This is a genomic window from Gemmobacter nectariphilus DSM 15620 (assembly GCF_000429765.1).
Taxonomy (GTDB): Bacteria; Pseudomonadota; Alphaproteobacteria; order Rhodobacterales; family Rhodobacteraceae; genus Wagnerdoeblera; species Wagnerdoeblera nectariphila.
The window spans coordinates 1-53,192 of record NZ_KE386949.1; the positions used below are offsets into that span (position 1 = coordinate 1).

Consider the following 53,192-nt stretch of genomic DNA (forward strand, 5'->3'; position numbering starts at 1 on the left):
CCAGAACAACAAACAACCGAACCGACCCAATTCTCACCGGGCCAACTCGACCGTGCAGTCCACATTGTCAACCTCAACTTCCCATCAGGCTCGCACCCTCCGTTCCGTCTCAGCTACCGTCCGTCCCGGTTCCTTCCGTCCCCGTCGTCTCGGTGAAGCGGTTTCTAGTCAGACCAGCCGGGGGGCGCAAGAGGAAAAAACACACCCCGTCATCTTTTTGTCGCCAACCCATGTTTCGTTGGAAATTTCAGCACCAACGCCCAACATCACACCTGTGGATAAACCACCCAAACTGTGGATAACTCACAACAAACACCAAAAATACCCCAAAGCCGGGCGAGTCGCCCTGAAGAATCGCCATCCCCGCAAGGCCGTGTCCAGCGCGAGTCGCCGAATCCCGTAGAAAGTGATCCCGGATTCGCCGACTACCGCTGCCCCGCCCCGCCCGGCATGTGACCGGCAGCCGCAATCAGCTTCGCACCAGCGCGGTCGCAATCAAGGTCCAGCCATCTGCAAGCACAAAGAACGCCAGCTTGAACGGCAGCGAGACCACCGCCGGCGGCACCATCATCATCCCCATCGACATCAGGATCGCGGCAACGACCAGGTCGATGATGAGGAAGGGCAAGAAGACGAGGAAGCCGATCTGGAAGGCATGTTCGATTTCGCTGAGCAGGAAGGATGGAACCAGCAGGGCCAGCGGTGCCTCGGGTCCGATGGCGGGCGTCGGGTCGGGGCGCAGGGCCGCCAGTGCGGCAAAGGTATCTGGGTCCATGCGTGCGGACATGAAACGCCGGAACGGACCAAGCGCATTCACGAAGGCATCTTCCAGCGGCATTCGGCCTTCGGAAAACGGGCCTATGCCGGCCGTCCACGCCTCGGTCAGCACGGGATCCATCACAAACCAGGTCAGGAACAGCGCCAGCGTGATGATCAGCATGTTCGGCGGCGCTGCCTGAAGCCCGATCGCCTGCCGCAGGATCGACAGCACCGTCACCATGAAGGGAAAACAGGTGATCATTACCGCCAGCCCCGGCACCAGGCTGAGCAGTGTGACCAGCGCCAGCAGCTGGACTGTGCGCGTCGTCAGCGACCCAGCTTCGCCCAGGGTCAGCGTGACCTCCTGTGCTGCGGCAGGGACCGCCAGCACCAGCAGCACCAGCGGCGCGGCGAGAAGCAGACGCCTCACGATCCGCCACGCAGGTTGACAACCTCGGTCAGCCGCACCGCCAGCAGACCAGGCTGATCGCCCTCGGCCTCGTGCAGTTCCCCCCGCGCGATCAGCCGGTCGCCGATGTACAGCTCGACCGGATCCTCGATCCGGCGATCCAGAGGCAGCACGGCATCGCGGCGCAGGCGCAGCAGATCGCGCACTTGCGGGCGGGCCTTGCCGACCGAAACGGTAATCTCGATCGGAACCTGATCGAACGGATGCGCGCCGCTTGCGCCCGGCATCTCATCCATGGCGATACTCCTTTGCGGAAAGGGTGAAGAAATCATCAAGCGCGGTGCGGATCGTGCTCAGCGCGGCGTCGATATCGACCCGCGTCTCGGTCTCGCCCAGCGAGAGCCAGATCTGCCCGGGCTGCAACGCCGGATCCTCCTGGACCACCAGCGGGAACCCCGGCGACGGGCCGATCAACGCCTCGACCTGCTGGCGCGAGGCCGGATGCAGCAACAGTCTGACCGGCGCATCGGCGACCAGGTCGGCATAGGGGGCCAGGGCCTCGGCCACCAGATGCGGCAAGGCCGCTTGGGCAATCTCGGGCAGCAGGCGGGCCGACACATCGGCCAGGAGCGGCCCCAGCGCCCGAAGGACATGGCTGCGCGCGTCGTGATAGCTGAAGGCCAGCGCTTGCAGATTGCGGGCGATTTCGGCGCGCAATTCGGACTCGGCATCGGCCTGAGCGGCCACGGCATCATCCCAACCAGCGCGGTAGCCGGCATCGAACCCTGCCAGATGCGCCTCGCTGGCATCGCCCGCCTCGGGATTTGCGGCAGGCGCCTCGGGGGCGCCAGATGCGCCGCCGAATTCCTCAAGCGTCAGGGCCATCAGCGGGTCTCCTCGCGTTCATCCATCCAGCTGCGCAAAATCTCGACCGATTCGGCCTGGCGCTCGCTGATCAGGCGGCGCAACCGCTCGACCGGATCGGGCGGGGGCTCGGCCTCGGCGCGCGGCGAGACGATCGACATTGCCGGCATGTCGGCGCCGTCGTCGATCTCGCCGGTCAGGACGGGAAGCCCCGAGGGGCCGCTGGCCGGCGGCAGCGACAGGGGCATCGGCTCCGGGCGCGAGGGGCGCAGCAACGGGCGCAGGACAAACAGGCCCAGCGCCAGCACCACCGCCGCGATAACCGTCAGCTGGATCAGCGCCATCGGGTCGATCTGCGACAGCCAGGCAACCGCAGCGGCAGGCTCGCCCCCCGGCAAGGGTTCGAATTGCATCGACTTGATCGTGATCACATCGCCGCGCGCCTCGTCGAACCCGACGGCCGAGGCAACCAGTTCGCGCAGATCGGCCAGTTCCTGATCGCTGCGCGGCTGCCAGCCACCATCGGCCGTCCGCTCGCCGTCAACCAGAACCGCGACCGTCAGCCGCCGCACCCCGCCGGGGGTGCGCAAGACCTCGCGCGCCATCTCGGAGATTTCGTAGTTGACCCGCTCGCGCGTCTCGGCGCCCTGGCTGCGGCTGCCCTCGCCTTGCGCCGCATCGCCTTCGGGCAGGTTCGAGGCCACCGTCACCCCGGGCGGCGCGCCACTGGCAGAGCTGGTCCGCTCTTCGGTTTCAGAGGAAACCACCACCCTGCCCTGCGGATCGAACCGCCGCTCGGTGATGGATTCGCGCTCGGTCACCACATCGACCGACAACTCGACCAGCGCCCGCCCCTGCCCAACCCGCGCCGCCAGAAGCCGTTCGACCGACCGCTTCAAATCCTCGGTCCGCCCATCGGCCGGGCCGCGCATGTCGGCCGCCTGCGGCACAAGGCCCGTTGCCGAATCGATGACCGACACATCCTCGGGCGTCATGCCTGCGATGGCCGAGGCAACCAGATGCCGGATCGCCTGGGCCTGCGCAGGCGTCAGCGCGCCGGACAAGGTGGTCACCGTGACCGCTGCGGTGGCCCGCTGATCGCGCCGGAACGGCTGAGAGGCGGGCACCGCAAGGTGCACGCGCGCCGTGCGCACGAACGGACTGGTCGAGATGGTTCGCGCCAGCTCGCCTTCCTTGGCGCGCAGATAGGCCGCATCGAACATCTGCGAGGTGGTGCCAAAGCCCGAAAGCTGGTCCAGCAGCTCATAACCCGCGCCGCCGCTGGCCGGCAGCCCGTCAGCCGCCAGCGCCATGCGCAGCTGATCGCGCTGATCGCCGGGAACCCAGATCGAATCGCCGCGCACCTCATAGGGGATGCCGCGCTGGTCCAGCGACCGCACGACGTCACCGGCGGGCGCGGGTTCCAGTCCGGCATACAGCAGCGCCATCGACGGCGAGGCCGCGACCCGCGCCAGCGCCAGAATCGCCGCGAACATCGCCAGCGTTGCCACAACGACGACGACCCGTCGCCGAAGGTCCAGCATGGACCAGAAGGAAAGCACCTGTTGCACCGGATTCTCCGCCATCGGCTTCTGCCTGATGTCCGATGCTTCCCAGATCGGGCTTAACAATCGGTTAGTGACCGACGGGATATACCGTTCCCCATAGAACGGAGGCCAAGATGGCAGATATCGCTGCACCGCAAGACCCCCCCAAGTCCGGCAAGAAGGGCGGCAAAGCCCTGATACTTGGCGTTTTTCTGGCCATTCTTGCAGGGGGCGGCTCGTTCTATGCGGCCTGGTCGGGACTGATTCCCGACTTTCGCGCGCCGTCTCATGCGCCGGTTGGCGATCTGCCGGACATCGCCTTCGTGCCGCTTGATCCGATCATCGTCAGCCTGCCCGGCAAGGGGCAGGTGCGTCACCTGCGCTTTGCCGCGCAGATGGAGGTTGAAAGCGCCTATCGCACCGAAGTCGAACATCTGCGCCCGCGCGTTCTGGACCTGATGAACGGCTATCTGCGCGCGATCACGGCTGCCGAACTGGAAGAACAGGCCGCGCTGATCCGGCTGCGGGCCCAGATGCTGCGGCGCATCCAGATCGTCACCGGCGAAGGGCGCGTGCGCGATCTGCTCATCACCGAATTCGTCATCAACTGAAGGAGTGACAGGATGGAACTGATTGCCGATGTGCTGCTGGCCTCGGGGGCTTTCGGGGCGGCCATCTACTGCTTCGTGCTCCAGCGTCGCCTGAAAAAGTTCACGCAGCTTGAAAATGGCATGGGCGGCGCCATCGCGGTGCTTTCGGCCCAGGTCGATGACCTGTCGCGCGCCCTTGGCGCGGCGCAGGGCGCCGCCAGCCTGTCCACCGAGCGGCTGGAAGAGCTGACGACACGGGCCGACACCACGGCAACGCGGCTGGAACTGCTGGTCTCGTCGCTACATGACCTGCCCGAGGCCGAGGGCCGGGCCGATCTTCCCGCCGAACGCCGGATGCGGGTTGTCCGCACGCGCTCTCGGCGCGAGCCGGAGGTCGCACAATGAAGGTGCGTCGCCGTGGACCCGTGCGCGGGGTGCTGTTCTTTCTGTCGGGGCTGATGGTCGCCTCGGGCATCATTCGCGTCGGTCTTGGCGTAACCGAGGCGCAGGCAGTCCCGGCCCCCGCTGCGGCCAGCGCCCCGCCGATGCAATGCGATCCACCGCCCCGCGCGCTGGCCGAGGCCCTGCGCCAGCGCGAAGAGCGGGTCACGACCCGCGAAGCCGCCCTTGAGGAACGGCTCGCGGCGCTTGCCCTTGCAGATCAGGCAGTGTCTGCACGGCTGCAACAACTCGAGGCGGCCGAGCAAAGCCTGTCTGCGACCCTTGCCCGCGCCGATGGCGCGGCCGAGGGCGATCTTACCCGGCTGACCGCAGTCTACGAATCGATGAAGCCCAAGGACGCCGCAGCCCTGTTCGCCGCGATGGCGCCAGAATTCGCCGCAGGCTTCCTGGGCCGGATGCGGCCCGAGGCGGCAGCGGCCGTCCTGTCGGGAATGCCCTCTGACACCGCCTATGCAGTGTCGGTGCTGCTCGCCGGCCGCAATGCGCGGGCGCCGACCGAATAAGGCGACGGATTGTTAACCCCGCGCTGCCAGGCTGACCCAGGGATTCGGAACGGAGAGACGTAAAATGATCGGAATCATCGGCATCGCCGTGATCTTCGTCATGGTTTTCGGCGGTTACCTGGCTGCTGGCGGCAAGATGGGGATCATCATGAAATCCCTGCCGTTCGAGTTGATGATGATTGGCGGCGCGGCCATCGGTGCCTTCCTGCTGGCCAATGACGGCAGTTCGGCCAAGGCAACGATCCGTGACATCGGCAAGGTGTTCAAGGGGCCGAAATGGAAGCCCGCCGATTACCGCGATCTTCTTTGCCTGCTGTTCGAGCTGATCCGCATCGCCCGCGACAACCCCGTCGCGCTGGAAGAACATATCGAGAATCCAAAGGACTCAGCGATCTTTTCCCGCTACCCCCGCATCCAGCATGACCATGAAGCGGTCGATCTGATCTCGGACACGCTGCGCGCCGCATCGATGAATTATGACGATCCCCATCAGGTCGAGGAAGTGCTGGACAAGCGGATGGAGGCATCTTTGCATCACGCGCTGCACCCCAGTCATGCCTTGCAGACCATGGCGGACGGCCTGCCCGCGCTGGGGATCGTCGCGGCGGTTCTTGGGGTGATCAAGACCATGGGGTCGATCGACCAGCCGCCTGAAATCCTTGGAAAGATGATTGGCGGGGCGCTGGTTGGCACCTTTCTGGGCGTGTTCCTTGCCTATGGCATCGTCGGCCCCTTCGCCGCCAAGGTGAAGGCCGCCGTAGAGGAAGACCAGCATTTCTACAGCCTGATCCGCGAGGTTCTGATCGCGAATCTTCACCGCCATGCCGCCAACATCTGCATCGAGGTGGGCCGCCAGAACACCCCGCATCATGTCCGCCCCAGCTTTGGCGATCTCGAAGAGGCGTTGCGCGCCCTCAAGCAGGAGGCTGCCTGACATGCTGCGGCTGATCCTGCTGGTCTGGCTCGCCCTTGGCGCAAGCGCGGCGGCGCAGGTCGTCACCGTCCGCTCCGGGGAACATGATGGGTTCACCCGGCTCGTGCTCACCTTTCCCGAACCCGGCGGCTGGGATCTGGGCCGTACGGGCGACGGTTATGCCTTTCGGGCTCGGGCATCGCGCTGGCGCTATGATATCTCTACCGTATTCGACCTGATCCCGCGTGACCGCCTGTCGGCACTATGGGTCGACCCCGAAAGCGGTGCCCTTAGAATGGGCCTCGGCTGCGACTGCCATGCCATCGCGACGCCGTTCCGTGCCGGCATCGTGGTGGTTGACATCAAGCCCGGCCCAGCCCCCGAAAACTCCCCTTACGAGCAGGCCATCGCAAATGCGGGCGCAAGCATGCCCCCGGTTGCGGCACCAGCGACACTGCGTCCGCGCCAGCGTCCAGGCGACTTCCTGCCGCCAGTGCCAGCACCAGTGCCCACCGTCATGATCCGGCCCGAAACCCGGCTGCCCGCGCTGCGGCTCCCCGATGCCAGGGCAGCCGATCTCCAGGCGCGCCTGCTGCGCGAACTGTCCCGCGGGATAGCAGCCGGTGCGCTGGAGCCCAGCGCCTCGCCGATCCGCGTGCCGACTGAACCGGACAGCTCGGGCCCACGACTGTTGCCCGTCCCGAGCGAGCCAGCAGCGCCTGCAACCCATCTGCGCCTGCACTCGGCCCAGGGCGGCCCCGAAGAGGCCCTCTCGGACAGCGGGCAGACGTGCATTTCCGATGATCGACTTGATGTTCCGGCCTGGGGCAACGACCAACCGCCTGCCGTGCAAATCGCGTCGGCCCGTGCCCGGCTGCTTGGCGAATTCGACAAGCCCGATCCAGACAAGGTGATCGGGCTGGCACGGCTTTACATCCACCTCGGGTTTGGCGCTGAAGCGCAGGCTGAACTGAGGGCCTGGTCGCCGGTCGGGTCGGACGTCCCGCTCTTGACCAGTCTTGCCGCGATCGTCGACGGTCGGCATGCCACCACCATTTTCGACGGCATGCACGGATGCAATGGTCGTGCGGCGCTCTGGTCGGTGCTGGCCAGTTCGGCCCTGCCGGATCCAGCCCAAACCGACCGCGCTGCCGTAGTGCGCGCCTTTTCCGAGCTGCCACTAGGCTTGCGCCGTCAGGTCGGCGTGCCCTTGGCCGACCGCCTTCTTGCTGCGGGCATGACGGATGACGCCCAATCGGTCAGGGACGGGATCGGACGCGCAATCGAACGCCCCGACGAAACGCTCGCAATCCTGGACGCCGGGCTGCACCTGCGCTCCGGTGAACCGGAGGCCGCAGAAAAGGAACTCGACCATGTGGTTGGCAACGATGGCCCGATGGCCGCGCGTGCGCTTGCCGCCCTGGTGGAAAGCCAGATCGCGCGCGGGGTTGCTCCGGATGCCGCGCAGATTCTGCAACTCGACTCGATGCTGCATGAACAGCGTGGCAGCGTGGATGAGCCTGCGCTGCGACGGGCGCTGGCCAAGGCGCTTGTCCTTGACGGGCAGGCAACGCGGGCCCTTGGGCAACTTGCGGCCGCAGATCCCACCATCGTTCCCTCTTTGTGGGAGCTCCTCGCCAAGAATGGCGACGACATGTCGGTGGCCGAACAGGCGGCCTCGGCCGGCGATACCGCGCGTGATCTGCCGGCCCCGATCCGGCGAACGGTCGCAAGGCGCCTGATCGATGCAGGGTTTCCGGGTCTTGCATCGAACTGGCTGACTGGCCTTACGGACGATGCTTCGGTGCTCTTGCAGGCCCATGCCGCGCTGGCCACTCGCGATGCCCGCGCCAGCTTGCGCAGTCTTGCCGGGCATACCGGGACCGAGGCGGAAAGCCTGCGGGCGCGGGCGCTTGAGCAACTGGGCGATCTGCCGACAGCCCATGCCGCATGGATCGCCGCCGGCAACCAGACCGAGGCAGAGCGCACCTTGCGCCTGGCGGGCCGCTGGTCAGAACTGGGCCCGGCCGATCCACAAATCGCCCCCCTGCTCGCCGCGCAAACGACAGTCGAAGACGGTGCCGATACAGCCCCGGGTCAACTGGCGCGCACCCGGCAGTTGCTGGATTCCAGCGGTGCCACGCGCTCGGCGATTGGCGCGCTCTTGGCCGCGCGCGAAGTTCCCTGACGGCGTCAACCAATTCTCAACCAGTTCGCGTCAAAACGCAGATCAGGCAGAATGCCGGAACATGAGGATCAGGTAATGAAGCCGCCCTCCCTTCATGCCCTGTGCAGGGCCCTCGCCACGCTGGTGCTTGCCCTCAGCCTTGCAGGACCCGCCGCGGGCACCGAATGGTCCCTGTGCGAGCAGGCGATCCAGACCGTTGCGCGGCAGAGCGCAGTGCCGGCCAACGTGCTGCGCGCCGTCGCACTGGCCGAATCCGGGCGGGCCGATCAGGGCCAAATGCGCCCCTGGCCTTGGACGGTCAACGCGGCAGGCAAGGGAAGCTGGTTTCCGACCCGCGAAGACGCCCGCGCCTATGCGCAAGACGTCTTGGCGACCGGCAGCCGCAATCTGGACATTGGCTGCTTTCAGTTGAACCACCGCTGGCATGGCGGGAAATTCCCGTCACTCGATGCGATGTTCGATCCGCTGGAGAATGCCCGGCAGGCCGCAGCGTTCCTTGCCGATCTTCATGCGGAAACCGGCGACTGGACATTGGCAGCCGGCGCCTACCATTCGCGCACACCCGAGCTTGCGGACCGCTACCGCACCCGATTTGAGACGTTGCTTGCCGCGCTGCCACCTGACCGTGGGCCCATGCCCCCCCCTGCCCGCCACAATGCCTTTCCACTTCTGCAAGGGGGGGCTCCATCGACCGCCGGCTCTCTGGTGCCCATGCGCCCTGCCCAGCTGCCGCTGTTGCGCGGCGCGCCGGCAGCGCTGATCGGGGGATGACATGATGCCCAGCCTGACCCTCGCGGCCCTGTTCCGCCCGACCGTCCTGATGGCCCTCGCGCTCATGGCCGTCATTGTCATGATGGTCCTGCCGGTGCCCGCCTGGCTACTTGATGTCGGGCTCGCTGCGTCCTTTGCGCTGGCGATCCTGATCTTCACGGTGACACTGTTCATCGAACGCCCGCTGGATTTTTCGTCCTTTCCCACCATCTTGCTGGCCAGCCTGATGCTGCGCCTGTCGCTCAATGTCTCGTCGACCAAGCTGATCATCGCGCAGGGTCATACCGGCACCGGCGCCGCCGGATCGGTGATCGAGGGATTTGCCAGCTTCATCATGGGCGGCTCGGTGCTTCAGGGGCTGGTGATCTTTGGCGTCCTGTTGATCGTGAACTTCATGGTCATCACCAAGGGCGCCGGCCGCATGGCCGAGGTCAGCGCGCGCTTTGCGCTGGACGGGATGCCCGGGCGGCAAATGGCAATCGACGCCGACATGAACGCCGGCGCGATCGACCACGCCGAGGCGCGCGCGCGCCGCGAACGCGAACTGGCCGAGACGACATTCTTCGGATCGCTCGACGGGGCGTCGAAATTCGTCAAGGGCGATGCGGTTGCCGGCCTGCTGATCACGCTGCTGAACCTGATCGTGGGACTGGCGGTCGGACTGGTCGGGCATGGCATGCCATTTGGCCAAGCCTTTGAGACCTATGCCATCCTGACGGTGGGCGATGGGTTGGTCGGCCAGATTCCGGCCGTGATCACATCGGTCGCGGCGGCCTTGCTGATGGCCCGCGGCGGCGCCACTGGGGCGGCGGACAGCGCCCTGACCGCCCAGCTTGGCCGCTATCCTGCCGCATTGGGGACCGTGGCGGGCCTGATGCTGGTCTTTGCGGTGCTGCCCGGCCTTCCGTTCCTGCCCTTCGTCGTGGGGGCCGCGGTGCTCGGCGGCGCCGCCCTGTGGCTTGCCCGGCGGGGCGAAAAGGCCGTGCCCGAGATTGCGGCAGATGCCCCCCCGGTCACGGCGCGGCCGATGGGCGATGTACTGGATTTTGATGAAATCCATGTCGAATTCGCCCCCGATCTGGTGGCCATGGTGCTTGATCCCGGAACCGGGCTTGATGTGCGGATCGCCTCGATCCGCACGCATGTCGCCACGACCTACGGGATCATCCTGCCCGAAATGCGCTTGACCGACGATGCCACGCTGCCCCCTGGCGGCTACCGCATCCGCCTTCAGGGGGTCGAGGTGGTGCAGGACCGGCTGTCCTCTGACAAGGTCTTGATGTTGCTGCCGAACGGCCAGGATGTCGGCCCGCCTGGCGACGATGTAAGCGAGCCGGTCTATGGCGCGCCTGCCCGATGGATCGCGGCCAGCGCGCAGGAAGACGCCGCGCTCGCCGGTCTGACCGTGGTTTCGCCGGCCGAGGTTCTGGCGACCCATCTGCTCGAGGTGCTCAAGGCCAATCTCTCGCGTCTTCTGACGCTGCGCGGGCTGCGGCGCCTGCTGGATGCCTTTTCCACCCCCACGGACCCGGCACGGGCCGAGGCAAACCGTCGCCTGCTGGACGAGTTGATCCCCGACAAGGTGCCAGTCGATCTGCTGCTTGCCGTCTTGCGCCTGTTGCTGGAGGAACGCGTCTCGGTCCGCAACCTGCCGCTGATCCTCGAGGCGATGGCCGAGCTGCGCAGCACCTCGCTTGCCCCCGAAGCGATCTGCGATCATGTGCGCCGCCGGCTGGGGTTCCAGCTGATCGCCGACCTGAAACGGTCGGATGGCACGATCCCGCTGATCCAGCTGGCACCTGACTGGGAACAGACCTTTGCCCGCTATCAGATCGATGGCGACCGGGGGCTGCACGACGTCGCCCTGCCCCCGGCGGAATTCAACCGGCTGGCCAATGCCATCGGCGCACAGGCGGCGCGGGCCAGCGAACAGGGCGTTACAGCCGCGATCGTCACGTCTTCGCTGCGCAGGCGGTTCATGCGCGGCGTCGTCAATGCGCGAGGTCTGCCCCTGCCCGTCCTGTCCTATGACGAGATCGGGACCGAGGCCCGCCCCGCCCTGATCGGCATGGTTCCGGCATGATCGGCCTAGGCGCAGTGCTGGACTGGCTGGAGGGGGATGGGCTTGCGCTCTTCTGGGGCGGGTTCCTGTGCTTTGTGCGCACGGGCGCCGTCATGGCCCTGCTGCCAGCCTTTGGCGAACAGTCTGTCCCGGCCCGGTTCCGGCTGGGCCTTGCCCTGGCGCTGACACTTGCGGTGGCCCCGGCCGTCGCCAATCCCATGCCGATCACCCCGGCTGCCATTCTGGCCGAGGCCCTGGCTGGCTTGGCGCTGGGGGCGGGCTTTCGGCTGTTCGTCATCGCCTTGCAAACGGCGGGCGCCATGGCGGCGCAGGCAACCTCGCTGTCGCAAATCTTCGCCAGTGCGGGGGCCGAGCCGCAATCGGCCATTTCGGCCCTGCTAACCATGGCAGCATTGTCCCTTGCCTTCACCATGGGGCTGCATGTGCGGGCGGCCGAGGCGCTGATCTTGTCCTACAACGTCCTGCCGATGGGCCAGTTCCCCGCTGCACCCGACATGACCGAATGGGGCCTTGCACAGATCAGCCACAGCTTTGCGCTGGCGTTTTCGCTGGCAGCGCCATTCCTGATCGGCGGGCTGCTCTACAATGCGGCGCTTGGGGTGATCAACCGGGCGATGCCGACCCTGATGGTGTCATTCGTCGGGGCGCCGGCGCTGACGTTTGGCGGCCTCGTCCTGCTGGCCATTGCCGCGCCGCTGATGCTGGCCGTCTGGCTCTCGGGCTGGTCGGTCTGGCTGGCAGACCCTTTCTCGATCCCGAGGTGACGGCATGTCCGACGACAGCGGCGAGGAAAAGGAATTCGCCCCAACCGAACGCCGGCTGGAAGAAGCGCGGCGCAAGGGTGAAATCCCCATCGGGCGTGATCTTCTGACCGCGGCCGCCTTTGCCGGCCTGCTGGTCACCGCGATCACCGGCGGCGCCGGGCTGATCCGGCTGGGCGAAACCGGCAGCGTCCTTCTTGGGCAAGCCGACACGCTGGCCAAGCAGTTGGCAACAGGCCAGCCAGCACCAGCCGGGGCCCTGGCGATCCGGCTAGGCATAGCGCTTGCCCCCTGGTTCGCCATTCCGGCCGCGGCCGTCCTGGTCGCACTGATCGCGCAAAAGGGTCTGACCCTTGCCCCGGCACGGCTGGAACCCAAGATGTCGCGAATCTCGATGATCCAGGGGGCCAAGCGCAAGTTCGGCCGCTCTGGCCTGTTCGAATTTGTCAAAAGCGCCGTCAAGCTGACCGCCGTATCCGCGATCCTTGCGGCCTTTCTGACCGCCAGATCGCCGATGATCCTGCACGCGCTTTATCTCGAGGCCGCTCAGGTCACGGTGCTGCTGCTGCGGCTGCTGGTCGAATTTCTGGCCATCGCGACCGCGCTGCAATTCGTGATCGGCGGGCTGGATCTGCTTTGGCAGCGGTTGGAATTCCAGCGCCAGCACCGCATGTCACGCAAGGAAATGACGGACGAGATGAAGCAGTCCGAGGGCGATCCCCATGTCAAGGCGCAGCGCCGCCAGCGCGCCATGGAAATCGCCAGCAACCGCATGCTGGCGGATGTGCCGACAGCCGATGTGGTCATCGTGAACCCGACCCATTATGCGGTGGCGCTGAAATGGAACCGCCAGTCGCGGGGGGCCCCGCTGTGCGTGGCCAAAGGGGTGGACGCGATGGCCGCGCGCATTCGCGAACGCGCGGCCGAGGCTGGGGTGCCGATCCGCAGCGATCCCCCCACCGCCCGGGCGATTTACGCTTCGGTCGAGCCGGGCGAGGAGATCCGCCCCGAACACTATCGCGCGGTCGCCGCAGCCATCCGCTTTTCGGAGGCGATGCGCCGGCGGGCCAGGGAACGCGGCACATCACGAGGCACGACATGACAGGCACCGACCCCAAGCGGCTGGCACGGCTGGCGCAGATCGCCGCCCTGATCCGCGATCAGGCGCAGGCCGAACTGGCCCGCCATGCCCGCGCCTGCGCACAGACCCGCCAGCATCTTGCCAGCCTTGACGCCGCGCCAGCGGCAGACAGCGATCTGCCGCCCCAGATTCTGGAACAGGTTGCCCTGCAACATTCCCGTTGGGCTGCCCCGCAAAAGGCGCGGCTGAACACGACGCTAGCCGCGCAGACCGCGCTGAAGCTGCAGGCCGAAACGGTGGCGCGCGCGGCTTTTGGCCGCGCGCAGGTCCTGGACAGACTGACGAAAGGGCGCTGAAGGCGCTCAGCTGTCCTGACGCACGATATCGGTGATCAGCACGTCAAAGGCATTCTCGGGCCCCAGCACCTTGCGTGCCGCCTCCAGCAACGCGCGGCGCACCGCGACCAGATTGCTGCCATCGGTGAAGGTGCCGCGAAAGCCGCCGACATTGGCGTGATCGAACAGGACGCGCAGGAATTCGTCCCTCAGTTTCGGCTCGCGCTGAAACACGGCATCCGTGGCGCCGATCGGCGCCTCGATGCTCAGCGACAGCACCACCAGCGATCCGACGCGGCCAGCATCGATCACCGGAATGACGAACTGACTGGGCAGCTTGACATAATCACGGGCCACAGGTTCGGCGGGATGATCGGCCTCCGAAGCCTCCGGCACAGGCGCCGGGCGCAGCCACAGCCCCCCCGCCACCCCGCCACCCGCGCCCAGAAGGATCAGCAAAAGCGGCAACAGCTTGCGCATCATACCCCCCGTCAGAACGGCAGAACCAGATCGGTGATCTGCTGGCCCCACCTGGGTTGCTGGACATCGCTGATCTGGCCGCGCCCGCCATAGGAAATCCGGGCGCCAGCGATCTTGTCATAGGTAATCTCGTTCTGCCGCGAGATATCGCCGGGGCGCACATAGCCGGCCACCACCAGCTCGCGCAGTTCATAGTTCACGCGCACCTCCTGTTGTCCCTCGATCCGCAGCACACCGTTCGGCAGTTCCTCGACCACGGTCGCGGCAACCCGAAGCGCCAGCTTTTCCTTGCGCGCGACCGATCCGTCACCAGCAAAGCTCGAGGCGCTTTGCGTCTTGACCGCCTCGGCCATGCTGGCGCCTTCGGGCAGCTTGCGGTCAAGCCGCTGCGGAATGCCGAACAGCTGGGGAATGCCCATCGAGCTGTCCGAGCTGCGAGAGCGGTCCGAGGCATTGGAAATTTCGGCCTTGTCGTCGATCTCGATCACCACGGTCAGAATATCGCCGCGCCGCGCCGCGCGCCGATCGCCAAACAGCGAAGCCCGGGTCGAGGCCGTCCAAAGCGAGGCCGCATCCGTCGGCGCCGTCCGTTCGGCATTTTCGGGAAAAGGCGCCGCATACATGGCGTAGTGCTGGGGGCTGCCTTCCAATGGGCTGAAGCCGGGGGCGCGGCCCACCTCGTTCAGCCGGCCACAGCCGGCAGCCAGGATCATCAACAGAATGCTCGCGCGCATGGCGTCCCTCTAGTTTGCGGTGCCCACGCTGACCGTTCCATCGGCGCCGATCCGGCCCGAAACGGTGCTGCGCGAGGCAAGGTTCATGACCCGGATCACATCGCCTGCCCCGCCGCGCATCAGCGCGCGGCCTTCGGTCAGGATCGACAGGGGGCCGGCCTGATAGGCCAGCGGGACGATCTGGTTGCGCTCGACAATGGCGGGCGGGCCAAGATCGCCAGGCCGGATCGGCCGCCCGGCATACAGGGTGATCCGCGCCTCTTGCCCGATGGCAAGGGCCGGATCGGACAACATGCCCGGCACCGTGTCGCGGATCACGACCAGATCCTGCGCCGTCAGCACGGCCTGCGCCCGGATCGTGCGCGCGGCGACCAGCGTTTCGGCCTGCGCCGGACCGGCCAGCGCAACAAGCAAAAGCCAGCGCATCATCGCACCTGCGTGGTGGCGCCCAGCATCTGGTCCACCGCCGTGATGACCTTGGCGTTCAGCTCATAGCCGCGCTGCGCCTTGATCAGTTCCGTCACCTCGCGCACGGCATCGACCGAACTGTCCTCAAGATAGCCTTGCCGCAACGTGCCCAGGCCATCCTCGCCCGGCGTGCCGGCAATCGCGGGCCCCGAGGCGGCGGTTTCCAGATAAAGGTTGGACCCCATCGCCTCGAGCCCGCGTTCATTGGTGAAGCCGACCAGATTGAACTGGCCCAGCAATTCGGGTGCGACGCGGTCGGCGAAATAGGCCCAGACCTCGCCCGCGGCATTGATCGACAGGCTGCGGGCATCGGCCGGAATGGTGATCCCCGGCGCAACCTGATGCCCGTCCGAGGTGACGATCTGCCCGTCGGCCGACCGTTTCAGCCCGCCATCGCGGGTATAGGCCGACAGGCCCGAGGGCAAGGTCACCTCCAGCCAGCCGCGCCCTTCGATGGCGATGTCCAGATCGCCCCCGGTTTCGCTGAGCGTTCCCTGCTCCAGGATTTGCGCGACCGAGGCGCCCCGCACCCCCATTCCCAGCTGGATCCCCGTCGGCAGCATCGTGCCGCTTTCAGAGGAAATGGTGCCGGGCCGGGCCGCCTGAACATAGTGCAGATCGGCAAATTCGGCGCGCCGGGCGTTGTAGCCCGTCGTCGACATGTTGGCGAGGTTGTGCGAGACGACATCGACCCGCATCTGCTGGGCCGCCATGCCGCTTGCTGCGATCTGAAGGGCCTTCATCGGAAACTCCTATCGGCCAAGGGTCTGAAGAACATTGCGGATCCGCTGATCTTCGCGGTCCATAAGGGTCTGTCCGAATTCATAGGCGCGCTGCACCTCGATCATGCGGGCGACCTCGGCGATGGGGTCGGTGTTCGACCCTTCCAGATGGCCCTGCACGACGGTGCCGCCCTCTTCCATCGGCTCGGGGGCATCGGCGGAGAACAGGGTGCCCGCCTCGTGCCGCAGGCTGGTCGGGTCGGCCGGCAGCCATAGGCCGATGCGCGCCACAGGCGTGCCATCCGCCGACAGCGTGCCATCGCGCGCCAGGCTGACATGGGCCGCGCCCGGCGGCAGCACAACCGGCGCGCCGCCGCCATCCAGCAGGCGATAGCCATCGGGATTCATCAGCTCCCCCTCGGGGCCAGGCGTGAAATGGCCCGCCCGCGAAAGCCGTTCGCCATCGGGGGTTTCGATCAGAAAGAACCCATCGCCCTGGATGGCGAAATCCAGCTGCCCCCCCGTTGCCGTGATATCGCCCTGCGACAGATCGACGACCCGGGCCGATGCCCGCGCCATCGACAGCGAGGGCGCATCGTCCAGCGTCTTGACATATTCCGAAAAGACCACCCCCTCGCGCCGGAAGCCGGTGGTCGCCATATTGGCCAGGTTGTTCGCCACCACCTGCATTTCGCGCATCAATCCCGACTGGCGGGTCAGGGCGGCGTAGATCGCGTTTTCCATGTCTCAGCCTCCGGCAATCAGCGGAATGATGCGGTTGGTGAAAAAATCGGTCAGCGTTGCGGTCATGAAGCCCATCGTGGCCCAGAAAACGACCAGCATCGCCCCGACCTTGGGCACGAAGGTCAATGTCATCTCCTGGACCGAGGTCAGCGCCTGAAGCAGGCCGATGGCCAGACCCGCGATCAGCGCGACCGCCAGCAAGGGGGCCGACATTGTCACGGCAACCCAGACGGCGGCGCGCAGCGTGTCGTAAATGACCGCGTCCGGCAGCATCAGACCGGCATCCGCAGGATTTCCTGATAGGCCTCGACCACCTTGTCACGCAGTGTGACGGCGGTTTCGACAGCAAGTTCGGTCGCCGACAGCGCCTGGACCAGCGCATGGGGGTCGGCCCGGCCGGTCATGGTGGCCATGGCGGTCTCCTCGCCTGCCTTCAGCACATCGGTGAATTCCTGCGCCATGCCGGCAAGCGGGCTGGATTGCGGCTCGGGCCGGGTGGCAGGGCGCGCGCGGGCATAGGCGCTGGCCGCAAGGCCGGAAGTAATGTCCATTCTGGAACTCCTGTCTGGGATCAGCGCCGCAGAAGGTCGATCAGGCCCTGGGTCATCTGCCGGGCCTGATCGAACATCCTGAGGTTCGCCTCATAGGATCGCTGCGCTTCGCGCGCGTCCGCGATTTCGACCACCATGTCGACGTTCGATCCATCATGGTAGCCGGCTGCATCGGCCAGCGGGTGGCCGGGTTCGTGGATCCGTTCGAGATCCGACGGGTCAAGCCGCACGGCACCCGGCACCACCGTGCCATCGGCCGCCGTGCGGAAATCGGTGATCTTGCGCCGATATCCGGGGGTATCGGCATTGGCGATGTTTTCAGTCGAATGGCGCAGGCGCCTTGCCTGTGCCTCCATCCCCGAGGCGGACAACGACAGGCTGTTCAAGAGGTCGGCCATGGCTTACCTCCGCCCCAGGGTTGCACGAATGTTCCCCGAAAGACTGCTGTAGATCGCCAGCGCCATGTCATGGGCCTGCCGGGTTTCGGCGGCCTTGACCATTTCCGCCTCCAGCGAGACGGAATTGCCATTCGGGCTGGCGTGCAGCCGGTCTGGCATCAGGCCCACGCTGGCCTGCGCCGTGCCGCCGACATGCCCGGCGCGGGTGGTGCGCAGCGCGGTGCCCTGACTGTCCCACACATCGGCGAAACTGGTCAGATCGCGGGCGCGGTAGCCCGGCGTATCGGCATTGGCGACATTGCGGGCAATGACACCCTGGCGCGCCGAGGCATGGACGGCCATCGCCCGTGCCATGTTCAGAACTTCGACCTTGTTGACGAACATCGGGATTCTCCCTGGCTCTGCTTCACCAAGGCTTAAGGGTGATTCCTTTAGAAACCGTAATGACCAGCAGGGAGATTGCGGGAATGACCGGAACGGTGTTCGACGGGCTTCGGGCCGAGATATCCAATATCCGCATTGCACGGCGGGCGGGGCGTATCGCGGCCCTGTCGCGCGGTGTCATAGAGGTGTCGGGCCTGCCGCAAGGCATTGCCCTGGCTGACCGGGTGGAAATCTGCGGCCGCGATGGAACCTTGGGCGGCGAGGTGCTGGGCCTGTCGCGCGACCGGGCGACCGTTCTGCCCGATGGCGGGACCGACGGGCTGGGGATCGGCGATTCGGTGCTGGTTTCGGGCCGGTCCGACATTGCCCCGGACGACAGCTGGATCGGCCGCGTCGTCGACCCGTTCGGGCAACCGCTGGATGGCCGGCCGCTGTTTCGCGGCCCGCTTGCGCGGGCGTTGCGCGGGGCCGCGCCCGCCGCGGCGGGCCGGCGCGGGTTGGGGGGGCGGCTGGAAACCGGGCTTCGGGTTTTCAACACCCTGTTGCCGCTGGTGCGCGGGCAGCGCATCGGCCTGTTCGCCGGATCGGGGGTTGGCAAATCCAGCCTGCTTGCGAAATTCGCGCGCGGCGTTGCGGCGGATGTCGTGGTGATCGCCCTGATCGGTGAACGTGGGCGCGAGCTGCGCGCCTTTACCGATCATGTGCTGGGGGCCGAGGGGATGGCGCGCAGTGTCGTGGTGGCCGCCACCTCGGATCAGGCGCCGCTGATCCGCCGCCGCTGCGCCTGGACGGCGATGGCGGTGGCCGAACATTTCCGCGATCAGGGGCGGCATGTGCTGTTTCTGGCCGATTCCGTGACCCGCTTTGCCGAGGCGCATCGCGAAATCGCCCTTGCGGCTGGCGAAACGGCCAGCCTGCGCGGCTATCCGCCATCGGTCTCGCATGCGATCATGTCGCTGGCGGAACGCGCAGGGCCCGGGCCCGAGGGCGCGGGCGACATCACCGCAGTCTTTTCGGTGCTGGTGCCCGGGTCCGACATGGAAGAGCCGGTCGCCGACATCTTGCGCGGCACGCTGGACGGCCATGTCGTGCTGGACCGCAAGATCGCCGAACGCGGGCGCTATCCGGCGATCGACCTGCTGCGGTCAGTCTCGCGCAGCCTGCCCGATGCTGCGAGCCCCGAGGAAAATGCCCTGATCGCCCGCGCCCGCCAGTTGCTGGGCGCCTGGGACCGGGCCGAGATGATGATCCAGGCCGGGCTTTATGCCGCGGGCAGCGATCCGCTGGTCGATGCCGCGATCCGCATCTGGCCCGATCTGGATGCCTTCCTGTCGGAAGATGAACCGGGCGACACCCGCGCCAGCTTTGGCCAGCTGGCGCAGGTTCTGGGCACGCGCTGATCGCTATTGCTTCATCGCCAGGGCGGTCTGGCTGACCAGCGTCAGCGCGACCGAACTGGCGCTTAGCCCGCTGCCCATGTTGGCCACCTGATTGCGCAACAGATAGCGCTTCACCAGCGCATCCATCCGCCCGGGTTCGGCAAATTGGGCGACGCTGTCATCGCCAAAGGCCGCCTTGGCCTTTTGCTTCAGCATGGACTTTTGCGTGTCTATATCCAACGAGCCAAAGGCCGATGGCAGACCGAAGGCAGTTTCCAGCACCGCGCGCAGCGGCCCTTGTCCCATGACGCTGAACCATTTGGCATCCTCGCTCATCGTCGAACCGGCCAGCTTTGACAGCTCGCGTTCGGCATTCATGGCAAGGCGCAAGCTTTCATCGACAGTGCCAACCGATACCTCGAACTGCCGGTCTTTCCATTGCGACACGATCTTGTCCGGGAAATCCGACAATCTGGTCTTGGGCACCGCCAGATCAAAGCCGAACGCGGTTGCAAACTCGCGATAGCGGGTGTCCGACAGCTTCAGCGCCAGCGCGCCTTCGGTCAGCGTGCCGTCTTCCAGCACCTTGCGGATGAAATATCGGTTGTCGATATCGTCTTCCAACCCGAAGGCCCCAAGCGCCACGTTCAGCAGCCGCCGATCACTGACCAGCTGTTCGGGCGTGGTGACCTGACCGATCTTTTCGCGGAAATAATCCTCGTCCCGCTTGACCGAGCTCTGATTGTCGAAGGCGGCCTTCTGGGTCGCCTCCGTGCGCTTGAGCACCGCCCAGCCCGCGTAGCCGCCAAGCCCGATCGAGGGGACATAGCTCATGTCCGGCCCGCTGCGAACAGACGCTCCTCGCGCGGCAAGAGGCTGCGAAGCGCCTTGAGCACCTGATAGGGCTGACCGTCCACAACGCCTTGCGAGGCCTGCGCCAGCAGCGATCGGCTGTCGTGATCGGTCATCACCTGGCTCAGCTGTTCGATCCCGCGCAACAGTTGCAGCCGCGCCTCGTCGGCATCGACATCGCCTGACAGCACCAGCTGCGCGATATAGCACACGCGGCGCACCGGCGTTGTCACCTGCTCGGGGTGGATCGCATCGCGCAGGCGCAAGATATGTGCCCCCGGCGTCATGATCGCCAGTTTTGACCGCCGATCACAATTCTCGACCACGGCGCCATTGATCAGCACCCGCTCGTGCGGAGCAAGCTTGAGGACAAGCCCGCTCATAGCCCGGCCCCGGTTTCGCCGCGCAGACCCCGCATGACGGCGGTGTTGATATCCACCAGCACCTCGACACTGGCGGTCCCGGCCAGCACCTTGCGGCTGTGCTGATCGGTGAATTCGTACAGGTAGAACAGCTGCGCCCGCAGGGGCGGCGGCAGTCCGTTGCCCGAATGGGCGACATCCAGCGCAAGGGTCGACCAGACCTGACGATTGTCGGAAATGGCGACCGCCAGCGCGGGGAAATTCTGCTTGCGGCCTTCCCAGGCCGATCGAAGGCGCTGCGTCACGCGGGCAAGCAGATCGTATTCCAGCCCGCGGGGCGAACGCATGGGCGCGCGGGGCTGACCATAGGCGGTATGGGCAAAGTTGACGGTGTTCATGGCGGAACCTTCTGGTGCTGCGGCAGGTCAGGACACCGGGGCGCGCTGGACTGCGCGCCCCGGAACTGGCATTACCGGAACAGCGACAGAATGCTCTGCGGTGCCTGGTTGGCGATCGACAGCGCCTGCACCCCCAGCTGCTGCTGGACCTGAAGCGCCTGCAGGCGGGCCGAGGCCTCTTCCATGTCGGCATCGACCAGCGAGCCGATACCGGCCTTGAGCGAGTTGACCAGATTGCCGACGAACTTGTTCTGGATGTCGATCCGCTTTTGCGCGGTCCCGAAATCGGAGGCAGCCTTGATCGCCGTCTGGGTCAGCCCCTCGATCGCGCTCAGCGCCGCGGCGGCGCCTTCGCTGCTGGTCACGTCCAGCTCGCCCAGCAGGGCAAGGCCCCCACCGGCTTTGCCGCCCGTGGTCAGGGTCGAGGTGGTGGTGATGCCGGCAGTCGTGTTGTTGGTGATCTTCACCCCGGTGTTGCTGTCCACCTCGGCCGAGATCTTCACGCCGGCCTTTTCCGCCTCATAGTTGATGCGCGAGACCAGCGCCTTGGCGATGTCGGCCTGGGTGTCGCCATCGCGCGCCACATAGCGGATGTTGGCCGTGATGCCGGTCAGGCCGCCGATCGAATAGCCATCGCCGGCCAGCACGGCATTGCCGCCGCGGGCTGCGGTCGCCGTATCGCCAACGACCGTCAGCGTGCCCGATGCGCCAGCCGCAATCGCCCCCGCGCCGGTCATGGCCGCAGCGGCCAGATCGGTGCCCGTGCCCCAGGTCAGCGCCTGGGTGCCAAGGTCTGCCTTGCTGGCCGCGATGCTCGAGGCCGAGACGGTGCCCGAGGACGAGCGATCCAGCGATGCCAGGACCGACACCTCGCCCGAGCCCTTGATCCCCTTGCCCGCGCCGGTATTGCCGACGATCTGGGCGACGGTGGCGCCGCCCTCGCTGTTCGACAGCAGGTTCAGGCCGTTGAACTGCGCCGCCCCGACGATCGAGCTGATCTGGTCACGCAGGGCAACGATATCTTCCTGGATCTTGGCGCGGTCGACGTTTTCTTCCTGCGACGAGACGATCTTGTCCTTCACCTCGGACAGAAGATCGGTGATCTGCTCCGAAGCCGAGCGCGCCACCGCGATGGTCGACGAGCCAAGCGAGAGGCTGCTGGAGATCCCCTCGAAGCTGTTCACATCCGATTCCATGACCTTGGAAATCGCCCAGACCGCCGCATTGTCGCGCGCGGTGGCCACGGATTTGCCGGTCGAAATCTCTTGCTGGGTCTTTTCCAGGTTGCTGTTGATCCCTTTCAGAGTCTGAAGGGCAACCATCGCGCTGGTATTGGTAAGAATGGACGACATGTTGAACTTTCCTTGAAGGAACCGGCGCTTTGCACCGGATTACTTGCCACTTGCGGTGGCGGCCCTGGCCTTCTGCCCTTGCGGCGGGGATCGCCGCGCCACCCCGTCACGGGATGCAAGGCCATTCAGCCGTCCAATCTCTAAGAACCTCCTAAGACGCATCGGCCGAATGCCGTGCATTTTCTGCAAATCCACTAGACCCGGCGCAGCGGGGCCCCGTCCCGGCTCAGGGCATGGCGCTGCCCGTCGCCGCCATAGGTGGCGGGGGTTCGGCGCAAGCGGTCGATCTCGGCCAGACGCTGACGGGCGGCGGCAAGTCCGCGCCCGGTCGCGTCCAGCAGCACCGCAACCTCTTCGGCGCGGACCTTGATCCGGGCAAGACTGGCGCGCGACGGCGCAGCGGGTTCCAGCGCATCGACCCCGGCGGTCACGCGGTCGGTCAAGGCGGGCAAGGCGGCCAGGTCGCCGCGCAGCGCCGCCTCGCGCAGCGCCTCGAGCGCAAGGATCAGACGGTCAGCGGGGCTCGACATCGGCGCGCCCCTTCAGCGCGTTGAACAGATGTTCAGCAAGACCGATTCCCCCGCGCCGCACGATGGCCTGGGCCTGCGCCTCGCGCAGGAACGAGGCGAACTGATCCTCGCCAACCCCGCCGCCAAAGGTTTCGGGCGTCGCACCGGCCCCCGCATGGCGCAGCATTTCGGCCAGAAACTGACCTTCAAGCTCTTGCGCGCGGGCGCGCAGGACAGTGTCGCGCGGATCGGGGGGCGCATGGGCGCTGGAAACGGGGGGGATCATGGCAAGCTCCGCATCAGGTCGAATTGAAACGATCTTGCTTCAGCGCGGTAAACAAATCGGTAACCCCGATGCGCCATGCTGCCCTGATCCGACAGAAGTCGCGTGAGGGTCGCATGAATATCGAAGCCGTCTTTGCCAGCATGGTTGCCATGGCACGCACCCTTGGCCCAGGCGTGGCCCCGCGGGCCGAGGGCTTCCAGATGGCATGGGACCAGAGCGGCGCAGGCGATCGGCCCGCAGATCCGCCGGCCAGGGTTTCACGGACCAAGGACGCCCCCGAAGGCCCCGCGCCTGACGCGCCCGTGCCCGTTGCCCCCCCCATGCCCGCACCGCCGACCGGGACGATGCAGGCCGCGGCCCCGGACGGCTCGGCTGCACCGACTGCGGCTGCTGCGCCGCAGGCCGGGCCGCCCCCCGTGCAAGGTAGGGCGCTGCAAGGGCCGGCCCTGCGCCCGGAACCTGCAGCGGCGACGATGCCCCCCATGCCCATGGAACCGCCCACCGCGCCTCGCACCGCGCAGACTGCCTCGCCCCCTGACAGCGAGACACCTGCCGGCCCGGTGCCAGCAGATCGCCAGGCGCGCGCGGTCTTGATACCACCGGCCTTCGCGTGGCCCAGCGACGCGACAGCGCCATCCGGGACACAAACGGTGGAGCCCCGGAACGGGATGCCCGCTGGCGCGCCCGCTCAGCCGCCCGCAGACGCCCCCATCCCCGCCCGCACGCAGCGGGACATCCCGCCTTCGCCTGCCGAGACCGTCAGGATTCACGTGCCTGAGGGCGACATTCACCGCCGCCCCATCGCGCTCGATCCAGGGGCGCCCGCGCCATACCCCGAGCGTTCGCAAGATAGCCCCAGTCCCCCGGCCGGTTCCGCCCGGCCCCCGCCGTCCGCGACTCCGCCGCTGGCCTGGGCGCCCGCCACACATCCGGTGGCGGGCGGCGAAAGCGCATCATCTGAATTCCGGCCGGCCGCACCAGCAGCCGGCGCAAACATGCCCCTGCCGGCCGCGCCCAGGACAGAGGCGCCAGATATGGCCACGATCAAGGGGCAACCGGCCCCCATGCCCCCCCCATCAGCCCTCGATGACAGGGTGGCCGCCGTCCCCGACCCAAAGCCGGCGGCTGATGCCCCTGCCATGATGCGGCCTGGCAGCAAGCCCCCCCCCCGCCGCCGGGCGGCCGATGGTCGATTCCCACCAGTTCGCCCTGCCATTGCCGCGCGAAAGCACCGTGGCCTTCCGAATCGTTCCTCCCCCGACTCTGGCCCCAGACGAACAGGCGACGCCCTCGCACACCCAGATGCCCGCGCCAGGGGACACGACCGATGCCGCAGGTCCGGCGCATGATGCGGTGCCCCGCCCGAACGCGCCCCGCGCAATGGTCGAGGCGCCCGAGCCAGGCTCGATTTCAGAACCTTTGCCCCTTGCGCCGCGCGGCCGGACAGTTCCGGTCACTCGCCTTGTCAGCGAAGGTCCCGCCAATGGTCCGACGCCCCCGGCAGGACCGATCGCGGCGCCCGCGCCTTTGGCCCCGCACCTGATTGCGCAAGACCCGGAGGCGCCAGAGCGCGACCAGATGTCGGGCCCGCCAGCCGCGGCCGTCCGCACGCCCGAATCGGCGCCAAACGCTGCGCCGGCGCCTCGTGCGCCCGCCCCAGTATTGTCCGATCTGCCCGCCACCCGGCCATGGGCCGCTGCCGACCCGTTTGAGGCCAGCGGCGATCACCCCCTTGCCAGCCCCACCATTCACCAGATGGGCGCCGCGCCTGCATCGCCTGTCAGCCCCGCGCCACCCCATGCCGCCCCGCCCCCGCCTGCGGCCCAGCTGTCCGAAGCCATCGTCACCGCCAAGGACGGCCAGATCGACCTGCGCCTCGATCCCGAGGAACTGGGGCGCGTGCGCGTGACGCTGCAGCAGGATGGCGATGTGATGCGGGTTCATATCCACGCCGAGCGCCCCGACACGCTGGACCTTCTGCGCCGCAATACGGGCGATCTGGCGGCCGAACTGCGCTCGGCCGGGTATGAGGGGACAAGTTTCACCTTTGGCGACCAATCCAGGGACCAGCCCCGCCGCCAGCCGCAGGCAGGTGCGCCTGAAACCGCCGCCCCCCACGCATCCCACCGCAGCGCGCCCCTGCAAGGCAGCGGCGCGGCGCTTGACCTTCGCCTTTGAAACGGAGCCCACGATGACCATGATCGGCGCCACCAGCACCGCCGCCACACCCGCACCCGTCAGCGCGCAAGGCACATCGGCCCTGACTTCGGATTTCGACACCTTCTTGCGGATGCTGACGGTGCAGATTCAGAATCAGGATCCGCTGAACCCGATGGAATCGACAGAATTCGCGACCCAGCTGGCGACCTTTGCCGGGGTCGAACAGCAGATTCGTACCAATGACCGGCTGTCCGGGCTGTCAGATCAGCTTGGCCTGTCCAGCATGGCCCAGCTTTCCGGCTGGATCGGAATGGAGGCCCGGGTCAGCGGCGCCGCGCAGTTCACGGGCCAGCCGCTGACCCTGTCGCCCAACCCGCCCACGCTGGCCGATACGATGCAGCTGATCGTGCTGGACGCCAGCGGGACCGAGGTGCAGCGCCTGCCCCTGCCCGTCTCCTCGGCTGAAATCACATGGGACGGGATCGACAGCACGGGCTCCTTGCTGGCACATGGCCCCTACAGCTTCCGGCTGGAAAGCTTTGCCGCCGGCGCCTCGCTGGGCGTGCAGGACGTCGAGCATTACGCCGTGGTGCGCGAGGCACAAGGCGACGGGGCGGGCGGCGTCAACCTGGTGTTCGATGGCGGGCTTGTGGTGGCAGCCGCCACGGCAAGCGCGCTGCGCAAGCGCGCCGGGCTTTGACAGGGGCGGCCGGCGGGGCTAGACGATCCGCGCATAGCGGAGGAGATGCCATGAAACAGCCCCGCGCCTGGCAAAGAATGCTTTCGGGCCGCCGCCTCGATCTGCTGGACCCGACGCCGGTGGACATTGAAATCGCGGACATCGCCCATGGCCTGGCCTTTGTCGCGCGCTGGAACGGGCAGACCCATGGCGACTGGCCCTATTCGGTCGCCGAACATTCGCTGCTGGTCGAAACCCTGTTCGCCCGCGCCAATCCCGGCCAGCCGGCCCGCTGGCGCATGGCGGCGCTGCTGCACGATGCGCCGGAATATGTGATCGGCGACATGATCAGCCCGGTCAAGACCGCCGTCGGCCCCGGCTATGGCGACCTTGACGCCCGGCTGACCGCCGCGATCCACATCCGCTTTGGCCTGCCAGCCGCCCTGCCGGTCGCGATCAAGAAGGCGATCAAGGCCGCTGACCGCGTATCCGCCTGGCTGGAAGCCGTGCAGATCGCCGGCTTCAGCCTGCCCGAGGCGAACCGCCTGTTCGGCCGCCCAAACCTCGCCCTGACCCAGGGGCTGGAGATTCGCCTGCAGCCCCCCGCCCAGGTGCGCGCCGACTATCTGGCCCGCCATGCCGCCTTGCTCGCGGCGATGGATGCCGGCTAGTCGATCTCGCGCGCCTCGCCGACCAGCATCACCGGGATCCCGCCGCGCACCGGAAACGCCAGATGCGCAGCGCGGCTGACCAGTTCCTGCCGCTCGGCATCCCAGGACAGCGGGGCGCGCGTCACCGGGCAGACCAGCTGTTCCAGCATCCTGCGATCAAAGGGGGCGGTGGTCATTGCTTCGGCTCCTCGGGGGCTTCGCCCGCATGCAGGGCAAATTCGATCAGCGTCACCAGCGTCTCGCGCCGGGTCTGCAAGGATGGCGCCTCGAGCAGCGCCTGCTTGTCCTCGGGGCCAAAGGGGCACAGCATGGACAGCGCATTGATCAGCAATTCGCTGCCCGCCTCGTCCAGCGTGCCCCAGTCAGTTTCCAGCCCGCGCGCGGCAAAGAACCGCCGCAGCAACGGCAGAAAGGCGGCGCGGTCAAAGCCCGGATCCTCTTCGGCGCCGCCACGATCGCGGGTGAAATCGGACCAGTCGGCGCGCACCCGCCGATAGGGGGTAAAGCCGGGCACCTCCTCGCGCACCCGAAACCGCGACACGCCGCCCAGGGTGATCATGTAGCGCCCATCGTCGGTTTCGGAAAACGAGACCAGCCGACCCGCACAGCCAATGGCCTGCAGGCGCGGCTCGCCGCCCGGAACCTCGCGCGGCTGGATCATTCCGATCAGCCGCTCGGGTGTTTTCATGCAATCCTCGACCATCGCCAGATAGCGCGGCTCGAACACATGCAGCGGCAGCCGCCCGCGCGGCAGCAGCAGCGCCCCGGTCAGCGGAAAGATCGGTATCACCTCTGGCAGATCGCCCGGATGTTTCATGGCCTTCGGCCCGCCCCTTCATCTGTCCGGAAATATCCCGGGGGGTGAATTGGCCGGAACGGCCAAGAGGGGGGCTGGCCCCCCTCGCCCTCGTGTCACGAAAAGATCATCGACGACAGCTTGCGCCGCCCTTTCAGCACGATGGGGTCTTGCGGCTTCAGCGCATCAAAGATGGTGAACAGCTGCGCCTTGGCCGCGCCATCGTTCCAGTCGCGGTCGCGCCGGAACAGCTCGAGCAGCGCGTCGACCGCGCCCTCGACATCGCCTGCGGCATGCAGCGCATTGGCCAGGTCAAAGCGCGCCTGATGATTGGCGGGATCCGCCTTGACGGCGGCGCGCAGCTCGGCCTCGGGGCCGGCATTCGCCGCCTGACGCGCCAGCGCCAGCTGGGCCCGCGCGGCCTCGACCTCTTTCGAGCGGGCAAGCTCGGGCGTCGCCGTGCCAAGGAAGGCTTCGGCCTGATCCAGTTGCCCCACCGCCAGATAGGCGCGCGCAAGGCCACCAAAGGCCGCAGCATTGCCCGGCTCTTCTTCAAGGATCGCGGCAAAGGTTTCGGCCGCGTCAGCCGCCGCGCCTTCGGCCAGCATCTGTTCGGCCGCCGCGATCGCCTCGGACAAGCCACCATCGCCCGCCACGGCCGCCACGCGTTCGACGAATTTCTTCACTTCCGAGGCCGGCAGCGCGCCCTGGAACCCGTCGACCGGCTGGCCCTGCCAAAAGGCATAGACCGTCGGGATTGACTGGATGCGCAGCTGGCCCGCGATCATCTGGTTCTGATCGACGTCGATCTTGACCATGCGCACCTTGCCGCCTGCCGCGTTCACCGCCGCCTCGAGCGCGGGGCCCAGCGTCTTGCACGGCCCGCACCAGGGCGCCCAGAAATCGACGATGACCGGCACTTCGCGGCTGGTCTCGATCACATCCTGCATGAAGGTCGCCTCGGTGCCGTCCGTGACCAGACCGGCCGCCGGGGCCTTCGGCTTCGTATCTCCAAACCCGAGCATGACGCCCTCCTCAATTCCATTGCGTCCTATATGCGCGCCGCACCGCCGCCTGCCAAGGGGTTGCACCCGCCGATCTGGCGCCTAGCATGGCGGCAAATTGATCGGAGGCCCCATGCCCAGACTGCTGACCTATGGCGACAGCAACACCCATGGCACCTTGCCGCTGCACACGCGCGGCGTCTTTGAACGCCATGGGCGCGAGATCCGCTGGCCGACCCGTGCTGCGGCCCTGCTGGGCCCGGACTGGGACCTGGCCGAAGAGGGGCTGCCCGGACGCACCACGATGTTCCCCGATCCGGTGATGGGCGCGCATATGGACGGCACCATCGGGCTGCGCATCGCGCTGCTGACCCATGGGCCGCTGGACGCCATGACGCTGATGCTGGGCACCAACGATGTCAAGCTGCGCTATGGCGCGACGCCCGAGCGAATCCTGGGCGGCATTGCCGCGCTGATCGACATGGCGCGTGCGCCCGACATGGCCGCCCGCCACCCCGGCCTGCGGATCCTGCTGATCTGCCCCCCGCCGGTCGAAGAGGCCGGGGTTCTGGCCCCCGACTACATGGGCGGGCCGGCCAAGTCGCGGGCGCTGGCGCCGCTGTATCGCGATTTCGCAAAGGCGCGGGGCCTTGGGTTTCTGGACGCGGGCGAGGTGATCGCCGTCAGCCCCATTGACGGCGTGCATTACGATGCCAGGGCCATGAGACGCTGGCAGGCGCCGTGGCCGGCGCGCTGCGCGATCTGATGGGTTAAAGATCGAAGCTGGCAAACACCGGCGCGTGGTCGCTGGGCTGGTCCCAGCCGCGCGCGGCGCGCAGGATGCGGCTGGAATGGCCCGCAGTGGCGATATCGGCGGTGGCCCAGATGTGATCCAGCCGCCGCCCCTTGTCGGCCGCATCCCAATCGGGGCTGCGATAGGACCACCAGGAAAACAGCGGGCCTTCGGGAATATCCTGCCGGGTGATGTCAACCCAGCCGCCCGAGTCCTGAACATCGCCCAGGGCCTCGACCTCGACCGGGGTATGCGAGACGATTTTCAGCAGCGCCTTGTGGTTCCACACGTCATCGGCGCGCGGCGCAATGTTCAGATCGCCCACAAGGATCGCACGGTCTGGCCGTTCCCAGCGGAAGTGGTCGCGCATCTCGGCCAGGAAATCGAGCTTTTGCCCGAATTTGACGTTCTGGTCACGGTCGGGAATGTCACCGCCTGCCGGGACATAGAAATTGTGGATCGTGACGCCGTTTTCCAGCTGCGCCGCAACGTGGCGGGCATGGCCAAGGCTGGCAAAGTCGCGGTCCCCGGCATCCATGATCGGCAGTTTCGACAAGATGGCGACGCCGTTATAGCCCTTTTGCCCCCGCGCAACGATGTGGCGATAGCCGAGGGCATGAAACGCCTCGACCGGCATCTTGTCGACCGGCGACTTGATTTCCTGAAGGCACAGCACATCGGGCGATTCCTCGGTCAACAGTTTGCTGACAAGCGCCTCGCGCAGGCGGACCGAGTTGATGTTCCAGGTGGCGAGGGTGAAGGACATGGCAGGCTCCGGTTGGGCGGGCCGCCACGATAGCCGCCCCTGCCCCCGGCTTCCAGCACGAAAAGGGAACGCCGCTGCAAAAGAACGCCCCGGCGCCAGTGGCGTCGGGGCGAGGTCCAACAGGGAGGTTTCCACTTTTACAACTTTAGGCTGAACGCGCGACTTCGCAAGCGGTTCCGCGCCAAAACGGAATGACGTTACGTCACTGTTGCAAAAAAGAGCCCGGGCACAAGGCCCGGGCCAGGTCCAACAGGGAGGTGCCGCAACATGACCCCGTTGCGGCCAGGGGAACCGATCAGGAAACGATCATCCTGTGAATCTGTGGATAACCGCCAATTCCGGCAACACTGTGACGATCAGACAGCCAGTTTGTAACCGCCGCTTTCGGTGACCAGCAGCCGCGCGTTCGAGGGATCGGGCTCGATCTTCTGGCGCAGGCGGTAGATGTGGGTTTCCAGCGTATGGGTCGTGACCCCGGCGTTATAGCCCCAGACCTCATGCAACAGCACATCGCGCGCCACCACCTGTTGCCCCGCGCGATAGAGGAACTTCAGGATGTTGGTTTCCTTTTCCGTCAGGCGAACCTTCTTTTCCTTGGCATCGACCAGCATCTTCTGCGCCGGCTTGAAGGTATACGGCCCAAGCTGGAACACCGCATCCTCGGACTGTTCGTGCTGGCGCAGCTGGGCGCGGATGCGGGCCAGAAGGACGGCGAACTTGAACGGCTTGGTGATGTAGTCGTTCGCCCCCGAATCCAGGCCAAGAATGGCGTCCGCATCGGAATCATGCCCGGTCAGCATGAGGATCGGGGCCTTGATGCCGGCCTTGCGCATCCGCTTGCACAGCTCGCGCCCGTCGGTGTCGGGCAGGCCGACATCCAGGATGATCAGGTCGTGATGCTGCGCCTTGGCCTTGTCCAGACCATCGGCGCCGGTCCCGGCTTCGAAGACGTCGAAATCCTCGGTCATGACCAACTGCTCCGACAGGGCCTCGCGCAGGTCGTCGTCGTCGTCGACCAGAAGGATTTTACGCAGGTTTGCCATGGGGGCCTCCTTGTTCCGATATCGGGAACGTGAGCGCGGGCCCGGCCGAATTCAAGTTTTGCAACAAGGATTCACGGTCTCGTGTCGCAAGGGCGGGAATTGTTTCAGTTTCTGTCGACGGCGCGGCCCCTTGCCCCCCGGCGCCGCTGGGTCTATCGCTGAACCAAGGAGCCCGCCATGACCCTTGCACCCACCCTGCCCGAACGGCTGAACCGCGCCCGCGCCGACCTGCGCATGGGGTTGCCGGTGGTGCTGGGGGGCGAGGGGGTCGCGATCCTGGCGGCGGCGGTCGAGGCGCTGGATGCCGACCGCCTGGCCGATCTGCGGGCGCTTGGCGCCCCGGTGCTGGCCATCACCGCCCGGCGGGCCGAGACGCTGAAGGCCCGCGCCTATGATGGCGATCTGGCGCGGATCGTGGTGCCGGGCGATGCGGGGCTGGGCTGGCTGCAATCGGTCGCGGACCCCAAGGATGATCTGTCAAAGCCGATGAAAGGCCCCTTCGCCAGCCTGCGCGAGGGTCCGGCGGCATTGCATCGCACGGCGATTGCGCTTGCCAAGTCGGCGCATCTGTTGCCGGCGGTGGTGACGGTGGCGGTGACGGACGGGCTGGCGCTGTCGGCGCGCAATGGCCTGACGTTTCTGCCCGTGTCAGAGATCGAGCCCGAACTGTTCCGCGCCGGCCCCCTGCTGCCGGTGGTGTCGGCCCGTGTGCCGCTGGTCGCCTCTGAAGCCGGGAGGGTGCATATCTTTCGACCCGAGGATGGCACGGTCGAACACTATGCCATCGAGATCGGCCAGCCCGACCGTTCGGCCCCCGTTCTGGCGCGGCTGCATTCGGCCTGTTTTACCGGCGACGTGCTGGGCAGCCTGAAGTGTGACTGCGGCCCGCAGCTGCGCGCCGCCTTGGCGCAGATGGGGCAGGAAGGCGCGGGGGTGCTGCTGTATCTGAACCAGGAGGGCCGGGGGATTGGTCTGGCCAACAAGATGCGCGCCTATGCCTTGCAAGATCAGGGCTTTGACACCGTCGAGGCCAACCACCGTCTGGGGTTCGAGGATGACGAGCGCGATTTTCGCATCGGGTCGGGGATCTTGCGCAAGATGGGCTTTTCCAAGGTCCGGCTGATGACCAACAACCCCGCCAAGGTCGCGATGATGCAGGCCCAGGGGCTGGAGGTCACGGAACGCGTGCCGCTGAAAGTGGGCGAGACGGCGCAAAACCGTGCCTATCTGGCGACCAAGGCGGCCAAATCGGGGCATCTGCTATGATCGTTGCACGGCCGCAGGATATTGTGATCACACCGATGGGCGCGCGGTTCATGGGGCGGATGATCCCCTGCACCGTCGGGCGCGGTGGGGTGGTGGATGCCGCCCTCAAGCGCGAGGGTGATGGCGGCACGCCGACCGGGGTTCATGCCATTGGCCCGGTGCTGTATCGCCCCGACCGCATTCCCTGCCCCGTCCCCGGCGCCATGCCGATCGGGCCGGGCGACCTGTGGTCGGACGATGCGGGGGATGCGGCCTATAACCAGCATGTCCGCGCGCCCTATGCGCCCAGCCACGAAAAGCTGCGCCGCGCCGATCCGATGTATGATCTGGTGGTGGTCACGGGCTGGAACTGGCCCGTGGCGGTGGCCGGGAGGGGATCGGCGATCTTCATCCATCAATGGCGCCGCCCTGGTGCGCCAACCGCTGGCTGCATCGGCTTTTCGCGCCGCGATCTGCGCTGGATCGTCGCCAATCTGGCCGAGGACAGCCGTTTGATCGTGCTGCCCCGCCAGCCGCGGCAATTCTTCGGTTAGTACGACCGGAAGGTTGGCCTGTCTGGCCAGGGTTGCAAGGGGGCTGTCTGCCCCCTCTGGCCCGTTCCGGGCCATTCACCCCCGAGGATATTTGCACCAAGGCGAAAGCAGGGGCGGCGTGCGTTGGCCGGGCTGAAAGCCGCTATTCGGCGGGTTCTTCTGCTGCCTCGATTTCCGCGGCGCGCCTTTCCACCAGCTCGACGATGTGCTCGACCATTTGATCGTTCGACATGCGATGGCTTTGCTTGCCGGCCAGATAGACCATGCCGTTCCCGGCCCCGCCGCCGGTAAAGCCGATGTCGGTCATCAGCGCCTCGCCCGGGCCGTTCACCACGCAGCCGATGATCGACAGGCTCATCGGGGTCTTGATGTGTTCCAGCCGCTTTTCCAGCTTTTCCACGGTCTTGATGACGTCAAAGCCCTGCCGCGCGCAGCTGGGGCAGGAAATGATCTGCACGCCGCGGGTGCGCAGGCCAAGCGATTTGAGGATCTCGAACCCGACCTTGACCTCTTCGACAGGGTCGGCCGACAGCGAGACGCGGATCGTGTCGCCAATGCCGAACCACAGCAGCGAGCCAAGGCCGATGGCGGATTTCACCGTGCCCGCCATCAGGCCGCCCGCCTCGGTGATGCCCAGGTGGATGGGCGCGTCGGTGACGGTGGCCAGCTGCTGATAGGCGGCGGCGGCCATGAACACGTCCGAGGCTTTCACGCTGATCTTGAATTCGTGAAAATCGTTGTCCTGCAACAGCTTGATATGATCGAGCCCCGATTCCACCATCGCATCGGGGCAAGGCTCGCCGTATTTGTCCAGCAGGTGCTTTTCCAGCGACCCGGCATTGACGCCGATCCGGATGGAACACCCATGGTCGCGCGCGGCCTTGATCACTTCGCGCACCTTGGCGGCGTTGCCAATGTTGCCGGGGTTGATGCGCAGGCAGGCAGCGCCCGCCTCGGCGGCCTCGATGGCGCGCTTGTAGTGGAAGTGGATGTCGGCCACGATCGGCACCGGGCTTTCCGCCACGATCTGCCGCAGGGCGCGGGTGCTGTCGACATCGGGGGTGGACACGCGCACGATGTCGGCCCCGGCTGCGGCGGCGCGCTGCACCTGGTCGATGGTCGCCCTGGCGTCCGAGGTCAGGGTGTTGGTCATCGTCTGCACCGAGATCGGTGCATCGCCGCCGACCAGCACCGAGCCTACGCGGATCTGGCGTGATTTGCGGCGATCGATGTTGCGCCACGGGCGGATGGGGTTGTGCGACATGACCGGTCTCCGCGTTCAGGGGTCACGATCAGATAGCCCTGCCTGCCGAAGCGGGCAAGGCCCAGCCGATCACTCCTGCGCGTCGTCCGCGCCCAGATACTTGGCCTGGGCGACCTGCACCAGACGGGCCACGTCGGGTTTGGACTTCAGATCGACCAGCGCATATTTGTCTGACAGCGCCTCGGGCGAGAGGGCAACGTTGCTGACGACCTGTGCCCCGGCAGCGGCCGGACCATAGGCCTGACCCTTGACGATGAAATAGACCGAGCCCGAATTGCCTGCACGCAGCGTCGGCGGTGCATCGGATTGCGGGACCACATAGGAATCGCCGGCGTCGAGGATCTTTTCAAAGAGCACCGTGCCATCGGCCGCGCGCACCCGCACCCAGGAGGGCTGGGTCGCCATGATCTCGACCGCCGGCGCGGCGTCGGCCAGAACGCGGACGGGCTGTTCCTCGGTCTCGGGCTGGGCGGCGGTGGCCACAGCCTCGGCGGCCGGGCGTTCCGGCAGGATCGAGGCGATGGGGCCATCGCGCGACACCATCTGCGGCACATCCAGCGCCTGCGGGCGATAGAGGCGGCCAAGCGCCTCGGCCGTCGGGGCCAGGGGCTGGGTTTCCTCGGGCTGACCATCGGCGACCTTCAGCGCCGAACCGGCGCCGACATTGCCCAAGGGGTCGATCGAGGCGACAACCGACGGCGCCTGTTCGATGGGCGCCACCTGAACGCGCTGCACCTCGCGCAGGACGGACCAGCCGCCATAGCCGATCCCGGCGATCAGCAGCAGCAGCACCAGCACCGAACCTGCGGCACCGGGTTCGATCCGGCTGACCCAGTGCTCACCCCGCGGGACGAACAGCGCGTCGGGATCGGCCAGCGCCTCAAGCCCGCGCGGGCGCGGACGCGCCGCCTGCGCGCGCGGCGCGGGAGAGGTTGCCAACCCCTTGGGAACGGCGGTGAAATTCGCCTCGGCGCAGAATTGCTGATAGGCGGCATCCGGGTCCATGCCCAGATAACGTGCATACGAGCGCACATAGCCCGCCACAAAGCCCGGCGTTTCAAAGGCCGAGACATCGGCATTTTCGATGGCAGCGATGTAGGTGGCCTTGATCTTCAGCTCGCGCTGCACATCCAGAAGCGATTTGCCCAATGTGGCCCGTTCGCCCCGCATCAGGTCGCCAAGGCGCAGGTCGTAATCGTCAAAGCCTTTCGGCTTCTCGTCGACCTCCGCCGAAGGTTTGCCCTTCCGCCAAATCATGCCGCCTGCCCCATGCCGAATTTTTTGCTGCCCGTCGCCCCCGGCGGTGCGACTCGGCTTTTAGCTGAACCCTGCGCAACGTCTAGCACAGATCGGAGCGATGCACACACGAGGAATTGTTCTAGGCCGTCAACTCGGCACGATTCAGCGCACAGTGCGACCAGAGCGAATCCATCGCGCGCACCAGACGATCAATCTGCCCGGAATCGTGCACCGGCGAGGGCGTGAAGCGCAGCCGTTCGGTGCCGCGCGGCACGGTCGGGAAGTTGATCGGCTGGACATAAATTCCGAACTGTTCCAGCAGCATGTCGGACAGCATCTTGCAATGCACCGGATCGCCGACATGCACCGGCACGATATGGCTGCCATGGTCGATGATCGGCAGGCCCATGCCCTTGAGCCGCATCTTGAGGATCTTTGCGTGCAGCTGCTGGGCATCGCGCAGCTTCTGGCCTTCCTCGGTCTTGAGCAGGCGGATCGAGGCGGCGGCACCGGCCGCGACGACCGGCGGCAGCGAAGTGGTGAAGATGAAGCCCGGCGCATAGGACCGGATCGCGTCCACCATTTTCGCGCTGGCGGCGATATAGCCACCGAACACGCCAAAGGCCTTGCCCAGCGTCGCGTTGATGATGTCGACGCGGTGCATCTGGCCATCGCGTTCCGCGACCCCCGCCCCGCGCGGGCCATACATGCCGACTGCGTGAACTTCATCCAGATAGGTCAGGGCGCCAACCTCTTGGGCCAGATCGCAGATTTCCTTGATCGGGCCAAAATCGCCATCCATCGAATAGATCGATTCAAAGGCGATCAGCTTGGGCGCCGCCGGATCGTCGGAAGCGATCAGCTCGCGCAGGTGGGCCACATCGTTGTGGCGGAAGATGCGCTTGGGGCCATTGCCGCGGCGCACGCCTTCGATCATCGAGGCATGGTTCAGCGCGTCGGAATAGATGATCAGGCCGGGAAACAGCAGCCGCAGCGTGGAAAGCGTGGCATCATTGGCAATATAGGCCGAGGAAAACACCAGCGCGGCTTGCTTGCCGTGCAGATCCGCGATCTCGGCTTCCAGCCGCTTGTGATAGACGGTGGTGCCCGAAATGTTGCGCGTGCCGCCCGAGCCGGCGCCCGTGGCATCCAGCGCCTCGTGCATGGCGGCCAGCACCTGAGGGTTCTGGCCCATTCCCAGATAGTCGTTGCCGCACCAGACGGTGATGTCCTGCTCGGTCCCGTCAGGCTTGCGCCAGACGGCATGGGGAAAATGGCCCTTGCGACGCTCGATGTCGATGAAGGTGCGATAGCGGCCTTCGTCGTGCAGCCGTTGCAGGGCGGCATCCAGCTGAGCGTCGTAATTCATCCGTTTTCTCCCGTGGCTTCCGTTGCAACACGCATAGGCTAGCGCGTTGCAGGGGGCTTCAGCCTTGACATGCGTCAATCAAAGATGCGCGGGAAGTGGGCAATTTGCCGCGACCCTGATCTTGCTGGCGATTTTTGCGTCATGGCGACCATGCCAAAAGCGGGGCGGCTTGACAACTTGATTACATCCGCGGCCAGCCGGCGTCACTTCGCCGGCGCGACCTCCAGCACCACGACGCAATCGGGGCCCTTGGTCTTGGCAGCGTTGCAGGCGGCCGTGGCATCGGCGCGCGCCGTTTCCGCATCGGGCAGATCGGAAAGCGCGGTGGCCGAAGGCACCGGCTGCCCATCCCGGATGAAGCCTTCGCCTGGCGCCACGGCAATCGCTGTGAACCGGCCCGGACGGGTGACGAACAGGGCCAGCGCCTGTTCGTTGGTGGCGACCAGTCGCAGGGCGCTCAGCTCTTCGCCGGACAGGAAGGGGTGGACATGCACGGTGACCTGCTGCTTGCCCAGTTCCTGCACCTCGGCCGGCACCTCTTGCGCGAGCAGGGGCGATGCGATCACCCCAAGCGCCAGAACAGCCGTCGCAAACCCCTTCATCGTCACGCTCCACCAGTTGCCGGATCGGAGGCCACATCTACACCGCGCCGCCTGCCATGGACAGTCCCCAAAGCGGGGTCTAGCGTGGAGTTGATGCGGCCCGTCCGCGCAATATCAGGAGTATCGCCATGAGCCTGCAACCCGTCCTGGACCGGATCGACGCCGACCTGCCTGCTGCGCTGGACCGGCTGATGGATCTGCTGCGGATCCCGTCGATTTCCACCGATCCGGCCTTCAAGACCGATTGCGACCGGGCGGCGGACTGGATGGTGGCGGATCTGGCCTCGATGGGGTTCGAGGCGCGCAAATGCCCGACGCCGGGCCATCCGATGGTGGTCGCCCACCACAAGGGGCCCGAGGGCACGCCCAACCTGTTGTTCTACGGGCATTATGACGTGCAGCCGGTGGATCCGCTGAACCTGTGGCACCGCGACCCGTTCGACCCCGAAATCCAGGACGAAAACGGCCGGCGCGTGATCCGCGGCCGCGGGGCGTCTGACGACAAGGGCCAGCTGATGACCTTTGTCGAGGCGTTCCGGGCCTGGATCACAGTGCATGGCGCCCTGCCCTGTTCGATCACCGTGTTCCTTGAGGGCGAGGAGGAATCCGGCTCGCCCTCGCTGATCCCGTTCATGCGCGACAATGCGGATGAGCTGCGCTGCGATCTGGCGGTGATCTGCGACACCGGCCTGTTCGACAGCCGGGTTCCCGCGATCACCACCATGCTGCGCGGCCTGCTGGGCGAGGAATTCACCATCCGCGGCCCGAACAAGGATCTGCATTCAGGCAGCTTTGGCGGCGCGGCGATCAACCCCTTGCGGGTGATGGCCAAGGCGCTGGCGTCCTTGCATGACGAGACCGGCCGCATCACCATCGACGGCTTCTACGACGATGTGCCGGAACTGCCCGAGGAACTGCGCGCCCAATGGCAAGGGCTGGCGTTTGATCACGCGAAATTCCTGGGCGATGTCGGCCTGTCGGTGCCGGCGGGCGAGCAGGACCGCACGCCGCTGGAAATGCTGTGGTCGCGCCCGACCTGTGAAATCAACGGCATGTGGGGCGGCTATACCGGCGCCGGCTTCAAGACCGTCCTGCCGTCCGAGGCCCATGCCAAGGTCAGCTTCCGCCTGGTCGGCCAGCAGGATCCCTTCAAGCTGCGCGAGGCGTTCCGTGCCCACATCCGCGCCCACCTGCCCCCCGATTGCTCGGTGGAATTCCACGATCATGGCGCGGCGCCCGCCTCGGTCATGCCGGTGGATGATGCCGCCTTCGAGCTGTCGCGCGCAGCCCTGACCGAGGAATGGGGGATCCCGGCCGCTTATATCGGCTGTGGCGGGTCCATTCCCATCGCGGGCTATTTCCGCGACATCCTGGGCATGAACGCCATGCTGATCGGCTTTGGCAAGGATGACGACCAGATCCATTCGCCGAACGAAAAGTATGATCTGGACTGTTTCCACAAGGGTATCCGCAGCTGGGCGCGAATTCTGGCCAAGGTCGCGGCCTGATCCCCTTGCGCGGGCGGGCGGCATCCGCTACGGCGGCGCCCCCGCCGTAACACGAGGCCCGCCATGCCCGCGCCCACGCTTGCCGTCGATTTCGGCACCTCGAACACCGCCGCCGCCATCCTTGACGGCGGCACCCTCCGCCGGCTGGAGATCGAGCCGGGGTCCGAGACCTTGCCGACCGCCGTGTTCTTTCCGATGCGGGGAGAGATGCGCATTGGCTCTGACGCGGCCCGCGCGTTGATCGAGGGCGAGGAAGGGCGCTACATGCGCGCGCTGAAAAGCGTGCTGGGAACGCCGCTGTTCCATGACCCGCGCCTGATCGCGGGACGGCGCCGGACGCTGGCCCAGATCGTCACCGCGTTTCTGGTCACGCTGCGCGAGCGGGCCGAGGCCCAGACCGGCCACCGCTTCACCCGTGTGCTGTCAGGCCGCCCGGTGCAGTTCCACACCGGCGCGCCCGACCGCGACCAGCAGGCCGAGGCCGACCTGCGCGCCTGCTATCATGCCGCCGGGTTCGAGACGGTGGATTTCCTGTTCGAACCCGAAGCCGCCGCCATTGCCAGCCGCGATGCAGGGGCGGCAGGGGACATCGGGCTGATCGTCGACATTGGCGGGGGAACGTCGGATTTCACGGTGTTCCGGGGCGGCGAGAGCGTGGAAATCCTGGGCAGCCACGGCATTCGCCTTGGAGGCACCGATTTCGACCATGCCGTGTCGATGGATCACGCCATGCCGCTGCTGGGCCTTGGCGGCCAGTTGCGCCGCACTTTGGCCGACGGGCTGCTTCCTGTGCCGCGTGGGATCTACGTCGATCTGTCGACCTGGGCGATGATCCCGTTCCTTTACTCCCGCGACACCGAGCGGCTCGTCGAGGATATGGCAAGGCACGCCGTGGACGCACAGGCAATGGAACGACTAGCCACCGTCATCACCGATCAGCTTGGCCACGATCTGGCCTTTGCGGTCGAGGCCGGCAAGATCGCCGCGAACGACGGAACCGCCCGGGCCATGATCAACATGGGCATGGTGGCCCCCGGACTTGCCGCGCCAATCAGCCAGGCAAGCCTTGCCAGGGCGCTGGCAGACAGCCGCCTGCCGCTGGCCTCGGCGATCCGGCAGACGCTGTTCTCGGCCGGGGTCGATCCGCTGTCGGTGGGCACTGTCGTGCTGGTCGGCGGATCAAGCCTGCTCTCGCTGGTGCAGGACGAAGCCCGCGCCGCCTGCCCCGCCGCGCGCCTGCACCGCAGCGAGGTTTTCACCGCCGTGGTCGATGGCCTGGCACTTGCAACTGCCTGACATGCAAAAAGCCGCCCCACCGGGGCGGCCCTGCAAACGATCAGAAAGGCAATTGCCTTACTTGATCTTGCCTTCCTTGTACTCGACGTGCTTGCGCACGACCGGATCGTACTTGGTGACCGTGAATTTCTCGGTCATGGTACGGGCGTTCTTCTTGGTGACATAGAAGTGCCCGGTGCCCGCCGAGGAATTCAGGCGGATCTTGATGGTGGTCGGCTTCGCCATGGTCTCTCTCCTGCGCGATCTGAGGCAGCGGTCAGTCGCCGTCAGGGCGCGGTCCGCAAAATCTGAGCCCCGCCTTTGCCTTGGCAGCAAGCCAGAGTCAAGCCGGAATGTGCGCGATCAGGCCTTTGGCGCCGGTTTGCCCATGCTTGCATGAATGGCAGCGACCGTTCCCGCGTCCAGCCCCATCGCACCGGCCAGCGTCGACAGGAACTGCGCCTCGGCCGGGGTATCGGTCTGCACGGCCATCACCGCCGCCGAATAGACCTGCGCCTTGGCAGCATCCGCCGTGTCGCGGGCCAGCGCGATCGGGTCCACCGGCGCCATCAACTCGGCCTCGACAAAAGCGCGCTCTTGCGGCGTCGATTCGCCCAGATGCTGCATGATGACCGCGCGTTCCGCGTCGGTGATCTGGCCATCGGCGCGTGCAGCCTGAATCATCGCCCGGATCATCAGGCGGGCATTGGTCTCGGCCGCGTCGGTCGCGGCAGTCGTGCCGGTGATCTGGTCGATCATCCCGGTCATTCCGGCGCTCGCCGCAGCTCCCATGCCGCCCAGCGCCCCCAGAATGCCGGCCACGCCGCCAGAGCCGCCGCCCAGCTTGCCGAACATCGCCTCGGCCTGCGCCGCCATGCCTGCGGTCTGCGGGTTCTTCTTCAGGGCATCCTGAACCCCGGCCATCCCGCCCATCTGCTTGTATTTGTCAAAGCCCTTGGCGGCGGCGAACCCAACGGCCAGCGTGGCCAGCGTGCGGACGAAACTCATGGTGCGATTCCCTGTCTGCGGCGCCGGGCACCGGCCCGGACTCGTGAAACCATAACGCAGGATCGGCGTGGCACAGCGGGAAAAATCCCCCGGCGCAGCCGAGACGGCGCACTTAGACATATGGGAAGCCAATCAAATGCGCGGAAGGCCTGTAAGCCGGATTCTGTCCGGGGGTTTCCCCCTTGGATGACCATTCCTCTGGCCCCGCCGTTACCGGCGGGATCAAGCTGCCAACCCGGGCCTCTCGGGCTGAAGCGTCCCTGCGGCGGTATCGGTTGCCCGACCTGCCCCGCGCGAGGCCCCTATTCGGCATTGCTCCGGGTGGGGCTTGCCGTGCCGTCCCGGTTGCCCGGTCCGCGAGTGGGCTCTTACCCCACCGTTTCACCCTTACCCTGCATGCAGGGCGGTCTGGTTCTCTGTGGCGCTTTCCCTGGGGTTACCCCCGCCGGGCGTTACCCGGCACCCTTGCTTCATGGAGTCCGGACTTTCCTCGCATCCGGCGGTTTCCTTGCGGACTTCGCCGAACACGCGGTCATCCAGCCTTCCGCGCACCCGCTTCCTACGCGGGGCAGATGCGGGCGTCAACGGCTCAGGCGCCGTCGCTCAGCCGATGCTCCATGGTGACCGAGGGCTGCGCGCATCCAGCCTCGCCCACGACCCGTGCCGGCACGCCCGCAACGGTCGAACACGGCGGCACATCGTTCAGAACGACAGACCCGGCAGCGATGCGCGAACAGTGGCCGACATGGATGTTGCCCAGCACCTTGGCCCCTGCCCCGATCAGCACGCCATTGCCGATCTTGGGGTGACGATCGCCGTCTTCCTTGCCCGTGCCCCCCAGCGTCACCGAATGCAGCATCGAGACATTGTCGCCGACCACGGCGGTCTCGCCGATGACGATCGAATGGGCATGGTCGATCATCAGTCCCTTGCCGATGCGTGCCGCCGGGTGAATATCGACGCCAAAGACCTCGGACACCCGCATCTGCACGAAATAGGCCATGTCCGTTCGGCCGCGGCGCCACAGCCAGTGCCCGACGCGATAGGCCTGAATCGCCTGATACCCCTTGAAAAACAGGATCGGCTGGATCAGCCGATGACAGGCGGGGTCGCGCTCGACGACCGCCATCATGTCCGCCCGCGCGGCCTGGCCCAGCTGATCGTCACTGGCATGGGCCTCGTCGGCGATCTCGCGCAGGATCTGCTCGCTCATCTCGCCCGATGCCAGTTTCAGCGAAAAGCGGTACGACAGCGCCCGCTCCAGCGTCGGATGGTGCAAGATGCTGCCATGGATCAGCCCGCCCAAAAGCGGCTCTTGCCGAACGGCCTCTTCGCATTCGCGTCGGATGCGGTCCCAGACAGGATCGACAGCGGTCAGGCGGGCAAGAAGATCGGGCATGGAGGCCTCCGTAACAGGCATTCAGTCTATCAGATAGACCGCCCCGCCGCCACGGGAAGTGCCGCAGCAAAGTTTCAGTCCTGCAAATCCATACCTCGCCACAGCCCGGCCCCGAACCGATCCGAGATTTGTGCAACCTCCACCCTCCACGCGCCCGACACGCCATCTGCCAGCCGCTGCGCCGCCGGATAGACCCATTCGGGCTGCGAAACCACGACCTCGCGCCGAACGGCCGCACCCTGGCGCACCCGGACCCGATAGCTTTCCGCCGCCTCGCCCAGCGGAACATCCTCGGAAATCCAGCTGTCCCCGTCGATCCGCGTGCGCCTGATCCACCTGAACCGATCCTCACCCGCAACGCGATCACAGCGCAGATGAACCGGCACCAGCGGCCGCAACCCGTTGCCTGCAAAGGCCTCGACCCGGTGGACCACAGCCGGATCGTCATATCCCCGGGCAGCGACACCAATGCGGTAATGCCGCGCCAACCCGCGCTTGGACGGCGCAAGACTGATCTGCCCGACCGTGCGATCCAGCACAACAACGACCGAGCCCACCGGCCAGCTGTCCGGCATCACGGCATCGGTCCCGGCCTGCCCCCGCAAGCGCAGCGACAGATCCCACTCGCCCGGCGCAACCGCCACGGCCTCGCAGAACTGGAACACCTCCCAACCATCGGCACTGCCGTCCCCGATCGCCACCGCATTGGCGCCGTTCAACACCTGCATCTCGCTGGCCGAGGCAAGCTGCCCCCGGATCATCTTCACCCTGAGGGCCTCGCCGCGATCCCACAGCCCCGGACGCGCGCGGGGCAGCGGGCTCTGGGTGATCCCGATCGCTGCGGGGGCCGAGATCAGGCCGTTGACCTCATAGCCCGCGTCCTGATCCGCATCCCACAGCGCCACCGCCCCCATCCAGGGCGAGGCCGTCACCGCCAGGTGCGGCGCGACCGGATCCTCGGTGCCGGTCAGCAAGGGCAGGTCCAGGAACACCGGCCAGGCGGGCACAGGCGACACAAAGGCCCTGGGCACCGCCCGTTCCTCTGCCTCGTCCGAGGGCACATAGATCGCAGGCTCCACCCGCACCGCCTCGACCATGCACAGTCCCGAACTTTCGGCCCGGTCGATACGGAACAGGCCCACCTGCCCAAGATCAAGCACATCCCCAGCGCCAAGACCGGCCATGGACGGCGGCAGGGCAAAGCGCGCCCCATCGCGCGCGATGCGCGCCTCGGCCAGCCAGCGCTGTGCCAGCGCCCGCCCTTCGGCCCGTGTCAGGACCAGCGGCATCTCGGACTGGGCCGTGCCCTGATTGGCCTCGTCGGGAAAGGACGCCTCTTCGGTCAGCGCCTCGAAATCGCCCTCGGCCTCGATGAAATTCACGCGCACACGCCCGGCAACGCCTGCCCCGGCAGCGCGGGTCAGCTCGATATCGCCCGCTGTCTCGGACTGCACCGCCAGATCGCCCTTGGCCAGCGTGGAGGTCGGCTTGCCGGTCCTCATGCGGAACCGCAAGACACCATCGCGCTCGACCGCCTCGAACCCATAGGCCAGCATCAGGGGCTGCAACGCCGCACGCGCCGTATCGCCGCCCGTCTGCTGATAGCCGCGAACCACACCGTAAAGGCCCGAGACGTCGATGTCGCGCATCCCCGCCGCAGCGCAGATATCCGCCACCACCGCGGCCAGCGGCTGGCTGGTCGTGCGGCCGGAAATCCAGTGCCCGCGACTATAGTTCGCACCATCCGCCCAAAGCCCGGTATTGCCCGGAAACTGCGGGAACGGCCGCGCATCCCAGGCCCAGACAAAGGCGCGCGACATATCCACCATCGGGGCACCATAGGCCACCGACACAGGATTATGCGCCGCATCGCCCCAATACTCGGCCATGGCACGCAGATACTGCATCTGGATCAGATCGTCCCGGCGCCCCGTCGAATGCCGCGGCAGCACCGATTCCGACGATTTGGGATCCAGGAACAGGTTGGGCTGGTTCGTCGCCTTGTCGATCGCCGCGCAGCCCAGTTCGGTGAACCAGAACGGCTTCGATCCGGGCACCCAGGCCGTTGCCACCGCCTGCCGAACACCGCCGATCCGCTCGTGATGCGCGTTCTCCCACCAGCCGCGCAAATCCTTGACACGCCAGATCCAGTCCTCGCCATGCGCCTCGTCGGTGATCGGCGTGCGGACCTGCGCGGCCTCGGCCGCATCGCTGGCATAGTACCAGTCGAACCCCTCGCCCCCTGCGACGTTGGCCTTCAGATAGTCCAGATTGTAGATCGTCCCCCAGCCCGCATCGGCATGGTCCTCGCCCTCGCGCCAGTCCGACAGCGGCATGTAGTTGTCGATCCCGATGAAATCGACCTCCGGGTCCGCCCACAGCGGATCAAGGTGGAAATACCGCCCACCTTCGGGGCTGTGATACCCCCAATATTCCGACCAGTCCGCCGCATACGAGATCTTGCATTCCGGCCCCAGGATCGCCCGCACCTCGGCCACCAGCTGACGCAGCGCCGCCACGGCCGGAAAGCTGTCTCCTGCCCCGCGGATCTGGGTCAGCCCGCGCAACTCGGATCCGACGCAGAACGCCTCGACCCCGCCCGCCAGCGCGCACAGATGGGCATAATGCAGGATGAACCGCCGATAGCCCCAGTCACCCGCAGGACCGGAATAGACCACCTGCCCGCCCGAGACCGAAAAATGCTCCGGGGCCGCCGCGCCAAAGAACGCCGCAACCTCGGCCTCGGCCAATGCCGAGCGATCCGGGCTGCCCTCGCGCCCCGGCGCGACCGACAGGGTGATGCGCCCGCGCCAGGGCAGGACCGGCTGAACGCCCGCACCCGACCATGGATCGGGCAGACCATTCCCCGCCATCTGCTCCATGAGCACAAAGGGATAGAACATCACCGCCTGCCCGGCGGCCTTCAGCGCGGCAATCCCCTCCAGCACCGACGCATCGCCGGGTGTGCCCCCATAGATCGCGCGGCCATTGTCATCTTGCGGCACCGTCAGTGCCGCCCCCCGTGCAATGCCGCCCGCACGCCAGGGCTGGCCAGCGCCATCAAACTCGCCTTGCTCGACCTTGGGGCGCACCCGGCAGCTGCCACAGCGCAGATCATCGCCGAACCAGCTCACCACCAGCGAAACCGCCCCGCAGCCCGGCGCCTCGCCGGTCAGCTGCTCCAGCGCCTCGGCGAAATCCGTCCGGCGTCCGGCGCCATGGACATTGGCGCTGACGGACTGCCCCGGACCATAGGCATAATGCACCGGCGTCGTTGCCAGCGCATATTCCCCGGTCCCCGGCATCATTGCCACCGCCTGAACGGCGCCCTCCAGCCCCTCGCCCACCGCCCGGATCACCTCAAAGGAAAACTGCGGCACCCGGTTGCCGAACCGGCCCAGATCCAGATCCTCGATCACCACATAGGCAAGTCCGCGATAAGCCGGCACCAGACCCGCCCCCTCGACCGCCTCGATCTTCGGATCGGGCAGCTGATCCTCGGTCCCCGTGTAAACCCGCACGTCAAGGCTCTCCGGGTCGATCTCCTGCCCGTCGGCCCAGATCCGCCCGACCCGCGCGATCACCCCCTCGCACAGCGCCACCGCCAGCGAGACCGTGTAGGAATATTCCAGCGACACCGGCCGGCGCATCCCCTTGCCGCCGCGCACCCGCGTCACATCCTCCTGAAAGCGCGAGGCCCAGATCACCTGCCCGCCGACCCGCGCCCGGCCCCAGACCCGCGCCACCGGATCGCCCTCGCCAGCCCCCATGACGCGGAACCGGTCAACCCGCCCGACCTCGACCGGCGAAGATCCGCGCCCCAAAAGCCGCTCGTCGATCGCCCGCCCCAGCGTCGCGCCCACCGCCCGGCCGATCACCGCGCCGGACAGGCCCAGCACCGTGCCGCCAAACCCCGATCCGATCGCGGCGCCCGCCGCCGACAGCAACAAGGTCGCCATAGCCTACCCCCAAGCCCGCAAGTCCGTGCCTTGCTTCATCTGTCCAGAATTTCCCCTGAGGATCGCCACTGGTCCCAACGGGTCGAAGACCCGATCAGACCGGGTGGAAATCCCCCGATCAGCCTCGCCAGGCGAACCGCCCGGCCACCCGCCGTGCCCAGGGGGCCGACAACGGGCTCTCGATCACCGAATGCCCGGTATAGGCATGAACGAAACTCGCCCCCGCCCCAACCCGCGCCTGTATGCCCAGATGCTTGGCGATGCTGCCCGCCCGCATCCGGAACACCAGCACATCGCCCGCCGCGGCCTCGGCCAGCGGCTTTTCCACCAGCCAGCGCCGCGCGGCCTCCAGCAGCACCTCGTGCCGGCCCGGCTCGGCCCAGTCGGGCGTATAGGGCGGCACCGGGCAAGGCTCGCCCCCCAGCACCGCCCGCCACACACCGCGCAGCAACCCCAGACAATCGGCCCCCGCGCCCAGGCAACTGGCCTGATGCACATAGGGCGTCCCGATCCAGCGCCGGGCTTCGGCGACCACCTCAGCCTGCACGGCTGCCACCATCGTTCACCTCGCCCGCGCGCGGCACAGCCGCCAGCCAGTCCTCGCCCGGCAGATGCGGAAAGCCGCGAAAATTCAGGAAATTGGCGAATTTCAACCGGCAGGTCTCGGCGCGCCGATCACATCCTGCCTCCAGCCGGATCCGGTCGCCCGGCGCAACCGGCGCCCGCAGCGACTGCCACAGCTCGACCACCCGCGCGCGGCCTGTCAGACGGTCGTTCTTGACCACCTCGACCAGCCCCGCCGCCGCGCCGTCCAGCACCACCAGACGGCCACGATCGAACCAGCGATCATCGAACCCCAGGAAATCGCCAAAGCGGAACACCCGCCCGGCCTCGACCTCTTCGACCACCCGTTCCTCGCAATAGCCGGGCAAGGTCAGATCCACCCCGCAGCGCGTATCGCCCAGAATTGCCGAACAAGGCGCCTGATAGACCCGGCCCTGCGGCTGGTTGAGCAACTCGGCCAGGCCCCGCAATTCGGCCTGAAAGGCGCCCCCCGCCTGTACCACCTCGCCGATGGTGCCGCGAAAGCTCATCATCCGCTGCGCCGGATCGGCCCAGTTCACCAGCCAGGCCTCGATCCGCGCCCCGTCGAACCGCCCGGCCAGCAGATCGGCCTCGCTGATCGCCGCATCCGACAGGGCGCCCGCCGCCTCGATATTGTCGACCGCAAGCCCCGTGGTCTGGCTCAGCGCGCTTCCGCTCAGGCCGGCACCGGCGGCGAAAACCGTGCCGTCAAAGGTCAGGTCGCGGTCATGGTCGGTAAACCCCAGCACCACGCCATCGCCCCGCGTCAGCCGCCAGCAGCGCGCCACCGTGGTTGCGCCGGTCGCCAGATGATCCAGCAGTGCGCTCATACCCGCACCTCCACCACCGGCACCTGAGGCACATCCCCCGCCTGAAACGAGGCAACCGACACAGCGATCCGGTCCGTGTCAAAACGCACCGGCACGTCAAACTCGAACCCCGCGCGCACCTCGACCCCTTCGGGCACCGGATCGGCAAAGGTGATCAGTCCCGCCGCCAGATCGACCGACCAGGCCTCGGTTTCCACCATCGCCCGCCCCGCCAGGCTGACCCGGACCGACCCGGCGACCGGCTTGACGACCGGGCGCCAATACACCTGACCGCCCGATTCATAGGCCTTGCGCAGCGCGAACACCCGGCGCGCCCCATCGCCCTGCCCCAACAGCTGATCCATGTCGCCCGGCACGCCCTTGGGGGCGCAGGATTTGAAATCCGCCCAGTCCTTCCAGCGGAACCCGTGCAACTGCCCGCCCCGCGCCTCGAAGAACGCCACCAGCGCCGCCACATCATCCAGCGACCGCAGCCCCAGCCCCGCATCATACCGCCGCCGCGAATGCGCCCAGGGGCTGTTGCGTTCTTCGAAGCCGCTGGCCAGCGTCACGATATCCGTGCGCCGCTCTGGCCCGCCGACCGAACCAAAGCTCAGATTGGCGGGAAACCTCACCTCATGGAATGCCATCTCATCCGTTCCTTTGGCCGCGTGCCAGCGCCCGGCTCATCTGCGCGGCGATCTGGCTCTGGCTGCGCTGGAAGCCGGCAGCATCGGGGGTTGTGATGTTCATCACCACATTCACCGCCCGCCCGCCGCCACTGGCCACCACGCCCAGCCGCCCGTCCGCCCCGCGCGCCAGCGGCATGATCGCCTCGGGCCCCGCCTCGCCCATCAGCCCGGTGCCCCCCCGCATGGGAAAGGCCACCGGCGAGGTCACAACCCCGCCCTGCGCGAACGGCATCACCCGACCCTGGCTGAACGCCCCGCCATTGGCGAACGGCATCATCCCGGACAAAAGCGAGTTGACCCCGTTCGCGATCGCCCCGCCCACCGCGTTCTGCACCGGCCGCATCGCGGTGTTGTAGACGCTGCTCACCATCGACTGCGCCACCTGCCGCAGCGCGTCCGACAGCTTGAGCCCGTCGAAGACCAGCCCGTCAAAGGCCCGCCGCAGGCCCCCGCCGATCCCCAGCGTCAGGCTGCCCACCTCGCGGCCGGTGAACACCATGCTTTCCTGCATCCGCCGCAATTCGCCGTCAAAGGCCGCGGTCATGGCCTGCGCGCCGCCAAGGCTCGCCTCCAGTGCCGCAAGCTGCTCCGACAGGCTTTCAACATCCGCCATCCTCGCCTCCTGTCCTGCCATCGGGGAAGGCCGCCATCAGCGCCTCCAGCCGGGCACGCCCGACCGGCACCTCCGCCTCGCCGATCCCCAGCATGATCCGCAATTCCAGCGGGCTGAGGCGCCAGAACTCGGCCGGGGTCAGCCCCAGCCCCCCTGCCTCTGGCCGCCCCAGCCCCACCCGCATCAGCCCGGCCCAGTCGATGCGCCGCATCCTGCCTCCTCTGGCATGGCAAAGGCGCGGGCCAAGAGCTGCGCCGCGACCTGCGCCGCGCCCACAGGCCCGCCCGCCACCTCTGCCCGCGCCAAATCCGCCGCGCTGCCCGCCCAGCCGCCGCCCCGCAATCCCGCCAGCAGCACCGCCAGCACGTCGCGGGCCGAAAACCGCCCCGCCTCGAACCGCTCGACCAGCTCGATCAGACTGCCCGCACCGACCGCCGCTTCCAGCTCGGCCAACGCGCCCAGCGTCAGCTTGGCCCGGAGGCGCTGTCCGTCGATCACCACCGCCACCTCACCTGCCCAGGGGTTCACGCTCACAGCGCCACGAACTCCAGCACCCCGGCCGAGGCCAGGCTCAGCGAATAGGTCGCCTCGCCATTATGGCTGCCCGCATATTCGATGCTGGTGATCTGGAACGGCCCCTCGACGATGCCGAAATCGGGGATCACCACCTGGAAATCCGGCGTCTCGCCATCAAAGAAGATCTGCCGCGCCCGCGCATCGCTCGACGCATCGCGAAAGACGCCCGAGCCGGAAATCGAGGCGCTTTTCACCCCCGCCCCCGACAGCAGCTCGCGCCAGCCGCCGGTGGATTCCAGGCTCGTCACATCCACCGTTTCGGCGTTGAAGCTGATGCGCGTCGCCCGCAGGCCCGCCACCGTCTCGAACTGGCCATCGTCCGAAAGATCGACCTTCAGCAAAAGGTCCTTGCCGTTCTGCACCGCCATGGAAATCTCCGATTTGTCTGGGAATGCGGCCGCAACACCCTTGCCGGGCCGCCAGAATGTCGAGAAAAGTCAAGCGCCGCTACAGCTCGACTCGCGCCCGAAAGGTCAGGTCGATACGCCGCAGCGCCCCGTTGTCCAGCCGCAGCGCCCGCGCCTGCTGGAACCACAGCCCTGCCAGCCGACCACGCGCCAGCACCATGCCATCGCCCGTCAGCGCGTCCGAGATCGCAACCGCGATCCCCTTGGCCCCGGCAAACCCTGCGGCCCGGCTGACCACGCTCAGCACCATGCGGTGCTCTGCCCCCGCGCCGCTCGTGTCGGACGCATCGCGCGCCTCCTCCGGCCCGATCAGCACATAGGTCTCGGGTGCCACGCCCGACGGCACCGCATCCAGCACCGGCACCCCGGCCAGCGCAGGCCAACCCGCCAGCCGCTCATAGACCGCCGCCTGCAAGGCCGCCGCACCTGCATAGCTCATGCTGGCACCTCCTCGCGGGCGAAACAGGTCAGATAGCGGCCGGCCGCATCCGCCTCGGCCACGGCCAGAATGCGAAACAGCCGCCCGCCCTCGCGCAACCGCTGCCCGGCAACGGGTCGCGAGGGTGCCCCCTCGGGCGCGCCTCGCACCGTGATCTTCACCGGCACCTCGCCCAGGGCCACCGCCTCGGCCCCGCCTTCACGGCCGGTGCCAGGGGCGACCGCCACCCACAGATCGCCCAGCGCGGCCCACGCCACGATCAGCCCGCCCGCGCCATCAGAAACCTCGGACCGCGCCTCCAGCACCATGCGCCGGGTCAACCGCGGCGCGCTCATGCCCCGCCCCCCAGCACCCGCACGGTGCGCCAGCGTTCGATCAGCGCCATCACGCCAAACGGCATCGCGGCCTGAGCCGTCTCGTGGCGCAATTCGTGATACTGCGCCGCGCGCAGCAGCACCGCCTGCCGCAGATCGGCCGGCACCGCGTCCCAGGCGCCGAAGCCGGCATCGAACACCACCTCGGCGCGGCCGCCCTCAACCACCTCCGGGAACAGCGCGCCCACCGACACCAGCCTCGGGCGGTGCATGTCGGCCTCCAGCCGCCAGCGCGACCCCGCCAGCGCGGTCGCACCCGCGCCGTCCACCAGCGTCACCGACACCACCTGGCCGACCGGCGCCAGCGGCAACGCCTGCGCCGCCCTGTCCCGCCAGCGCACCAGCGCCAGCGAAAAACGCCGCGCGATCAGCGCCTTGCCGATCCGGCCTTCCACCGCCGCAAGGGCCGCCCGCAGGTAACCCGCGATCAGCGCATCCTGCATCCCGTCGTCGGAAAACCCGGTCCCCAGCCGCAGATGGTCCTTCATTGCCTGCACCGGCAGCGCGCCATCGGGCACCGGGGCCACTTCCGTCAGCATCATGTCCCGCTCTCCTCAAACCTCCGCCAAGGGGGCGCGCACCCCCGGCGCCGCTCGGGCGGAGGGGTATGCTAGACAACACCGAACAAGGGTGCGCGCCCGCCCGGCGACAGGGCGTCAGCCCCGCCGCCAGACCCGTCCCGTCACGAGACGGCGAACTTCAGCAGCTTGATCGCCGCGAAGTCGCTGACATCGCCGCCGACGCGCTTGGTGGCATAGAACAGCACATGCGGCTTGGCGCTGAACGGATCACGCAGCAGACGCAGGTCGGGACGTTCCGCGATGGTATAGCCCGCCTTGAAATCGCCAAAGGCGATGGCATAGGCATTGGCGCCAATGTCGGGCATATCCTCGGCGATCAGCACCGGATAGCCCATCAGGCGCGCCGGCTCGCCAGCCGCCAGACCATCGGCCCACAGGAAGCGGCCATCGTTGTCCTTCATCTTGCGCACGGCGCCGGCGGTCTTCGAATTCATCACGAAGGTGCCGTTGGCGCGGTAGCCCGCATCCAGCGCATAGACCAGATCGACAATGGCATCGGCCGGATCGGTGGCATCGAAATCGCCCGCAACGCCGGTGGCCACATAGCCAAGGCTGCCCCAGGCCCAGGTCCCCTCGGCCACCTTCGGATGATCCAGGAACCCGGTCGGCTTGTTCACGCCGTCCCCGCCGACAAAGGCCGCCGCCTCGGCGCGGGCAAAGCGGTCCGCGATGCGGCCCGCCAGCCAGCCCTCGATGTCAAAGGCCGCATCGTCCAGCAGGCGCTGGCTGGCCTTGGGCATCGCGTTCAGCTCGTGCAGCGGAATGCTGATCCGCTCGACCTGCGCCGATCCGGTTTCCGCCACCGGGGCCGCCTCGGTGCCCCAGCCATGGCCGACATCGCCGCGATCGACCAGCACGTCAAAGCTGATCGCCTCGACCTGCACCACATTGGCGATCTGGCGCAGCGACGAGGTGGTGGTCAGCACCGAACGGATGGTATCGGCGGTCTGCGGATCGACCAGATAGCCGCCTTCGGCATTGACGGCGGTGTTCAGGCCCTTGCCCTCCAGGACCAGCCCACGCAGGCCATCGTCGTTCCCACAGCGCAGATAGGCGTCAAAGGCCTTGCGGTGGGGCACTTCCACCTCGGCAGCCATCGACAGGGCGGGGCGGCCATGGGCCATGGTCTTGCGATCCAGCATCGTCATACGCTCTTCCGTTTGTTGCAGACGTTTCTTCACTTCGGCCTGAAAGCCGGTGAACTCTTCCAGGAACCCCGCCACTCCGCGGGCCGTCTCGCCAGGCACAGCTTCCCCGGCCCGAGACTTCAGCTCGGTCATCCCTTGCTCCTTTTTCAGGTTATGGCCTCAGCGGCCCGCCAGCTCGCGCCGCGCCTCGGCAAAGGCGGCGGTGAGCATTCCGATCAGATCCACCCCGGCATCCGCCTTGGCCTGGACCCGCGCCGATGGCAGCATGGGGAACGTCACCAGCGACACTTCCCACAGCTCCACCTCGGCAAGCAGCCTGCGCCCCTTGCCGTCCTTTTCCGCCCGCTTGGTGCGATAGCCGATGGACAGCCCGTCCACCGCCCCCGCCGCGATCAGCGCCGCTGCCTCGCGGCCCTTCGCCACCTCGGGCAGCAGACGACCCGATACCCAAAGGCCCCGGTCGTCCTCGCGCACCTCGTCCCACACGCCGATCGGCTGCGCGGGGTCGTGCTGCCACAGCATCTTGACCGCGCCCCGCCCCTTCAGCGCCGCCAGCGAGGCCGCATAGGCCCCCGGCAGCACCACATCGCCGCCCTGATCGGCCGCGCCGAACAGGCTGGCATAGCCCGCGATCCGGTGCGCCTCGTCAACCGACAGGCCCCGTTCGGGCCGGTGGAACTTGCGCTCCAGGCCCCCGTCATCCCAACCCATTGTGCCTCCTACTTCATCGCCGCCTTCAGAATGGCCTC

65 protein-coding genes and 1 other RNA gene (1 of these 66 running past the window's edge) are annotated in these 53,192 nt (G+C 67.2%); 19 read left to right on the forward strand and 47 right to left on the reverse strand.

Annotated features, from left to right (window positions below; genetic code table 11):
• Positions 1–469: 469 nt before the first annotated feature.
• From fliP to fliF, 4 genes are read right to left on the reverse strand one after another with little or no spacing between them, the layout of a single operon-like run.
• On the reverse strand, positions 470–1,189 hold the full coding sequence (gene fliP / locus G481_RS0118670) for a flagellar type III secretion system pore protein FliP (RefSeq protein ID WP_028031329.1): 720 nt from the start codon (positions 1,187–1,189) through the stop codon (positions 470–472).
• A complete protein-coding gene (locus G481_RS0118675) occupies positions 1,186–1,464 on the reverse strand; it encodes a FliM/FliN family flagellar motor switch protein (RefSeq protein WP_028031330.1) in 279 nt (92 codons plus the stop codon). The genes fliP and G481_RS0118675 overlap by 4 nt, the downstream gene beginning before the upstream one ends.
• Positions 1,457–2,053, reverse strand: a complete 597-nt coding sequence (locus G481_RS0118680) for a FliH/SctL family protein (RefSeq protein WP_028031331.1) — start codon at positions 2,051–2,053, stop codon at positions 1,457–1,459. The genes G481_RS0118675 and G481_RS0118680 overlap by 8 nt, the downstream gene beginning before the upstream one ends.
• Complete coding sequence (gene fliF / locus G481_RS0118685; RefSeq protein WP_028031332.1) at positions 2,053–3,618, reverse strand: flagellar basal-body MS-ring/collar protein FliF; 1,566 nt, start codon at positions 3,616–3,618, stop codon at positions 2,053–2,055. Before fliF ends, G481_RS0118680 begins: the two co-directional genes overlap by 1 nt.
• A gap of 95 nt (positions 3,619–3,713) precedes the next feature.
• Between fliF and G481_RS0118690 the strand changes: the two genes are divergently transcribed.
• The 10 genes from G481_RS0118690 (at position 3,714) to G481_RS0118735 (ending at position 13,287) form a co-directional block, all read left to right on the forward strand.
• Positions 3,714–4,190 (forward strand): flagellar basal body-associated FliL family protein, encoded by a 477-nt coding sequence (locus G481_RS0118690; RefSeq protein WP_028031333.1) that lies wholly within the window; start codon positions 3,714–3,716, stop codon positions 4,188–4,190.
• A 12-nt stretch (positions 4,191–4,202) separates the two neighbouring features.
• Positions 4,203–4,574: a hypothetical protein gene (locus G481_RS0118695; RefSeq protein WP_028031334.1), complete on the forward strand. Its 372-nt coding sequence runs from the start codon at positions 4,203–4,205 to the stop codon at positions 4,572–4,574.
• Complete coding sequence (locus G481_RS0118700; RefSeq protein WP_154664693.1) at positions 4,571–5,134, forward strand: MotE family protein; 564 nt, start codon at positions 4,571–4,573, stop codon at positions 5,132–5,134. The genes G481_RS0118695 and G481_RS0118700 overlap by 4 nt, the downstream gene beginning before the upstream one ends.
• Before the next feature lie 64 nt (positions 5,135–5,198).
• A complete protein-coding gene (motA, locus tag G481_RS0118705) occupies positions 5,199–6,068 on the forward strand; it encodes a flagellar motor stator protein MotA (RefSeq protein WP_028031336.1) in 870 nt (289 codons plus the stop codon).
• A gap of 1 nt (position 6,069) precedes the next feature.
• Complete coding sequence (locus G481_RS0118710; protein WP_028031337.1) at positions 6,070–8,235, forward strand: hypothetical protein; 2,166 nt, start codon at positions 6,070–6,072, stop codon at positions 8,233–8,235.
• Positions 8,236–8,310: 75 nt separating this feature from the next.
• Positions 8,311–9,006: a transglycosylase SLT domain-containing protein gene (locus tag G481_RS24625; RefSeq protein ID WP_035026785.1), complete on the forward strand. Its 696-nt coding sequence runs from the start codon at positions 8,311–8,313 to the stop codon at positions 9,004–9,006.
• A 4-nt stretch (positions 9,007–9,010) separates the two neighbouring features.
• Positions 9,011–11,089 carry a flagellar biosynthesis protein FlhA gene (gene flhA, locus G481_RS0118720; RefSeq protein ID WP_028031338.1) on the forward strand — a complete coding sequence of 693 codons (2,079 nt, stop codon included), beginning with the start codon at positions 9,011–9,013 and terminating at the stop codon, positions 11,087–11,089.
• Complete coding sequence (locus G481_RS0118725; RefSeq protein ID WP_028031339.1) at positions 11,086–11,853, forward strand: flagellar biosynthetic protein FliR; 768 nt, start codon at positions 11,086–11,088, stop codon at positions 11,851–11,853. The genes flhA and G481_RS0118725 overlap by 4 nt, the downstream gene beginning before the upstream one ends.
• 4 nt (positions 11,854–11,857) lie before the next feature.
• Positions 11,858–12,952: an EscU/YscU/HrcU family type III secretion system export apparatus switch protein gene (locus G481_RS0118730; protein ID WP_028031340.1), complete on the forward strand. Its 1,095-nt coding sequence runs from the start codon at positions 11,858–11,860 to the stop codon at positions 12,950–12,952.
• A complete protein-coding gene (locus G481_RS0118735; RefSeq protein WP_028031341.1) occupies positions 12,949–13,287 on the forward strand; it encodes a hypothetical protein in 339 nt (112 codons plus the stop codon). Before G481_RS0118730 ends, G481_RS0118735 begins: the two co-directional genes overlap by 4 nt.
• A gap of 6 nt (positions 13,288–13,293) precedes the next feature.
• On the opposite strand, the gene G481_RS0118740 is transcribed toward G481_RS0118735, so the two are convergent.
• The 9 genes from G481_RS0118740 to G481_RS0118780 are packed head-to-tail and all read right to left on the reverse strand — an operon-like array spanning position 13,294 to position 17,747.
• Complete coding sequence (locus G481_RS0118740) at positions 13,294–13,749, reverse strand: flagellar basal body-associated FliL family protein (RefSeq protein ID WP_028031342.1); 456 nt, start codon at positions 13,747–13,749, stop codon at positions 13,294–13,296.
• 8 nt (positions 13,750–13,757) lie between these two features.
• Positions 13,758–14,480 (reverse strand): flagellar basal body L-ring protein FlgH, encoded by a 723-nt coding sequence (flgH, locus tag G481_RS0118745; protein WP_028031343.1) that lies wholly within the window; start codon positions 14,478–14,480, stop codon positions 13,758–13,760.
• Positions 14,481–14,489: 9 nt separating this feature from the next.
• Positions 14,490–14,909: a flagellar basal body P-ring formation chaperone FlgA gene (gene flgA / locus G481_RS0118750; RefSeq protein WP_028031344.1), complete on the reverse strand. Its 420-nt coding sequence runs from the start codon at positions 14,907–14,909 to the stop codon at positions 14,490–14,492.
• Positions 14,906–15,691: a flagellar basal-body rod protein FlgG gene (gene flgG / locus G481_RS0118755; RefSeq protein WP_028031345.1), complete on the reverse strand. Its 786-nt coding sequence runs from the start codon at positions 15,689–15,691 to the stop codon at positions 14,906–14,908. The genes flgA and flgG overlap by 4 nt, the downstream gene beginning before the upstream one ends.
• A gap of 9 nt (positions 15,692–15,700) precedes the next feature.
• Positions 15,701–16,414: a flagellar hook-basal body complex protein gene (locus G481_RS0118760; RefSeq protein ID WP_028031346.1), complete on the reverse strand. Its 714-nt coding sequence runs from the start codon at positions 16,412–16,414 to the stop codon at positions 15,701–15,703.
• Positions 16,415–16,417: 3 nt separating this feature from the next.
• A complete protein-coding gene (locus G481_RS0118765; RefSeq protein ID WP_028031347.1) occupies positions 16,418–16,687 on the reverse strand; it encodes a flagellar biosynthetic protein FliQ in 270 nt (89 codons plus the stop codon).
• Positions 16,687–16,965, reverse strand: coding sequence for a flagellar hook-basal body complex protein FliE (fliE, locus tag G481_RS0118770; RefSeq protein WP_028031348.1), 279 nt, complete (start codon positions 16,963–16,965; stop codon positions 16,687–16,689). The genes G481_RS0118765 and fliE overlap by 1 nt, the downstream gene beginning before the upstream one ends.
• Positions 16,966–16,985: 20 nt before the next feature.
• Entirely contained in the window at positions 16,986–17,363 is a 378-nt protein-coding gene (flgC, locus tag G481_RS0118775; protein ID WP_028031349.1) for a flagellar basal body rod protein FlgC, read from the reverse strand.
• A gap of 3 nt (positions 17,364–17,366) precedes the next feature.
• The gene (locus G481_RS0118780) at positions 17,367–17,747 is read right to left on the reverse strand and encodes a FlgB family protein (protein WP_028031350.1); all 381 of its coding nucleotides are present in this window, start codon (positions 17,745–17,747) and stop codon (positions 17,367–17,369) included.
• An 83-nt stretch (positions 17,748–17,830) separates the two neighbouring features.
• Between G481_RS0118780 and G481_RS0118785 the strand changes: the two genes are divergently transcribed.
• Positions 17,831–19,147, forward strand: coding sequence for a FliI/YscN family ATPase (locus G481_RS0118785; protein WP_028031351.1), 1,317 nt, complete (start codon positions 17,831–17,833; stop codon positions 19,145–19,147).
• Positions 19,148–19,150: 3 nt separating this feature from the next.
• Here G481_RS0118785 and G481_RS0118790 read toward each other — a convergent pair whose 3' ends face one another.
• The 7 genes from G481_RS0118790 to G481_RS26150 all read right to left on the reverse strand — a co-directional run bounded on the left by G481_RS0118790 (position 19,151) and on the right by G481_RS26150 (position 23,036).
• Positions 19,151–19,960, reverse strand: a complete 810-nt coding sequence (locus G481_RS0118790; protein ID WP_028031352.1) for a DUF1217 domain-containing protein — start codon at positions 19,958–19,960, stop codon at positions 19,151–19,153.
• Complete coding sequence (flbT, locus tag G481_RS0118795; protein WP_028031353.1) at positions 19,957–20,361, reverse strand: flagellar biosynthesis repressor FlbT; 405 nt, start codon at positions 20,359–20,361, stop codon at positions 19,957–19,959. The genes G481_RS0118790 and flbT overlap by 4 nt, the downstream gene beginning before the upstream one ends.
• A complete protein-coding gene (gene flaF, locus G481_RS0118800) occupies positions 20,358–20,738 on the reverse strand; it encodes a flagellar biosynthesis regulator FlaF (protein WP_028031354.1) in 381 nt (126 codons plus the stop codon). Before flaF ends, flbT begins: the two co-directional genes overlap by 4 nt.
• Positions 20,739–20,809: 71 nt before the next feature.
• Positions 20,810–22,090, reverse strand: a complete 1,281-nt coding sequence (locus G481_RS0118805) for a flagellin (RefSeq protein WP_028031355.1) — start codon at positions 22,088–22,090, stop codon at positions 20,810–20,812.
• A 194-nt stretch (positions 22,091–22,284) separates the two neighbouring features.
• On the reverse strand, positions 22,285–22,620 hold the full coding sequence (locus tag G481_RS0118810; RefSeq protein WP_028031356.1) for a hypothetical protein: 336 nt from the start codon (positions 22,618–22,620) through the stop codon (positions 22,285–22,287).
• Positions 22,604–22,885: a rod-binding protein gene (locus G481_RS0118815; protein WP_028031357.1), complete on the reverse strand. Its 282-nt coding sequence runs from the start codon at positions 22,883–22,885 to the stop codon at positions 22,604–22,606. Before G481_RS0118815 ends, G481_RS0118810 begins: the two co-directional genes overlap by 17 nt.
• A 13-nt stretch (positions 22,886–22,898) precedes the next feature.
• Positions 22,899–23,036 carry a hypothetical protein gene (locus G481_RS26150; RefSeq protein WP_154664694.1) on the reverse strand — a complete coding sequence of 46 codons (138 nt, stop codon included), beginning with the start codon at positions 23,034–23,036 and terminating at the stop codon, positions 22,899–22,901.
• 1,511 nt (positions 23,037–24,547) lie between these two features.
• Between G481_RS26150 and fliK the strand changes: the two genes are divergently transcribed.
• The 3 genes from fliK to G481_RS0118830 are packed head-to-tail and all read left to right on the forward strand — an operon-like array spanning position 24,548 to position 26,395.
• A complete protein-coding gene (gene fliK / locus G481_RS26315; RefSeq protein WP_161630549.1) occupies positions 24,548–25,063 on the forward strand; it encodes a flagellar hook-length control protein FliK in 516 nt (171 codons plus the stop codon).
• A gap of 13 nt (positions 25,064–25,076) precedes the next feature.
• A complete protein-coding gene (locus G481_RS0118825; RefSeq protein ID WP_028031358.1) occupies positions 25,077–25,745 on the forward strand; it encodes a flagellar hook capping FlgD N-terminal domain-containing protein in 669 nt (222 codons plus the stop codon).
• 50 nt (positions 25,746–25,795) lie between these two features.
• Entirely contained in the window at positions 25,796–26,395 is a 600-nt protein-coding gene (locus tag G481_RS0118830; protein WP_028031359.1) for an HD domain-containing protein, read from the forward strand.
• Here the strand turns inward: G481_RS0118830 and G481_RS0118835 are convergent.
• The 3 genes from G481_RS0118835 to G481_RS0118845 form a co-directional block, all read right to left on the reverse strand.
• A complete protein-coding gene (locus G481_RS0118835; RefSeq protein WP_028031360.1) occupies positions 26,392–26,571 on the reverse strand; it encodes a Trm112 family protein in 180 nt (59 codons plus the stop codon). The two genes, G481_RS0118830 and G481_RS0118835, sit on opposite strands and share 4 nt — an antisense overlap.
• Positions 26,568–27,212 (reverse strand): LON peptidase substrate-binding domain-containing protein, encoded by a 645-nt coding sequence (locus G481_RS0118840; RefSeq protein ID WP_028031361.1) that lies wholly within the window; start codon positions 27,210–27,212, stop codon positions 26,568–26,570. The genes G481_RS0118835 and G481_RS0118840 overlap by 4 nt, the downstream gene beginning before the upstream one ends.
• 95 nt (positions 27,213–27,307) lie before the next feature.
• Positions 27,308–28,216, reverse strand: coding sequence for a thioredoxin family protein (locus G481_RS0118845; protein ID WP_028031362.1), 909 nt, complete (start codon positions 28,214–28,216; stop codon positions 27,308–27,310).
• Positions 28,217–28,328: 112 nt separating this feature from the next.
• On the opposite strand from G481_RS0118845, the gene G481_RS24635 reads away from it, so the two are divergent.
• Positions 28,329–28,961: a GDSL-type esterase/lipase family protein gene (locus G481_RS24635; protein WP_245595014.1), complete on the forward strand. Its 633-nt coding sequence runs from the start codon at positions 28,329–28,331 to the stop codon at positions 28,959–28,961.
• Positions 28,962–28,965: 4 nt separating this feature from the next.
• Here the strand turns inward: G481_RS24635 and G481_RS0118855 are convergent, their stop codons facing one another.
• Together G481_RS0118855 and G481_RS0118860 are read right to left on the reverse strand one after the other, a co-directional pair.
• Entirely contained in the window at positions 28,966–29,754 is a 789-nt protein-coding gene (locus tag G481_RS0118855; RefSeq protein ID WP_028031363.1) for an exodeoxyribonuclease III, read from the reverse strand.
• A gap of 356 nt (positions 29,755–30,110) precedes the next feature.
• A complete protein-coding gene (locus G481_RS0118860) occupies positions 30,111–30,797 on the reverse strand; it encodes a response regulator transcription factor (RefSeq protein WP_028031364.1) in 687 nt (228 codons plus the stop codon).
• A 177-nt stretch (positions 30,798–30,974) separates the two neighbouring features.
• Between G481_RS0118860 and ribA the strand changes: the two genes are divergently transcribed.
• Together ribA and G481_RS0118870 are read left to right on the forward strand one after the other, a co-directional pair.
• Positions 30,975–32,063 (forward strand): GTP cyclohydrolase II, encoded by a 1,089-nt coding sequence (gene ribA / locus G481_RS0118865; RefSeq protein ID WP_028031365.1) that lies wholly within the window; start codon positions 30,975–30,977, stop codon positions 32,061–32,063.
• Positions 32,060–32,596 (forward strand): L,D-transpeptidase family protein, encoded by a 537-nt coding sequence (locus G481_RS0118870; protein ID WP_035026790.1) that lies wholly within the window; start codon positions 32,060–32,062, stop codon positions 32,594–32,596. Before ribA ends, G481_RS0118870 begins: the two co-directional genes overlap by 4 nt.
• Before the next feature lie 142 nt (positions 32,597–32,738).
• Here the strand turns inward: G481_RS0118870 and ispG are convergent, their stop codons facing one another.
• From ispG to G481_RS0118890, 4 genes are all read right to left on the reverse strand, one after another.
• Positions 32,739–33,860: a flavodoxin-dependent (E)-4-hydroxy-3-methylbut-2-enyl-diphosphate synthase gene (gene ispG / locus G481_RS0118875; protein ID WP_028031367.1), complete on the reverse strand. Its 1,122-nt coding sequence runs from the start codon at positions 33,858–33,860 to the stop codon at positions 32,739–32,741.
• A gap of 69 nt (positions 33,861–33,929) precedes the next feature.
• A complete protein-coding gene (locus G481_RS0118880) occupies positions 33,930–35,117 on the reverse strand; it encodes a helix-turn-helix domain-containing protein (RefSeq protein WP_028031368.1) in 1,188 nt (395 codons plus the stop codon).
• A gap of 121 nt (positions 35,118–35,238) precedes the next feature.
• The gene (gene hemA / locus G481_RS0118885) at positions 35,239–36,468 is read right to left on the reverse strand and encodes a 5-aminolevulinate synthase (RefSeq protein ID WP_028031369.1); all 1,230 of its coding nucleotides are present in this window, start codon (positions 36,466–36,468) and stop codon (positions 35,239–35,241) included.
• Between the two features lie 203 nt (positions 36,469–36,671).
• The gene (locus G481_RS0118890; protein WP_028031370.1) at positions 36,672–37,070 is read right to left on the reverse strand and encodes a hypothetical protein; all 399 of its coding nucleotides are present in this window, start codon (positions 37,068–37,070) and stop codon (positions 36,672–36,674) included.
• Between the two features lie 128 nt (positions 37,071–37,198).
• Between G481_RS0118890 and G481_RS0118895 the strand changes: the two genes are divergently transcribed.
• Together G481_RS0118895 and G481_RS0118900 are read left to right on the forward strand one after the other, a co-directional pair.
• Positions 37,199–38,578, forward strand: coding sequence for a M20/M25/M40 family metallo-hydrolase (locus G481_RS0118895; RefSeq protein WP_028031371.1), 1,380 nt, complete (start codon positions 37,199–37,201; stop codon positions 38,576–38,578).
• A gap of 63 nt (positions 38,579–38,641) precedes the next feature.
• The gene (locus G481_RS0118900) at positions 38,642–39,874 is read left to right on the forward strand and encodes an Hsp70 family protein (RefSeq protein ID WP_028031372.1); all 1,233 of its coding nucleotides are present in this window, start codon (positions 38,642–38,644) and stop codon (positions 39,872–39,874) included.
• A 57-nt stretch (positions 39,875–39,931) separates the two neighbouring features.
• On the opposite strand, the gene rpmG is transcribed toward G481_RS0118900, so the two are convergent.
• The 18 genes from rpmG to G481_RS0118985 form a co-directional block, all read right to left on the reverse strand.
• Positions 39,932–40,099, reverse strand: coding sequence for a 50S ribosomal protein L33 (rpmG, locus tag G481_RS0118905; RefSeq protein WP_028031373.1), 168 nt, complete (start codon positions 40,097–40,099; stop codon positions 39,932–39,934).
• Between the two features lie 117 nt (positions 40,100–40,216).
• On the reverse strand, positions 40,217–40,861 hold the full coding sequence (locus tag G481_RS0118910) for a DUF533 domain-containing protein (RefSeq protein WP_028031374.1): 645 nt from the start codon (positions 40,859–40,861) through the stop codon (positions 40,217–40,219).
• A gap of 136 nt (positions 40,862–40,997) precedes the next feature.
• An RNA gene (gene rnpB / locus G481_RS25330) (RNase P RNA component class A) lies at positions 40,998–41,409 on the reverse strand.
• 41 nt (positions 41,410–41,450) lie between these two features.
• Positions 41,451–42,260 carry a serine O-acetyltransferase gene (gene cysE / locus G481_RS0118915; protein ID WP_028031375.1) on the reverse strand — a complete coding sequence of 270 codons (810 nt, stop codon included), beginning with the start codon at positions 42,258–42,260 and terminating at the stop codon, positions 41,451–41,453.
• A 74-nt stretch (positions 42,261–42,334) separates the two neighbouring features.
• On the reverse strand, positions 42,335–46,219 hold the full coding sequence (locus tag G481_RS0118920) for a baseplate multidomain protein megatron (RefSeq protein WP_028031376.1): 3,885 nt from the start codon (positions 46,217–46,219) through the stop codon (positions 42,335–42,337).
• 118 nt (positions 46,220–46,337) lie between these two features.
• Positions 46,338–46,778 (reverse strand): C40 family peptidase, encoded by a 441-nt coding sequence (locus G481_RS0118925; protein WP_035026793.1) that lies wholly within the window; start codon positions 46,776–46,778, stop codon positions 46,338–46,340.
• Entirely contained in the window at positions 46,756–47,634 is an 879-nt protein-coding gene (locus tag G481_RS0118930) for a DUF2163 domain-containing protein (RefSeq protein WP_028031378.1), read from the reverse strand. The genes G481_RS0118925 and G481_RS0118930 overlap by 23 nt, the downstream gene beginning before the upstream one ends.
• A complete protein-coding gene (locus tag G481_RS0118935) occupies positions 47,631–48,263 on the reverse strand; it encodes a DUF2460 domain-containing protein (protein ID WP_028031379.1) in 633 nt (210 codons plus the stop codon). The genes G481_RS0118930 and G481_RS0118935 overlap by 4 nt, the downstream gene beginning before the upstream one ends.
• 1 nt (position 48,264) lies before the next feature.
• Positions 48,265–48,918 (reverse strand): phage tail tape measure protein, encoded by a 654-nt coding sequence (locus G481_RS0118940; RefSeq protein WP_028031380.1) that lies wholly within the window; start codon positions 48,916–48,918, stop codon positions 48,265–48,267.
• Positions 48,905–49,129 carry a rcc01693 family protein gene (locus tag G481_RS0118945; RefSeq protein ID WP_028031381.1) on the reverse strand — a complete coding sequence of 75 codons (225 nt, stop codon included), beginning with the start codon at positions 49,127–49,129 and terminating at the stop codon, positions 48,905–48,907. Before G481_RS0118945 ends, G481_RS0118940 begins: the two co-directional genes overlap by 14 nt.
• Positions 49,102–49,452, reverse strand: coding sequence for a gene transfer agent family protein (locus G481_RS0118950; RefSeq protein ID WP_028031382.1), 351 nt, complete (start codon positions 49,450–49,452; stop codon positions 49,102–49,104). Before G481_RS0118950 ends, G481_RS0118945 begins: the two co-directional genes overlap by 28 nt.
• Positions 49,449–49,862 (reverse strand): phage major tail protein, TP901-1 family, encoded by a 414-nt coding sequence (locus G481_RS0118955; RefSeq protein WP_028031383.1) that lies wholly within the window; start codon positions 49,860–49,862, stop codon positions 49,449–49,451. Before G481_RS0118955 ends, G481_RS0118950 begins: the two co-directional genes overlap by 4 nt.
• A gap of 79 nt (positions 49,863–49,941) precedes the next feature.
• Positions 49,942–50,340: a DUF3168 domain-containing protein gene (locus G481_RS0118960; RefSeq protein WP_028031384.1), complete on the reverse strand. Its 399-nt coding sequence runs from the start codon at positions 50,338–50,340 to the stop codon at positions 49,942–49,944.
• A complete protein-coding gene (locus tag G481_RS0118965; protein ID WP_028031385.1) occupies positions 50,337–50,675 on the reverse strand; it encodes a head-tail adaptor protein in 339 nt (112 codons plus the stop codon). Before G481_RS0118965 ends, G481_RS0118960 begins: the two co-directional genes overlap by 4 nt.
• Entirely contained in the window at positions 50,672–51,256 is a 585-nt protein-coding gene (locus G481_RS0118970; protein ID WP_028031386.1) for a head-tail connector protein, read from the reverse strand. Before G481_RS0118970 ends, G481_RS0118965 begins: the two co-directional genes overlap by 4 nt.
• Positions 51,257–51,396: 140 nt before the next feature.
• Positions 51,397–52,575 carry a phage major capsid protein gene (locus tag G481_RS0118975; RefSeq protein WP_028031387.1) on the reverse strand — a complete coding sequence of 393 codons (1,179 nt, stop codon included), beginning with the start codon at positions 52,573–52,575 and terminating at the stop codon, positions 51,397–51,399.
• Positions 52,576–52,602: 27 nt separating this feature from the next.
• Positions 52,603–53,154, reverse strand: a complete 552-nt coding sequence (locus tag G481_RS0118980) for an HK97 family phage prohead protease (protein WP_028031388.1) — start codon at positions 53,152–53,154, stop codon at positions 52,603–52,605.
• A gap of 8 nt (positions 53,155–53,162) precedes the next feature.
• Positions 53,163–53,192: the 3' end of a GTA head formation protein, RCAP_rcc01685 family gene (locus G481_RS0118985; protein ID WP_028031389.1), read on the reverse strand. It continues 216 nt past the right edge of the window; only the last 30 of its 246 coding nucleotides appear in the window; its start codon lies beyond the right edge, outside the window — the gene reads right to left on this strand; it ends in the stop codon at positions 53,163–53,165.

Coding starts and splice junctions, on each gene's coding strand:
- G481_RS0118675 (WP_028031330.1), bottom strand. CDS start 1,464: ATGGATGAGATGCCGGGCGCAAGCGGCGCGCATCCGTTCGATCAGGTT.
- G481_RS0118680 (WP_028031331.1), bottom strand. CDS start 2,053: ATGGCCCTGACGCTTGAGGAATTCGGCGGCGCATCTGGCGCCCCCGAG.
- fliF (WP_028031332.1), bottom strand. CDS start 3,618: ATGGCGGAGAATCCGGTGCAACAGGTGCTTTCCTTCTGGTCCATGCTG.
- G481_RS0118690 (WP_028031333.1), top strand. CDS start 3,714: ATGGCAGATATCGCTGCACCGCAAGACCCCCCCAAGTCCGGCAAGAAG.
- G481_RS0118695 (WP_028031334.1), top strand. CDS start 4,203: ATGGAACTGATTGCCGATGTGCTGCTGGCCTCGGGGGCTTTCGGGGCG.
- G481_RS0118700 (WP_154664693.1), top strand. CDS start 4,571: ATGAAGGTGCGTCGCCGTGGACCCGTGCGCGGGGTGCTGTTCTTTCTG.
- motA (WP_028031336.1), top strand. CDS start 5,199: ATGATCGGAATCATCGGCATCGCCGTGATCTTCGTCATGGTTTTCGGC.
- G481_RS0118710 (WP_028031337.1), top strand. CDS start 6,070: ATGCTGCGGCTGATCCTGCTGGTCTGGCTCGCCCTTGGCGCAAGCGCG.
- G481_RS24625 (WP_035026785.1), top strand. CDS start 8,311: ATGAAGCCGCCCTCCCTTCATGCCCTGTGCAGGGCCCTCGCCACGCTG.
- flhA (WP_028031338.1), top strand. CDS start 9,011: ATGCCCAGCCTGACCCTCGCGGCCCTGTTCCGCCCGACCGTCCTGATG.
- G481_RS0118725 (WP_028031339.1), top strand. CDS start 11,086: ATGATCGGCCTAGGCGCAGTGCTGGACTGGCTGGAGGGGGATGGGCTT.
- G481_RS0118730 (WP_028031340.1), top strand. CDS start 11,858: ATGTCCGACGACAGCGGCGAGGAAAAGGAATTCGCCCCAACCGAACGC.
- G481_RS0118735 (WP_028031341.1), top strand. CDS start 12,949: ATGACAGGCACCGACCCCAAGCGGCTGGCACGGCTGGCGCAGATCGCC.
- G481_RS0118740 (WP_028031342.1), bottom strand. CDS start 13,749: ATGATGCGCAAGCTGTTGCCGCTTTTGCTGATCCTTCTGGGCGCGGGT.
- flgH (WP_028031343.1), bottom strand. CDS start 14,480: ATGCGCGCGAGCATTCTGTTGATGATCCTGGCTGCCGGCTGTGGCCGG.
- flgA (WP_028031344.1), bottom strand. CDS start 14,909: ATGATGCGCTGGCTTTTGCTTGTTGCGCTGGCCGGTCCGGCGCAGGCC.
- flgG (WP_028031345.1), bottom strand. CDS start 15,691: ATGAAGGCCCTTCAGATCGCAGCAAGCGGCATGGCGGCCCAGCAGATG.
- G481_RS0118760 (WP_028031346.1), bottom strand. CDS start 16,414: ATGGAAAACGCGATCTACGCCGCCCTGACCCGCCAGTCGGGATTGATG.
- G481_RS0118765 (WP_028031347.1), bottom strand. CDS start 16,687: ATGCTGCCGGACGCGGTCATTTACGACACGCTGCGCGCCGCCGTCTGG.
- fliE (WP_028031348.1), bottom strand. CDS start 16,965: ATGGACATTACTTCCGGCCTTGCGGCCAGCGCCTATGCCCGCGCGCGC.
- flgC (WP_028031349.1), bottom strand. CDS start 17,363: ATGGCCGACCTCTTGAACAGCCTGTCGTTGTCCGCCTCGGGGATGGAG.
- G481_RS0118780 (WP_028031350.1), bottom strand. CDS start 17,747: ATGTTCGTCAACAAGGTCGAAGTTCTGAACATGGCACGGGCGATGGCC.
- G481_RS0118785 (WP_028031351.1), top strand. CDS start 17,831: ATGACCGGAACGGTGTTCGACGGGCTTCGGGCCGAGATATCCAATATC.
- G481_RS0118790 (WP_028031352.1), bottom strand. CDS start 19,960: ATGAGCTATGTCCCCTCGATCGGGCTTGGCGGCTACGCGGGCTGGGCG.
- flbT (WP_028031353.1), bottom strand. CDS start 20,361: ATGAGCGGGCTTGTCCTCAAGCTTGCTCCGCACGAGCGGGTGCTGATC.
- flaF (WP_028031354.1), bottom strand. CDS start 20,738: ATGAACACCGTCAACTTTGCCCATACCGCCTATGGTCAGCCCCGCGCG.
- G481_RS0118805 (WP_028031355.1), bottom strand. CDS start 22,090: ATGTCGTCCATTCTTACCAATACCAGCGCGATGGTTGCCCTTCAGACT.
- G481_RS0118810 (WP_028031356.1), bottom strand. CDS start 22,620: ATGTCGAGCCCCGCTGACCGTCTGATCCTTGCGCTCGAGGCGCTGCGC.
- G481_RS0118815 (WP_028031357.1), bottom strand. CDS start 22,885: ATGATCCCCCCCGTTTCCAGCGCCCATGCGCCCCCCGATCCGCGCGAC.
- G481_RS26150 (WP_154664694.1), bottom strand. CDS start 23,036: ATGGCAACCATGCTGGCAAAGACGGCTTCGATATTCATGCGACCCTCA.
- G481_RS0118825 (WP_028031358.1), top strand. CDS start 25,077: ATGACCATGATCGGCGCCACCAGCACCGCCGCCACACCCGCACCCGTC.
- G481_RS0118830 (WP_028031359.1), top strand. CDS start 25,796: ATGAAACAGCCCCGCGCCTGGCAAAGAATGCTTTCGGGCCGCCGCCTC.
- G481_RS0118835 (WP_028031360.1), bottom strand. CDS start 26,571: ATGACCACCGCCCCCTTTGATCGCAGGATGCTGGAACAGCTGGTCTGC.
- G481_RS0118840 (WP_028031361.1), bottom strand. CDS start 27,212: ATGAAACATCCGGGCGATCTGCCAGAGGTGATACCGATCTTTCCGCTG.
- G481_RS0118845 (WP_028031362.1), bottom strand. CDS start 28,216: ATGCTCGGGTTTGGAGATACGAAGCCGAAGGCCCCGGCGGCCGGTCTG.
- G481_RS24635 (WP_245595014.1), top strand. CDS start 28,329: ATGCCCAGACTGCTGACCTATGGCGACAGCAACACCCATGGCACCTTG.
- G481_RS0118855 (WP_028031363.1), bottom strand. CDS start 29,754: ATGTCCTTCACCCTCGCCACCTGGAACATCAACTCGGTCCGCCTGCGC.
- G481_RS0118860 (WP_028031364.1), bottom strand. CDS start 30,797: ATGGCAAACCTGCGTAAAATCCTTCTGGTCGACGACGACGACGACCTG.
- ribA (WP_028031365.1), top strand. CDS start 30,975: ATGACCCTTGCACCCACCCTGCCCGAACGGCTGAACCGCGCCCGCGCC.
- G481_RS0118870 (WP_035026790.1), top strand. CDS start 32,060: ATGATCGTTGCACGGCCGCAGGATATTGTGATCACACCGATGGGCGCG.
- ispG (WP_028031367.1), bottom strand. CDS start 33,860: ATGTCGCACAACCCCATCCGCCCGTGGCGCAACATCGATCGCCGCAAA.
- G481_RS0118880 (WP_028031368.1), bottom strand. CDS start 35,117: ATGATTTGGCGGAAGGGCAAACCTTCGGCGGAGGTCGACGAGAAGCCG.
- hemA (WP_028031369.1), bottom strand. CDS start 36,468: ATGAATTACGACGCTCAGCTGGATGCCGCCCTGCAACGGCTGCACGAC.
- G481_RS0118890 (WP_028031370.1), bottom strand. CDS start 37,070: ATGAAGGGGTTTGCGACGGCTGTTCTGGCGCTTGGGGTGATCGCATCG.
- G481_RS0118895 (WP_028031371.1), top strand. CDS start 37,199: ATGAGCCTGCAACCCGTCCTGGACCGGATCGACGCCGACCTGCCTGCT.
- G481_RS0118900 (WP_028031372.1), top strand. CDS start 38,642: ATGCCCGCGCCCACGCTTGCCGTCGATTTCGGCACCTCGAACACCGCC.
- rpmG (WP_028031373.1), bottom strand. CDS start 40,099: ATGGCGAAGCCGACCACCATCAAGATCCGCCTGAATTCCTCGGCGGGC.
- G481_RS0118910 (WP_028031374.1), bottom strand. CDS start 40,861: ATGAGTTTCGTCCGCACGCTGGCCACGCTGGCCGTTGGGTTCGCCGCC.
- cysE (WP_028031375.1), bottom strand. CDS start 42,260: ATGCCCGATCTTCTTGCCCGCCTGACCGCTGTCGATCCTGTCTGGGAC.
- G481_RS0118920 (WP_028031376.1), bottom strand. CDS start 46,219: ATGGCGACCTTGTTGCTGTCGGCGGCGGGCGCCGCGATCGGATCGGGG.
- G481_RS0118925 (WP_035026793.1), bottom strand. CDS start 46,778: ATGGTGGCAGCCGTGCAGGCTGAGGTGGTCGCCGAAGCCCGGCGCTGG.
- G481_RS0118930 (WP_028031378.1), bottom strand. CDS start 47,634: ATGAGCGCACTGCTGGATCATCTGGCGACCGGCGCAACCACGGTGGCG.
- G481_RS0118935 (WP_028031379.1), bottom strand. CDS start 48,263: ATGGCATTCCATGAGGTGAGGTTTCCCGCCAATCTGAGCTTTGGTTCG.
- G481_RS0118940 (WP_028031380.1), bottom strand. CDS start 48,918: ATGGCGGATGTTGAAAGCCTGTCGGAGCAGCTTGCGGCACTGGAGGCG.
- G481_RS0118945 (WP_028031381.1), bottom strand. CDS start 49,129: ATGCGGCGCATCGACTGGGCCGGGCTGATGCGGGTGGGGCTGGGGCGG.
- G481_RS0118955 (WP_028031383.1), bottom strand. CDS start 49,862: ATGGCGGTGCAGAACGGCAAGGACCTTTTGCTGAAGGTCGATCTTTCG.
- G481_RS0118960 (WP_028031384.1), bottom strand. CDS start 50,340: ATGAGCTATGCAGGTGCGGCGGCCTTGCAGGCGGCGGTCTATGAGCGG.
- G481_RS0118965 (WP_028031385.1), bottom strand. CDS start 50,675: ATGAGCGCGCCGCGGTTGACCCGGCGCATGGTGCTGGAGGCGCGGTCC.
- G481_RS0118970 (WP_028031386.1), bottom strand. CDS start 51,256: ATGATGCTGACGGAAGTGGCCCCGGTGCCCGATGGCGCGCTGCCGGTG.
- G481_RS0118975 (WP_028031387.1), bottom strand. CDS start 52,575: ATGACCGAGCTGAAGTCTCGGGCCGGGGAAGCTGTGCCTGGCGAGACG.
- G481_RS0118980 (WP_028031388.1), bottom strand. CDS start 53,154: ATGGGTTGGGATGACGGGGGCCTGGAGCGCAAGTTCCACCGGCCCGAA.